We start from the raw sequence: 56,387 nt of genomic DNA, 5'->3' as shown, positions 1-56,387 counted from the left end.
CACGCCTCAAAGAATAAGGATTGCTTGAAGCAGTCAAACTTCTTTGGAAGCCCCCACTTCAAATTTTCGCTAGAAAATTAAGTGGGGGTAGTTCACGCCGGAATGGTGAGCGCAGCGCGCCTAGCTACAAGATGGTTGCCGCCCAAGACAAAGTATGATACATTCAAACTGTCAATAACCGAGCCAGGAAACGACCAAAAAGAAAGGAAGAAGAAATTTGAGACGTCCAGTATGGATGGCGGCATGTATGTTGTCGTTTAGCGTTCTTCTGTCAGGCTGCGCAGATGGCAACAGCCAAGAACAAAGCCATTCGCATATAACGAAAACAGCTACTGGCGATATTCGCGAAACAACAAAATCGATCGAGCATTTGCCAAGCTTTTTGAGCGCGTTTGAAGAAGAGATGGCGGTCTTGTACCAGCAGGCGGCCGAACACCGCGAGCTGCTTGAGAATATCCCTTGCTATTGCGGCTGCGGGCAATCAGCTGGCCATAAGAACAATTACGACTGCTTCGTCTATGAAAATAAACAAGACGGCTCGGTCGTCTGGGATGATCATGCGACCAAATGCGGCGTCTGCTTGGAGATCGCCGCCGAATCGATCGCCGCTTACGATCAAGGGAAATCGATCAAAGACATTCGGCATATGATCGATCAAAAATATAAAGAAGGCTACGCCGAACCGACGCCGACCAAACCGCTCTAATACCAGCAAAAAAAGCGCCAAACTTGGCGCTTTTTTTCGTTCAGCCGATGCCCTAGGCCAAAACGACATTGATCCTGTAAAATCAACTCTTTGTTCACGGCGAACTCGATCGCTTGGCGAACAATGACCATTCTCCACCAACCTTCCAGCCCTCTGCCCTGCCTAGGAGCGTCAGTGGCGGCTGAGCGCCGCGTACAAATCGTGCAACGTATCGATGCCGCGCCCGTGAAGCTCCTTAAGCAAAATCGCCCATAGCTTCGTCATCGCTTCGACATCGCCGTCGGCCGTATGGCGGCGCGGGCAACGGATGCCGTAACAAGCTAACGCATCGTCAAACGTCGGGCACGAATGGCCGATCAGCGTCATCATCGGCTGCAAGTCAAGAAATCGTCCGCTCCATTTTTGCCGATAATGGCGCCAAAGGGCATGGCGCAAAAACGCCAAATCATGGCCGATATGATAGCCGACTAAAACGCCTGTGGCAATAAACGGCACAAACGTGCGCAGCGCCTCGGCAAGCGGCGGAGCGAACACCACATCCTTCGCCTCAATGCCGGTCAAGGCGGAGATGTGTTGCGGGATCGGCTTTTCCGGCTTGACGAGCGTCATGTACATATCGGTCACGGCTCCTCCGACCGTTTTCGCTGCCGCCATGGCCAAAATTTCATCGCCTTGCTCCGGGGAAAAGCCGGTCGTTTCCATATCGATGATGACAAACGGGATGTCAGTCAAACGGTCATGCCAATTGATGATGTGCTGTTTTTCCTTTTGCAGCGAGCGCAGCCACATTTCCTGCTGCAGCGAATGATCGTTGCCGAATAGGGCGGACGATGCTTCACGAGGGATGCCAAGCGACAACAAGCGGAGCGCCCGCTGCCAAAAACGGTGCCGCTCATGCATGAATGCGAGCCACCTGCCGGGCGACAAAGCGCTGCAACCGTTTTGCGGTGCGCATCGCTTGCTTCAGCTGCTTTTGCTCTGTCCGCTCAAGCGTCCGCCATAACACATATTCACGACCATCCCTCGCCTCGGTGCTGTACTTGAGACGAATCGAATAGTAAACAGACAGCGCCTCGCCAACGGCGGTGGAAAGCGGTGCCGTCAATACGCCCGCCGCCTCAAGCGCCCGCCGCCGCTCTGCCGTGTCCGCCGCTGGGACTCGCGCAAAACAGGCTAACCATTTTAAGGCGTTGGCGAGTTGCACGTAGCCGCTTTGTTTCATATGAACGGCCCCACTGTGCGGCCCCCATCGCTCCGTTTGCACGTTGCCCAGCCAACCGAGCGGAACCGGAGGGAATTGAACGTGCTCCCCCATGCGCGCCAACAGCGGCGGCCGGTCAGCGATCTCGGCAAACAGCGTCCGCCTCCCCGCCTCGGCCAGTTCGGCGTCTCCATAAAGCGGCCGCATATCCATCGCGATGTACAAAAAGCGAAGATCGTTTGGCCATCCACCGTCTAAATAGGAAGAGAGCTGCCGCTCCCAGTCGCTTGTCGATTGCGCCCAACGCCGGTTTGTTGCCATCACATAGCCGGAGCAATACGGATAGCCGACCTCATGCAGCATCTTCGTCCCGATGGCCGCCGCATGGCGAATAAACTCGTAACAGGCCGGCTCCTCTTCGCGAGCACAAGTAAATAAAATGCCATGATCTTGATCCGTCCAGATCGTCGGCTCACGCCGGCCGATGCTTCCCATCACATACCAGCACCACGCCGGGGGACGAATGCCGACCGACTGTTTCATCGTCTCCCGCTCCGCAAGGAAAAACGCGCGGCGAAGGATGGCTTCATGCACACAAACGATGTCGCTTGCAAGCTGCTCCATTTGTTCAAGCGTCAAACAGCGCCGCAGTTCACGCGCCAGTTCATCATGACAAAAACGAAGTTCGGCGGCCGACTCGGCTGCACTTAGCCGTTCGGCCACCTTTTCCGCCAACGATTCCACCTCCTTTTCCCCCTTGGCTATTGCTGGGCAGCTGTCTTCGGCTGATACGCGGGATCGAGCTGTTCCGGATAGCCATAAGAGCCGTGCTCGCTAATATCAAGACCTGAAATTTCTTGTTCCGCCGTCACACGCAGTCCGATCGTTTTCTTCATGGCATATAAGATGATAAACGAAACGGCAGCGACATACACCGCAGCGCCGAGCACCCCGACCGTTTGCACAATCAGCTGATCAAATCCGCCGCCGTAAAACAGTCCGGCCTTCCCGATGCCCGTGATCTCGACTAAACGCGGCGAAGCGAAAAACCCAGTTGAAATCGTGCCGATGATGCCGGCAATCCCATGGACGGAAAAGGCGTAAATTGGATCATCAATCCCTTTGCGTTCGAAGTAGATGGACGTCCAGAACGTGAACGATCCCGCCACTGCCCCGATGATGACCGCCGCCCACGGTTCAACGAACGCGCACGCCGCTGTAATGGCAACCAATGCCGCCAACACACCGTTGACCATCGCCGGAATGTCCGCTTTGCCGACCAAAATTTTCGCCGTCAAGATCGCAGCAACCGCCCCCGCCGCAGCAGCCAAGTTCGTCGTCAGCGCAACATAGCCGAAAAATCCGTCGCCAACCGCCATCGTGCTGCCCGCGTTAAATCCAAACCAGCCGATCCATAAAATCAATCCGCCAATGACTGTATACACTTGGTTATGCCCCGGAATGACGTTTGGCGTCTTGTCTTTATTGAACTTGCCGATGCGCGGGCCAAGCAAGACCGTGGCGATGAGCGCCGCAATCGCGCCTTGCAAGTGGACAACGGTTGAACCAGCGAAATCTTGCATCCCGAGTTGCCCGAGCCAGCCGCCGCCCCACACCCAATGGCCGATCACCGGGTAAATGGCGATCGTAAAAATCGTGCCAAAAAGAAAATAAACAGACAACTTCGCCCGCTCAGCGAAGCCGCCCCAAGCGATGGCCAGCGACACGCCGGCAAAGCCAAGCTGGAACAAAAATTTCAGCTCGAGCGGCACATTCGCCCATGCCAGCGAATCAAACGTCCCTTCTCCAGCCTTTAAAAACCAGCCTTCCGTCCCGATCAACCCGTTTCCGGCGCCAAACGTAATGGCGAAACCGAACGCCCAAAACGCCAACGAAGCGATGGCAAAACTCAATATTTGTTTGCCGGCCACATGCCCGGAGTTTTTCATGCGCGTCGACCCCGCCTCAAGCAAGGCAAATCCGGCCTGCATGCCGATGACGAGCACCGCCGAAAGCATGACCCAGAGGGCATCCAGCCCAAGCATCACTGTTTTCTCATCCATTTGCATCTCCCCCTACTTGTCATTTGTTTTTCCTTGTATATGTCATAATATATAACATTAACAAACCGAAAGCAATACTTATTTTTTGTTGAAACCGATTTCAATCACAAAAATTTGTTATATTTCCTAACAAAAAAAGAAATGCCCCTCATCACGAAGGGCATTCCTACATTGTTACGCAACGCGAATCGGTTTGCCAAACGGCACGCGCGGCATGTAATCGTCCGGCACGAGCCAAAACACTTCATAGTCGACTTGCAGTTCTTCGTAAAAGTAGCCCGTCACATCGGTGATGTAAAACAACGTATCGATTTTTTGCGCAGCGGCCCATTCCAGCACTTCGGTGTACGACGATTTCCCGTGCTTGAAATATTGAATCGTCGCCACGCCAACCGGAGAGACATCGCGAATTTTAAAATCCGCTTGGACGAGCAGCGTGTCTGGGCGCAGTTTCTCAAACAGCTTGACAATGTTTTGAATAAGCACAGGCCGCGCCGGGCGGTTCGACGTGTCAATCGCCAGCGCGATGGAATGGTCTTTCCGCTCTTTGAGCAACGCCAATAAAGCCCGCTGCCATCTCACGATGATCATCCCCCTTGTGTAAATCGCCGTGCGCATTACTAGTATAGACAGCGAAATCAGAAAGTACGAACTGTTTTTCTTTCCTTTTGCCCTTTCATTTCTCACCGATGGACAGCCTTAGCCATCAGCGGAAACGCCAAGGAGCGAATCCTTGGCGTTTCGGCTTTTACTCCGGCGGGGACAGGGAAATGTCTGGCGCGTTTTCTTGCTCGACCGCCGCCTCGATCGTCCCTTCCGCGTAGACGTCGCTTACTTGTTCATGCGTCTCGGCCAACCCGGCGCCGAGAGCCGCGGCTGACTTGTAATCAGACGGATCATACTGGCGCCCGGCCACCTCAAGCGATTGTTTGTTCTCTGCCATTCGCTTTCCTCCCTGTTCACATCGTTCATTATATTAATGTGATCACCAAAAGATGTACTTGACTTTTAAAGACAAACATGATAGCAATGTTGCTCAAAGAGACGTGTGGTATAAAAAGGAAAAATGCTGTTTTGATTTTCTCTATCATAATCGTCTTTCTTTGTCAAGTACACTTTGTGGTGAAGAGCCATGAAAAATAAAAAGAGGAAGTTTATGGATAATACATGTATACATCAAGACAAATGCGGCAAACTAACGGTAAACAACCAAAAGAGAGGATGATGGCCAATGAGACAGCCACAACAAAACGACAGCTTGGAGCAGCAACGAAAAAAACAACAGCCGGCAAAAAATATGGAAAAGCAACCGGGGTACGGAGATAAAAAATTAGAGGGCCCGAACTCCCCTGCAGAGTGAGGACGGGGGCGCAAAGATGAGACATTTGCTCGCATTGGCGCTGAAGTATTTGCTGACGGCTACCGTGATGTTCGCCATTTTGCCGTTGTTTTTGCGCATATCGTCCGCGGAACTATTATGGTTCAGCCTTTGGCTGACGCTAGTCGCCTACGCGCTCGGCGATTTGTATGTCTTGCCGCGCCTCGGCAACGTCTCGGCGACGATCGCCGATTTCGGCCTAGTGTTTGTCGCTACTTGGATCGGCGTTGGCGCGTTTTATGACGGTGCAGGGGGCGCTATGATCAATGCGGCCTTTTTCTCGGCCTTGCTTGCCGCATTAGGGGAGCTGTTGTTCCATGGCTATGTGTTGCGTTTTGTCATCGGCCAACATGGCGAGGAAGGGGTGCCGCTGATCGGCCGCCAGTGGCAGACGGAAGCGGCGGAAGAGTTTGACATCCGCACCGCCCGCCCCGATGGCCGCGAAGACGAACGGGTGGACGACGAAGACCGGCCGAAGCAAGAACCGCCCACCCCCCCGATTTTGTAGGCGAGGAGGCCGCCTAGCGCAAAACGCCATCGAACGGCGGCTCTTGGCTGCACAACCGCCTGCGGCCGAAACAAGACGGCCGCGCAAAACGACGAAAAGGGTGCCCATTTCGTGGCAGGCACCCTTTTCTATGCGCCGAGCCGCGGGCAAGCGATCCCCTAACGCTCCGGCCGCTTCAAAGACAGAAGCGTCTGTTTCAGTTCCGCTTCCATGGCCGCCAGTTCGCGTTCGGCCTGCTGCCGTTTCAAACGTCCTTCCGCTTGAATTTTCAACGTCTCCTCAAGCGTGGCGATCAAGTTTTCTTGCGTCCGCTTCAGCGTTTCGATGTCGACCAAGCCGCGCTCATTTTCCTTGGCGATTGCGATGCTGTTCGTTTTTAACAGCTCGGAGTTGCGCAACAGCAGCTCATTCGTCGTTTCAGCAACTTGTTTTTGCGCCTCCGCCGCTTTTTGTTGTCGAAACAGCGTCAACGCGATGACGACTTGGTTTTTCCAAAGCGGAATCGCGTTTAAAATCGATGACTGGATGCGCTCGACGAGCGTCTCGTTCATATGCTGAATCATGCGGATTTGCGGCGCGGTCTGGATCGTCACTTGCCGGCTGAGCTTTAAGTCGTGCACCCGCTTTTCCAGCCGGTCGGCAAACTGGCGCAAATCTTGCACCTCTTGCCAAGCCATTTGGTCGCCGGAGCGCTCGGCGGCCGCTTGCTTTTCCGGGATCGTTTTCGTCCGCAGCTCCTCCAGCTTGTATTCCGCGGCCGCAATATAAATATTGAGCGCCTCAAAATACTCTTTATTTTTCTCGTAAAGCGTCTCGAGCATCATGATGTCGCGAAACAACAAATGCCGGTGTTTTTCCAGCTGGTCGGCGATTTTGTCGATTTCAACGCCGATTTTTTGATATTTCGCCACCATCCCTTGCAGCGGCTTGGCCACTGTGCCAAACAAGCGGGACAAAAACCCTTTTTTCGCCGGCATTAAATCATCGGGATTGACTTCCTTAATTTTCGCCATCAGCTCGCTGATCACTTCACCGACCGGACCGGCGTCTTTCGTCTGCACATGATGCAAAATCGTATGGGAAAACTTGGACAGCTCAGCTTGCGCCGCCACCCCGTATTGCAAAATGGCCTGGTGGTTGGCCGGATCGATTTGTCGGGCCAGCGCCAATGCTTTTTCCCGATGCTCCGGTTTGAGCGCATCGAGCGCGTTAGCCGTCGTTTCCCCTTCTTCAAGCTGGGGGGCGGCCAGCGGGGAAAACGGCTGGGCCAGCAGATCGTCAAGCATGCTTGTCCGTTTCCGTTCATGAAGCTGTTCGAGTGACTCCATCTCATGATTCCGTTCGTCCACCGTCATTCTCCTTTCTTTGACAACGGCAAATGAAGCCGGGCCGATGATTGATGCAACGACTGCTCAAGCATTTTTGCTTCGGTTTGCAGCGACCAAACGTCGTTTGATAACACTTCGAGCAGCTGCCGCTCCGCCGCTTCGGTCAGCTCGCCAAGCAACCGCTCCGTTTGTTGCAGCGCCGCGGCCATTTCCGCATTTTGCACCGGCTGCTGCGACAAGTATACGTATTTTTCCACCATTTCCACCGCCGTCGGCCACTCATTTAAGAAAAACGGCTGGGCGAGGCGAAGCTGGTGCGGCTGCTGCTCGACCGCGCGAATGATCCGATCGACGATGGCACTCAATCGGGAAACGGTTTGCCACATCGCCACCGAACGAAGCCGATAGCGGGCCCGGCGCAGCCGCTTCCATAACGCGCGCGCCTCGCCAAGCTGGCTGCGAACGTATGCCTGCTCCTCGGTCGGTACGTCAGCTGCCAAACGGCGATGCCGCCTTTTCATCACAGCGGACACCCCCCACATCGCTCCCATTCCTGATAAAAGCGAGGGCAAGACGTGAAAATCGGCGGCAATAAATACCGTAACTGCAACGATGATCCCAACGTTCCATGAAACGAACCAGCGCCATATCGTGCGAAGCAGTTGCTTCATTGTCCATCCCTTTCTTCATCTTTTCTTCCATTATAACATGTCCACGCCATGATACGTACAAGCGCCCAAAGAAGTTTCATCACCAACTGGACGGCGCGCATAGGACAATGGCCGCTTCGAATAAGCTATAGTGAAACCATCGAAAGGAGAAATGGGGATGAATTCGATCGACTGGCAATTTGCCTCCTTTGTCGTGATCTCGCTGTTGAAGGAATATTGGTGCTATGTCGGCCTGCCGCGCGTCTACTATTGGCAAGCGGCGGACGAGGATCAAAAAGCTGCCTAATGGTGGAAGGAGGGAATGAAATGCAGTCATGGCATCGTCCCGCTCCCCCTGCCGCTTCTCGCCCCACACTGACCATCACTGGCCAAGGAACCGTCATCGCCAAACCGGATACCGTCCTCATCGCAATCGGCGTTCATACAGAACATCACAACATCCAAGAAGCCCTGACTGACAATGCCAAACGCACCAATGCCGTCATCGAAGCATTAAAGGCGCTTGACATTCCAATAGAAGACATTGAAACGACATCGTTTTCCATCCGGCCAACATACGAACATCATAACGGAACAACCGCTTTATCTGGCTATGAAGTCGAACATTGGCTGGAAATCACCGTCCGCGATCCTAAAAAAGCCGGCGCCATTTACGAGGCGGCCGTTGCCCGTGGAGCAAACCTCGCCCGCGGCTTGGAATTCCGTCTAGCAAACGAACAAGCCTATTACCAGCAAGCGTTGGCATTGGCCGTGAAACACGCCAAAGAAAAAGCGCTGGCCATCGCCCGCGCTCTCAGCTTGCCTCTTTATGACACGCCGATTGAACTGAAAGAACAGTCATCGCCTCGGCCGGCGCCATACAATCCGGCTGTTCTCAGCATTTCCTCATCAGCGCCGCCTGTACAGACGCAAGATGTTGTCATTACCGCCGTCGTGGAAGCGGTATTTGCTTATTCGTTCATTTCGTGATATCGACCTCATGGACGCGGGCGCCGCCAAACAGCTCAACGCGGATGGTTTTCTTTTTCCCATTCGAATGGACAATGGTTACAGTGTACGCGCCCGGCAAATACGGGCCGATTTTTTTGACAAATGGGTCTTTCGTCGCCTCCTCTTCCGCTTTCACCCCATTGACGACAAGCGACGCCTCCGGATCATCGACGCGGACATGGAGAAAATAGAGGGCTGGCTCAAACACATACCGATCCTCAAACACATGAATCGTAAACACCGGCGGGCGGGACGTCAATCCTTTAATATACACGTGCCCCCCCTCACGCTGGCGGTCGAACTCCTGATCGAGCGCTTCGTACGCCTCAGGATGCCGTTCAAAATAGGCGAATAACGGCGCGAGCGTTTTCTCATTAATGGGCACCGTTTCATCGGTCGTTCTCAGCATCGTTTGCAAGGCAGCCGCATCGCGGTCTTCGATCGCTTCTTTCAACCGCGTGATGGCCAACTCTCGGCTCGCTGCCGTCTTTAATGTTCCGTACCCGCTCCAAACGAGCGTGCCCGCCCCCCATGCGACAGCGACCGCCAAAAGAAGCCAGCCGATGAAACGGTATTGTTTTTTTCTCTTTTCCCAGGACAATAGGCGCTTTTGCTGCCGTTTCTCATAACGCGCCAACGCCGCCGCGCCGTCTTGTCCGCCGCGGCTGTCCGCTTCCCCCCCGTTTATGTTCGTTTCCCACCGTTGCAGTTTCATGATGGCTTCCCCTCTCCTTCTCTCTGTCTAGTTCCACTTTATGTCAGAGACAGGGAATATATGTTACACGAACAACGACACGCTTTTTATTATACTGGGGAACACAAAAAAACGGGTAGCCATTTGCATAGCCCCCGTCATTGGGAAAGGGAAATGTCCGGCCGCTCTGTTTGCTGCCTGGCCTGGTGAAACATCCATGCATAGAGCGCCGCGCTGGCGAGCGCCAGCATTCCAAGGCCAACAAACGTCCATGTATAGCCGACCCACGTCGCGGCTGCAAGCGACATCGGCGCCACCATCCGCCCGATCGTAAAGCGGAGGCTAGCGGCGGCAAAATATTGGCCGCGCATGTCTTCAGGTGCCAGCCTGGATACAAATGACTGCTGCAGACCGGCCGTCATCAGCTCGGCCAAGGTGAACAGCACCATGACCGCCGCAAATCCGAAAAACGACGATGTTTGGCTAAACAGCCACATTGTGATGCCATATAAAACAGCCGAGCCGATAAACGCCCACCGCTCCGAAAAACGCGCCATCTGCCGCGTCACCATGACCGTGCACAGCGCCACAAGCAGCCCGTTTTCTGCAATGAGCAGGCCAAAAGCATTGGCGCCGTCCACCGTCCAGCCAGCCCATAACGTTTCTTTATGAAGCGTCTCTTTCATATAGACCGGAAGCAACAAATCAAGCTGCATAAACGTCTGTGCGACAAGCACCCCGGCTATAATAAACAAGAAAAAGGTGCGGTCGCGGACAATGACGGCATACTGCCCTATTTGTTCCCGCCAAAACCGCAGCCACGGCACGGTTCGCCGCCCTCCCGCCGAATGCGGGGCTGTTTCGCGCAGCCGTCTGGCCAACACAGCCGCCATCGTTAAACAGGAGCACGCCGCCAAAAGCAGCAGCCAAAACAGGTGATCAGCATAAAACAGCCCGCCGACCGTCGGGCCAATCACGACCGAAATATTCACCGACGTATAAAACACCGCGAACACGTAGCTCCGGTCTTTTTCTGGCACGATGTCAGCAACCATCGCCTGGCTCGCCGGCCAATAAAAGGCGACGCAAATGCCGGCAAACGTAAAACAAAGAAAACCGACAAGCGGCGACGACCACCATGGGGAACTGGCCAAGGCAAAGACGAAAAACGCCGCCCCTGCCCGTAAGCGGATAACACCATCATTCGCTTGCGCCCGAACACATCGGCGCAATAGCCACCCATCAAATTGGCGACCACGGAAAACAATTGCGACACAATCAATAACATACTGGCTGTTTCTTTGCCAAACGAGTCTGCAAAATAGATGGCCATAAACGGAAAAAACATCCAAAAAGTCGTATTCATCAGCGCCTCGCCATACAGGCGGGCTTTTAAGTTGTGATCCCAATCGCGTATTCGCATTGGTGTCTCCCCCGCGATCTTCTCATTTTTTACAGCCTGTTGACCATTATAGCATAGTTTCCCAAGTTGTTAGCGAAATATTTTTGTACAAAAAAACCCTGCCCATCTGCATGATGGGCAGGATCACCGTCAACCATCCGCCTTACTTGCGGATAAATTGTTGCGTCCAAATATAGCCGTTTTCTTCAAAACCAACGCCGATATGCGTAAAGTTTTTGTTCAAAATGTTCGCCCGGTGGCCTTCACTGTTCATCCACGCATTGACGACTTCTTGCGGGGTGCGTTGGCCTTTGGCGATGTTTTCCCCGGCGGCTGTGTACGAAATGCCGAATTTTTTCATCATCTCAAACGGGGAGCCGTACGTCGGGCTGTTGTGCGAGAAGTAGTTGTGGACCGCCATATCGCGCGATTTTTCGCGGGCGACTTTGCTGAGAGCTAAGTCGACTTGAAGCGGCGGCAAACCGTATTTTGCCCGTTCTTTGTTCGTCAGTTCTACGACTTGTTGCTCATAAGCGTTCAAGCCGGTTGTTTTTTGTGTCGTTGTTGTTGGCGCTGTTGCCGGTTTTTTCGCTGGCGCTTGCGTATTGGCTGCCGGTTTTGCAGCCGCCGGCTGTTTGACCGCTGCCGGAGCTTGCGGTTTCGCTGCGGCCGGCTGTTTCACTGCCGGTTGCTGCACGGCCGGTTTCGCCGGTTGGAACGACACAAACGGGAAGTATTGTTTCAACCATTTCTCGAAATCTTGAATGTTAGTGCTTGTATATTTTACTTGATACACGTTCGCTGTCGGGCACGTCACCCCTGCCGCTTCCGTTTTCGTCGTTGCCGCAAACGAAGCGCCGACAAGTGCGACCGAAGCGGCGATCGTGGCTAACATTTTTTTCTTCATCGGAATTCCTCCTTCTTAACGTTTCTATTTTCAAAGTTTCAAAGACTTTCTCTATTCATCGTCACGCCATCCACTTAAGTTCTGTTTAGGAACAGTTCCAGCTGTTCTCTTGCCTGCGCCCCCATTATAACACAGGTTTTTTGTAATATTTTTGGTTTAAATTTGGGAAAAAGGACTGTTGGAAAAAATGAGCAAAAAACAGGCTTGTTTTCATTGCCAAATAAACGCCTAAGCCGCCGGCTGCAACGGCTGGCGATGTCATCCTTTCACACACTTCCCTTCCTTTTTTTCTTCTATCAGCCGATCATTCTATATTTTTCTTGCAAAAAGGGAGTTGACAACCCCTCGAACACGCTGTTTCATTTAACAATTGTTACAGTATTGTTACAAAACAGACGGACAGCTTGTCCTATTGTTGCAAACAGAAAAGCCGGGGCGGCAAGCCCCAGCTTTGATGACCATCTTATTGTTTATCAACGACAAGCACGGTTTGCACTTCGTTCGGCTTCACCTCGACCGCAAACGTTCCGCATTCATCCGCCACGAGCGAGTCAAGCAGCTCCTCATTGAGATTCGTGCGAAAGACGCCCAAGAGCGGCTTGTTCCATTGAAATACCGCCGTCGTCGCCTTTGGCGCCGGATTTTGACACTCCACACGGCTAAAGCCATGGGATTCTTGGGTCGTTGGCGTCCTCATCCATTTCTGGTTCGAACAACGCCCAAGTTCGGGGCTGTGTCATCAGCCCATCCCATCAGGTTAGCGTGTATCCCAATGGGCGGCGCACCTGTGACCAGTGCGCTAGGTGCTCAAACCCGAAATCGCTTTGGCGATGTTGATGGCACCATTCAAGTCAGCGTGGAGGGTGTATCCGCATTTTTGGCATCGGAAGCGGATGCCGTTTCGGTTCGCTTTCTCTCGATGACCACACTTGCACGTTTGGCTTGTATAGGTCGGATTCACCCACTCGACCCGAATGCCTGCCTTTTCGGCTTTATAGGCAATCATCGTTTGCAGTTGATGGAACGCCCACGAATGAAGATTTCGTCCTGCTTCTTTTGCCGAAGCGGCTCGTTTCCGAATCCCTGTCAACTCTTCCATCCGAATCACGCCAACACCGTTGGCGAGGGCAAAGTTGACGATTTGACGGCTGATTTTATGGTTCATATCTTTCATCCAACGAGATTCTTTATCACCGATTTTGCGAATCATATGGAGCTTTTTGGCTTTGCCCAACGTTCGCCGCAAAGCCGCGTATCGTCGGCGAATGAAAGCGCATTGGTTCCCTTTGAAAAACAACGATTTCGTTCCTACGCTGGCAACGGCGATATAGCGAAGCCCCAAGTCAACGCCCATCACCTTTGTTTCGTGCCGCGGCTCCACTTCAAAGGTGATGGCAATCGCCAAGTACCATTTCTTTCTCTTTTTGTAGAGCTTGGCTGCCCCTTGTTTGGCGGTTCCATCGAGCAGCCGATTCAGCCACGTTTCTTGATAGGAACGCACGACGACCGGCACGCCAATTCGTTTCTCCAGTGTGGGGAATGAAACCGTGTAGAACTCTCCTTTCTTTTCCACCTTTACGTTTTGGTTGTTAAAGCAACACCAGAATGTTCGGAACTTCTTTGTTTTCTGGTTTTTCTTTTGAGACTTCACTTCCCGAATCGTCTGATTGACGACGGCGGAAGGAAACCGCTGCGACGAAAAGTCTTTAAAAATTTTGCTCGTCGCTTGATTCAGCTCGGGATGATTCAACAGCCAATTGGCAAACGCGGTATTCACTTCTGTCATCCGTTCATACATGTCTTGTTTGACTTTCGTTGGGTTGTGCAGCTCCAGCCTGAGTGTGATCGTGGGCATGGCTTCACCCCCTTTTCTTTTGAGATTCCACACCTAAAGAGAAACATGGTGGCTCGAAGCCATCCTCTTAAGGGATTGCCGAGCAACGTCGCCTTTCATCCTACAATTAAAACCGTGGGCCTTCAGACGGCTTTTTCTGTAATTACGCACTTATTCTATTTTTGCTCCCCTGTATATCCACCTAAAGGAATATGATCCTTCCGCGCCACCCCAGTGCGGTAAGCCGCTTCGACGACCGCTTGTCTGACGCGTTCGACGACTTTGCTGTTGAAGACGCTCGGGATGATGTATGTTTCGTTCAATTCATCCTCCGTCACGACAGAGGCAATCGCCTTCGCGGCAGCGAGCTTCATTTCCTCGTTGATTTCTCTCGCCCGGCAGTCAAGCGCCCCGCGGAAAATGCCCGGGAAGCAAAGGACGTTGTTGATTTGGTTCGGATAGTCGGAACGCCCGGTCGCCATGACGCGCACGTACGGTTCGGCCAGCTCCGGATCAATTTCCGGAATCGGGTTGGCCATCGCAAACACGATCGGATCGCGCGCCATTTTTTTCACATCTTCCACTTTTAAAATGCCGGGAGCTGAGACGCCAATAAACACATCTGCGCCGGCGATGACATCGGACAAGCTTCCTTTCAGATTATCCGGGTTCGTGAGTTGCGCATATTCTTGCCAATACGGATTTTCATACGTTTCATCGCGATGGATGGCGCCATGGCGGTCGACCCCGATAATGTTGCGCACGCCGGCCGCAAGCAAAATTTTCGTGCAGGCGATGCCGGCGGCGCCGATGCCGGTGAGAACCACTTTAATATCCTCGAGCTTTTTGTCGACGATTTTCAGCGCGTTGAGCAGCCCGGCCAAGAGCACGACCGCCGTGCCGTGTTGGTCGTCATGGAACACCGGAATGTCGAGCTCTTCTTTCAAACGCGCTTCAATTTCAAAACAGCGCGGCGCCGAAATGTCTTCCAAGTTGATGCCGCCAAACGCCGGGGCGATCGCTTTCACAATTTGAATGATTTCTTCCGTGTCTTTCGTATCCAAACAAATCGGGAACGCGTCCACTCCGGCAAATTCCTTAAACAGCATCGCTTTCCCTTCCATGACCGGCATCGCCGCATACGGGCCGATGTCGCCAAGCCCGAGCACCGCCGTGCCATCCGAGACAACGGCGACCGTATTCCGTTTAATCGTCAGCGAATACGCCTTGCGCGGATCCTCAGCGATGGCCGTGCAGACGCGCGCCACGCCCGGCGTGTACACCCGCGACAAGTCGTCGCGCGTTTTCACTGGGATTTTTGAATTTGTTTCAATTTTCCCCCCGATGTGCATCAAAAACGTGCGGTCGGAAACGTTGATGATTTTAACGCCGCGAATTTTTTTCAGCGCCTCAATGATCAAATCGCACTGCTTCGTGTCGAGGGCGCTGACGGTGATGTCGCGCACCGTGTGAACTTTGCTTGATGAAATGACGTCAATTCCGACAATGTCCCCGCCCGTTTTGCCGATTGCGGCGGCGATATCGCTGAACGAGACGATATCTTTTTCGAACTGGAGACGAATCGTAATGTTCATCGCTGCCCCGCCTGGTAATGCCATAACAATCGTCCTTCCTTTTCTCTATTTTTGTTTAAATCAGTAAATCATCTTACGGTACAAATGTTATCCTATGAACCGGAAAAAGACAATCCTTATTGTACACCCCTTTCGGCAAACACATGCATCTTTCCGCCGAACGTGAAACAGCATGCGTCCTGAGCCAGCGCAGCCTTCTTCCCACCGTTCATGTTCGGCTGTTGGCAAAACAGCAACAGGGGTGGCTGACGGCAGAAAAACAACATGCAAGAAGGAAATCAGAGCAGCAATGAAGTAAACGTAAAAGAAAAGGAAAAACTAGACAGGAGCGAAAAAGAATGAGAGAAAAGCTGTTTCTCGTGCTGGCCAACTTGTTTTGGGCCGGCAATTACGTCATCGGGAAGTCCATCATTGCGGAAACGGGCCCATTTTGGCTGACGTTGATCCGTTGGTGCGCCGCTTTTATCGTGTTGGCGCCCGTATCGTACTGGCTTGAGCGGCCGCGCTACCAGGACATCATCAAACAATATTGGCTGCCGCTCGCTGCAGCCGGAATTCTTGGCGTCATCGGCTATAATTTGCTTTTATACGGCGCGCTCGCCTATACATCGCCGATGAACGCAGCGATCGTCAATTCGCTCAATCCGGCGATCATCGTCGTGTTGTCGTATGCGCTGCTGCGGGAGCGGCTGTCAAAAACCAATATTGCCGGCTTTTTGTTGTCGCTGGCCGGTGTATTGTTTATTTTAACGGATGGGCATATAGCACACGTCTTCCAAATGAACTACAACCGCGGTGATTTGATGATGCTCGCCGCCGGTGTCGTCTGGGCGCTTTATTCGATCATCGGCAAAAAACTACCCGTCCCACCGATTACAGCGACAACGTGCTCCGTTTTTTTTAGCTTGCTGCTGCTGTGGCCGTTCGCATTCTTTTATCCGTTTCCAGCTGATCACATAAGTGCAGCTGGGCTCGCCGGATTGGTCTATATTTGCTTGTTTCCGTCCATTCTTTCCTTCTTATTTTGGAACATCTCAGTGCAAAAAGTCGGTCCGAGCCATGCCGGTGTATATTTAAACTTAATTGCCGTATTTACCGCTGTGATCACGTTTTTGCTTGGCGGTGCTCTATCCGTCCTGCAGCTGGCCGGCGGCGCAATCGTCTTGTTCGGCGTCTATTTGGCGACAAAAGCGCCGAAAGTGAAGACGGAACAAGTGGATATCGCAGGATGACGGCCGGGCCGTTTGGCGGACAGCATCATCAAAAATAAAACCCGCCATCACAAGCGGGAACCTTTAGCCATGAAAAACAGCGCCGCCCGCCGCACCCAAAACCCTGTTGCATGCACAAGCGGTCTCCCCTCACCCAAAGGGAGACCGCTTTTTGGCTATTGGAGCAATCGAAGGAACTCACGCATAAACACCGGCAAATCCGGCCACGCATGGGCGGAGACGAGGTTGCCGTCAACGTGGACTGTATGGTCAGACACATACGTCGCTCCTAGCGCCTCAACCCCCGGCTTGCAGGCAATATACGCTGTCAAACTCCGTCCTTTCAGCAAATCCGGCATTGTTTCAAAAATGAGCGAGGCGTGGCAAATGGCGGCAATCGGCTTATTCGCCTCAAAGAAATGGCGAACGATGCGCTGCACGTTTTCATCAAGGCGAATGTATTCCGGCGCCCGCCCGCCTGGAATGACCAATCCGTCGTATTGCGCCGGATCGACTTCGGCGAACGACGCATGGGCGTCGATCAAATAGCCTTGTTTTTCCACATACGTATCCCAGTCGGCAAAATCATGGACAACGGTGTGCAGTTTCTTTTTCTTCGGCGCGGCAATCGTCGCTTCATAACCTTCTTCAAGCAAGCGGTAATACGGATAGTATACTTCAAGCGCCTCAACAGCATCACCCGTGATGATCAGCACTTTTTTGCTCATGGATTTCCGCCTCCTTGTCCATTTTTTCTTTCATTTCTATCATACTGGAAACGAGTGAAAAGGAAAAGTAAAATGATTGGTGGAAAGAGATGAAGCATCAGAAATGAGAGTCGCTATGGTTGCGACAGTAAGGAGGGAAACGGAATGACCATCACCTCATGGCTGGCCGCCTCGCGCCGAACCGTCGTGCTGACCGGCGCCGGCATGTCAACGGAAAGCGGGCTGCCCGATTTCCGTTCGCCGCGCACCGGGCTGTGGGCGCGTTTCAATCCGAGCGAACTCGCGACCATCGATGCATTGCATCATCGCCGTGAATCGTTCGTCGAGTTTTACCAATATCGCATTCGCACATTGCAACAGTGCCAACCGCATGACGGACACCGCTTGTTGGCCGATTGGGAGCGGCGCGGGATCGTGCAGACGATTGTGACGCAAAATGTCGATGGCTTTCACCAAGAAGCGGGAAGCCGACGCGTCATCGAACTTCACGGCTCGCTCCGCACCGTCCATTGTCAGCGGTGCGGGCAAACAAAGCCAAGCTTTGTCTATTTGCACGGTGTGTTGACGTGCGAATGCGGCGGAGTTTTGCGCCCGTCGGTCGTGTTGTTTGGCGAGCCGCTGCCGGAGAAAGCCATCACGGAAGCATGGGAGGCTGCCCAACAGGCTGATCTATTCCTCGTGCTTGGCTCCTCCCTGCAAGTGTCGCCGGCCAATCAACTGCCGCTTTTCGCCAAACGAAACGGTGCGAAGCTTGTCATCATCAATTGGGAGCCGACTGACTTGGACGATCTCGCCGACGCTGTCATTCACGGCCGGAAAATCGGTGAGGTGCTGAACGAGCTGGAGCGGCAGTTGACGGAGGCGGCGGAATGAACAAAGAAACGATGTTGCAAATGGCGCTCGAATCGATCGGCGATCACTCCCGCATCCGCCATTGGCGCCGCGTCTCAGGCGGGGACATCAATGACGCCTATCGCGTCCAAAGCGGCAAGCAAACGTACTTTATCAAAATGCAACGTTTCCCGCCGAGTGGATTTTTCGCTGCCGAACAGATGGGCCTCGAGCTGATCAGGCAAGCACGCGCCATCAACGTTCCGCATACCTTCGGCTTCGGGGAAGCGAACGGCTGGGGCTGGCTCGTCTTGGAATGGGTCGAAGGAGCAGAAACGGAACGGACGGCCGAACAGCTCGGACACGGCCTTGCCCGCCTCCATCAATGCCGCGGCCCGGCGTTTGGCCTTGACCGCGATACGTACATCGGGACGCTGCCGCAGCGCAACGGCTGGTACGGCCGCTGGCCCGACTATTACCGCGCCGCCCGCCTTAGACCACAAATGACGCGGGCGGCGGAGAGAGGCCTCCTGCCCGCCAAGCGGCACAAACGTCTCGAATGGCTGCTCGAGCGGCTTGACCAATGGCTTCCGGATGACTGTTTCCCGTCGCTGTTGCACGGCGATTTATGGAGCGGCAACTGGATTCCGGGGCCAGACGGAGTGCCGTATTTGATCGATCCGTCTGTTTTATATGGCCATCATGAGTTTGAGATCGCGTTTACCGAGCTGTTTGGCGGCTTTCCGATCCGGTTTTATGAAAGCTATCGCGAGCTTATGCCGCTCTCGGCTGATTATCATGACCGAAAACCACTCTACCAGCTGTTTTACTTGCTCGTTCATCTCCATTTATTCGGCGAAACATACGGCAACGCGGTCGACCGCGTGTTAGAACGGTATGCGGGGGAGTAGTTTCTCCTGCTTTCCCCGCACCATCTTTATTCAGCACGGATCGCTTCGAGCAGCGCATCCCCGCTTTCGCTCACGCGCACATAGGCAAACCGAACATTCTCTTGCCGTGTCATCCCCGTTTTTTCCGGAATGAAATACGATTCAATGCCATACACGACTTGCGGGCCGTGGAACGTGCCGGTGATGATCACATCCCCAGGCTGCGGCGTGTATCCCGGCCTTTTGTTTCCATTCACCATATATACGCCAGCCAAACGATGCACCCCATCCGCTCCTTTTCGCAGCCCAACTTGCACCCGTCCGCTTCCATCAAGCGACGGAATGGTGGAAATATCGTACCGAAGCTGAATATAATCCCCTTGCAGCATGGAACGCGGATCCACCGGCTCAAGCTCCAGCTTTACGACATCACCATATCGCAGCAATCGCTCTTTTTGCCACACGGTATAACCTAAAAATGAAAATTGAGCGATCACGACTATGAGCGTCCACAATGAAACGCGCCGCCCCCAGCGCACTCCCTTGGCCCATGTGAAGCCATTCCGTTTCTCGAGCCACAATGTCCATGCAAGCAACGCCACGCCTGCCGCCAGCAAGCTGATCGATTTATGAAGCAAATTCCAGGCGAACTCGTAATATTTCAGCACGAGATAAAGCGCCGTGTACACCCAAGCGGTCTTCCGCTCCAGTTGCCGACCGCGGAAAAGAAAGAAGGCAAGCGCCAAGACCATGACGATATTCAACGCCACGTACAGTCCATCAGCCGCAAATACATCGGCGCTCGTCGCGATCCCAAGCGCTCCGAACGCCAAGACAAGCGGAGTGAGAAACGGCGTTCCGCGAAAGCGGCCATACGCATACAACCCGCCGTTGACCAAAGCCAAGGTGAGCAACACCGTCCGGCCGTCATCCATCGCCGAACTTAAGGCGATCCCGAAATAGACCGTCAGCGCCGCCGTCGTCAACCGGCGCACTCCGCTGTCTGATGACCGGATGATGCCAATCGCAAGCCCAATGGCATAGAGGAACAGAGCCAGCCGCGAGACCTCCCCCGCCATCGCCACCCCGAGCCCATAACCAACAGCCAGCAGAGTATAACGAACGACCGCATTCCAATGCCGGCCCAATGAGGCGGGAACGACAAATCCAAAGATGGAAATGAAAAAGAGCACATAAGGCGACCATGACTCTGTCCAAAGAAAATACAAGCCAAGCAGGCTTTGGATGGCCAACGCGGAAGCCGCAAGTGTGACAATCGCCTGAAACGCCGCCAAAAACCATTTCCCGGCTTTCGTCTTTGCTGAAAACAGCCCCGTGCGCCGCAATAGCACAACGCCCCCGTACAACACGGCAGCAGCCGCCACGAGCCCAATGAGAAGCAACCATGTTCCATAATGATCAGCGAGCAAGCGAATGTATTGAATGAACAAAAACAGTCCAGCAAACAAACTCGTCAACAACACATACAACCGCTGCTTGGCGATGACAAGAAAATAATAAAGCAACACAGCGAGCAACACGGCATACACGTATGGCCACCATGCGTCGCGCCCATAGGAAAACCCGGTTATGTCCATCACAAGCAGCCAACCTTGCATGGCTAGGTAAGCGAAACAACGGATGAGCGGTGTCCGAGCAAACACAACGAGCGCACCGTTTACGATCACAAATAACGACAGCACGCCAAACGAAGACCATTCCGTCCACTCAATCCGATAAGCGGACGGAAAATAATAAAACCAGCACGCAAGCTGCAACAACACAAGCGCGATCACCGACAGAGCCCGTTCTTTTGTCAGCAGCGCCAACAAAGCGGTTGGCGCAAGCCAGACAAGAAACAGCCAATAACTGTCCGCATGCGAGTTGTACATTTGACCGACCAACGCCAACGCAATGCCAAATGACAACACTCCGCTGATCAACATCCAACGCCCTAAGAAACGACGGCGGCCCCAAAGCGCCGCGCTTGCGATGTAAAACACCGCCATCATGCCGATGCTGATCCCGACTTTCACCTCTCGCCCCATCTCCGGCCAATTGGCGGCAAAAAAATACACCATCCCGGCAATCATGCACAAAAACGCCAACGCATACCCCGTTTTCACGACGCGGGCCGCCATATCGCTTCCTCCCTTGTGACTCGGATCTTTCTCTCTATAAAATATGCTGAAAAAGCTGTCTAGAAGACCAGTGAAAACACGCCTTATTCCATCGTATTTTCCTAGTTGCCGCTCACCCTTTAGACTGTTTTCTTTATTGCAGTACAGGACACTATGGTTGGAGATCATTTTTTAAGTGGAAAATGTCCATATCATGCTCTGCCACTTTTTTGATCAAATAGTTGATCGATGACTGTTGCGAAGAGAACTGCCGCGAAGCCATGTCAAGAGCGGCCTGATGCTTATGGAGCATGTTCTCGATATAGCGAAAGTGGCTCCGCATTTCTAGTGTGAGGTTGTCAACTTTTTCTTCGACCCGTTCAACTTTCCCTTCAAGCCGTTGCTGTCCTTCTTTCAATGTTTGCACATCGCCTTTGACCGCATCCATGTCGGCTTTCAGGGTTTGCACATCGCCTTTGACCGCGTTCATATCCACCTTTAATGTGCGCACATCCTCCTCAACCCGGTGAAGCCGTTGGTCCAAGCGGGCTTGTCCCTCCTGTAACAACTGCACTTCATCTACCAAACGCGCCTGGCCTTCCTTGAGCACTTGCACTTCGCCTTCGAGGCGCGCTTGCCCTTCCTTGAGCACTTGCACCTCGCCTTCGAGGCGCGCTTGCCCTTCCTTGAGCGCTTGCACCTCGCCTTCGAGGCGCGCTTGCCCTTCCTTGAGTGCTTGCACTTCGCCTTCGAGGCGCGCTTGCCCTTCCTTGAGCGCTTGCACCTCGCCTTCGAGGCGCGCTTGCCCTTCCTTGAGCACTTGCACCTCGCCTTCGAGGCGCGCTTGCCCTTCCTTGAGTGCTTGCACCTCGCCTTCGAGGCGCGCTTGCCCTTCTTGAAGCGCTCGGACATTTCCTTCGATCCGATCGAGCCGCACGTGGATGGGATTGAGCTTTTGGTCAAGCAGTTCGGCCATCATTTGCACGAGTTCGGCTTGCCCCATCGTTTCACCTCCTTTTCCCCATTGTATCATTGTCTCGGTCAACGCGATAGTATAGAAAAAGAGATTTTCTCCCTAATTTCGACAACGGCAAAGCTCAACACAAAGCCGCAAAATTTGCTTTTCACCGCGCGAAATCAAAACAAAAATCGTTTTTTGTCCATGTTCTAAAATCCGCTTCAGCGAGTGAACCTACGGTAAAGAGCCAGGCAGGCTGATACATAGGCAACCCCGAGCAAAAACCCACCAAGCACATCAGATGGATAATGCACTTGCAGACTTAACCTGCTTAAGCCAGTCAACAGGGCAAGCGCTCCAAAAACGCCGTAAATCGCGGCCCGCTCGCCTCGCTTCGTGCGCGTTTGCGCCAAAAAGTACGCCAAAATCAACAAGTAAATCGTCCCGATCATCGCGTGGCCGCTTGGAAAACTAAATCCACCGATTTCAGCATGAGGAGGTCGAGGCCGTCCAATGATATGTTTTAGCCACTCATTGATGCCATATCCCCCGCCAACAGCGGCCACAACCAACACCATTCCGTAGACGTCGCGGCGAAAAAACCATAAACCAATGACAAGCATAATGCTGATGATGCCAATCGTCTTTCCATCGCCAAGAAACGTAAACGGATCAAGCCAATTCCAATAATCAAACAGACGCAGCCCCTCTTCATCCATTCTCTCTGTCCATCCAGCGGCCACGCCTGTCCAAACAAGCAAAAAAAGGCCCAGACTCATAGCCGCGGTGATCCATAATCGTCGATTCATGTTGAGCATCACTCTCCTTCCATCTCTTTCTTTTCCCTCCAAACGAAAAAAATCCTCCTTAAAAAGCGATGCTTTTTAAGGAGGAGGGGATCACCACGGCAACTTCGTCTCTCCCATCAGGAACCGATCGACTTCACGAGCCGCCCCGCGGCCTTCGTGGATGGCCCAGACAATTAAACTTTGGCCGCGGCGGGCGTCGCCGGCGGCAAACACGCCCTCGATGTTTGTTGTATATTTGCCGTATGGGGCTTTCACTTTGTTGTTGGCCGTTTCAACGCCAAACTGCTTCAACAACGGCTGCTCCGGCCCTTCAAACCCGATGGCGATAAACACCAAATCGCACGGCCATACTTGTTCCGTCCCCGGAATTTCTTTAAAGATCGCTTTGCCGTTTTCATCGATGATTTTTTCCATTTGAATCGTATGCAGCTCTTTCACGCGGCCGTGCTCGTCTCCAACGATTTTCTTTGTTTGAATGCAATATTGACGCGGGTCGGCGCCGAATTTCGCTTTTGCTTCTTCATACGCGTAGTCGAGCGTAAAGACGAGCGGGTATTGCGGCCACGGGTTGTGGTCCGGGCGCTTGTTTGGCAGCGCTGGGTGTTTGCCGAACTGGACGACGCTTTTGCAGCCTTGGCGCAGCGCGGTCGCCACGCAGTCGGCGCCCGTATCGCCGCCGCCGATCACAATGACATGTTTGTCTTTGGCATCAATAAACTGGCCATCGGCAAAGTTGGAATCCAATAAACTTTTCGTCACGCCGGTCAAATAATCCATCGCAAAATGGACGCCCTCCAGCTCCCGGCCTTCAATGGCCAAATCGCGCTGCTTTTGCGCACCGATGCACAAGACGACGGCGTCGTACTGAGCACGCAGTTCGTCAGCCGTAATATCTTTGCCGACTTCGGTGTTCGTAATAAACGTGATGCCTTCCTCTTCGAGCAGACGCACCCGCCGCTCGACCACTTCTTTTTCCAACTTCATATTCGGAATGCCGTACATCAATAAGCCGCCGATGCGGTCAGCCCGCTCATACACCGTCACCGAATGGCCGGCTTGGTTGAGTTGGTCAGCGCAGGCGAGCCCAGCCGGGCCAGAGCCGACGATGGCCACCTTTTTCCCCGTGCGCGTCTTCGGAATGCGCGGTTTCACCCATCCCTCGGCAAACCCTTTATCAATAATAGCCCGTTCAATCCCTTTAATGGCAACCGCTGGGTCGGAAATCGCCACCGTGCATGACCCCTCGCACGGCGCCGGGCAGACGCGGCCGGTGAATTCCGGGAAGTTGTTCGTTTTCAACAAACGATCAAGCGCTTCTTTCCAACGGCCTCGGTACACCAAATCGTTCCATTCCGGGATCAAGTTGTGCACCGGACACCCCGAAGTCAGGCCGTTTAGCTCCAATCCCATATGACAAAACGGCGTGCCACAGTCCATACAGCGGGCACCTTGGCGGGCCAGCACGTCTTCGGAAAACGGCTGCGTGTATTCTTTCCAATCATCAAGACGGGAAAGCGGATCGCGCTTTTTCTCTTCCTCGCGTGCATATTCCATAAATCCTGTTGCTTTTCCCACGATGGTTCCCCTCCTTCTTTCCGTACGTATCCTCTCTTCTCTCATGCGGCCTTCCCGCCTGTTGGCCGATCAAAAAGCGGGCCCCGCGAAGCCGCGGAGCCGAAGCGGCGTCGTCACTTCGCGGCCAATCGCAAGCCACAGCGTTACTTCGCCACCGCTTGCAGCTGATGGACGCCGCCGACAGCCGCTTTTTTCTGTTTTGCCACCGTTTCAAACGCCGCCATGACAGCTTCTTCGTGCGAAAGCCCGGACTGTTCGAGCGTTTCGATCGTCTCAATCATCAGTTTGTAATTGCGCGGAATAACCTTGACGAAGCGGCGGACGTAATCGTCCCACTCGTCGAGCACCAATGCAGCCCGCGGGCTTCCTGTATAGCGGTAATGGTTTTCGATCATCCGACGCACGTCGCGAATTTCTTCCTCGTCTTCGAGCCGCTCAAACGAGACGAGCTCAAGGTTGGCGGTTTGCTGCCAGCTGTCTTCATCGGCAAGAACGTAAGCGATCCCACCGGACATGCCGGCGGCGAAGTTTTTGCCAACCGAACCGAGGATGACGACGCGGCCGCCGGTCATATATTCACACCCGTGATCGCCGACTCCCTCAACAACGGCATGGACGCCGCTGTTGCGGACGCAGAACCGCTCCCCAGCGCGGCCGCGAATGTACGCTTCGCCGCTCGTCGCCCCGTAGAAAGCGACGTTGCCGATAATGACATTGTCCGCTGCGGCAAACGGCGCCTCATGCGGCGGACGGACGATCACTTTGCCGCCGGAAAGCCCTTTGCCGACGTAGTCGTTCGCGTCGCCGACGAGCTCGAGCGTCATCCCTTTCGGCACAAACGCCGCAAAACTTTGCCCGGCCGATCCGGTGAAATGGAGGCGGATCGTATCATCCGGCAGCCCTTCCTCGCCGTAGCGCTTCGAGATTTCGCTTCCTGTCATCGCCCCGACCGTGCGGTGGACGTTGCGGATGGCGAGGTGAAGTTCGACCGGCTCCTGCCGCTCAAGCGCTGGCTGCACCGCCGGTAAAATTTCCGTATAGTCGAGCGTCTCTTCCATTCGATGGTTTTGCCCTTTGCTGCCTGTGCGCGGGCCATCGACTTGATACAAGAGGCGAGACAAGTCAAGATGTTTCGCTTTCCAATGCGCTTTCGCCCGTTCGCTCACTTTTAAGACGTCAACGCGGCCGACCATTTCGTCGATCGTGCGGAATCCGAGTTCCGCCATCATTTCCCGCACTTCCTGAGCGACGAAATACATGAAATTGACGACATGATCCGGCTCGCCGGTAAATTTCTTGCGCAGCTCCGGATTTTGCGTCGCCACTCCGACCGGACACGTATCCAAATGACAGACGCGCATCATGACACAGCCTAAGACGACAAGCGGAGCCGTCGCAAATCCAAACTCTTCAGCGCCGAACAAAGCGGCCATGACAACATCGCGTCCTGTCATCAATTTTCCGTCCGTTTCCAAGACGACGCGGTCTCGCAAACCATTCAACATGAGCGTCTGATGCGTTTCCGCCAAACCAAGCTCCCACGGCAAGCCGGCATGTTTAATACTCGTTTTCGGCGAAGCGCCCGTGCCGCCGTCATAGCCGCTGATGACAATGACATCGGCGTTCCCTTTCGCCACGCCAGCCGCGATCGTGCCAACGCCGGCTTTGGCGACGAGCTTCACGCTGATGCGCGCATCTTTGTTGGCGTTTTTCAAATCGTAAATGAGCTGGGCCAAATCTTCAATCGAGTAAATGTCATGGTGCGGCGGCGGAGAAATAAGCTCCACCCCTGGCGTTGAGCCGCGCACTTTGCCGACCCACGGATACACTTTGTTGGCCGGAAGCTGCCCGCCTTCACCCGGTTTTGCCCCTTGCGCCATTTTGATTTGCAATTCATCGGCATTGACCAAATAATGGCTTTTTACGCCAAAACGTCCGGACGCCACTTGTTTGATCGCGCTGCGGCGCCAGTCGCCGTTTTCATCTTTCACATAGCGGGCCGGGTCTTCGCCGCCCTCGCCGCTGTTGCTTTTTCCGCCGATCCGGTTCATGGCGATCGCCAGCGCCTCATGCGCTTCTTGGCTGATCGAACCGAACGACATCGCGCCGGTTTTAAAGCGGCGGACGATCGATTCAACCGGCTCGACTTCGTCAATCGGCACCGGAGGGCGCTTCGAATCGAAGTCGAACAAGTTGCGCAAAAACGTCAACTGTTCTTCATTGGCCAGTTTCGAATATTGTTTATAGAGGTTGTAATCGTTTTTCCGGCACGCCCATTGCAACAAATGGATCGTCTTCGGGTTGAACGCGTGATGTTCGCCGTTGCGCCGCCATTGCAGCTCGCTGCCTGCATCGAGCACATCGTCTTCATGCCGCGCTCCGAAAGCGGCTTCGTGGCGCATTTTCGCTTCTTTCGCAATTTCCGCAAGCCCGATGCCGCCGATTTGCGACGCCGTGCCGGTGAAGTATTCCTCAATGACATCGTCGCCGATGCCGACCGCTTCAAAAATTTGTGCGCCGCGGTAGCTTTGCACCGTCGAAATGCCCATTTTCGACATCACTTTGACGACGCCGTCAACAGCCGCCTTGATGTACGTTTTCGCTGCTTCCCGGTACGACAAGGCGATGACGCCGTTTTCTGACGCTTGGCGGATCGTCTCCAGCGCCAAGTACGGGTTGATGGCGTCCGCCCCGTAGCCGATGAGCGCCGCAAAATGGTGCACTTCCCGCGCTTCGCCGCTTTCGACAAGCAGGCTGACGTTCGTGCGCGTCCCTTTGCGGACAAGGTGTTGATGAAGCCCGCTTACCGCCAGCAACACCGGAATCGCCACATGCGTGTCATCAACGCCGCGGTCGGACAGCACAAGAAGCGCCGCCCCGTTTTCGATCGCTTCATCCGCTTTGGCAAACAGCTCATCAAGCGCCGTTTTCAAATCGTCGGTAAACAACGTCGGCAGCACCGCGCACGCAAATTCCGGGTGTGGATTCGCTTTTAACGCCGCCAGTTCTTCGTTCGTCAACAGCGGCGTCTCAAGGCGAATGCGCCGCGCCGCTTTGGCGTCCGGATGCAAAATATTCCCTTCTTTGCCGAGCAGCGTCATCGTTGACGTGACGACATATTCGCGGATGGCGTCAATCGGCGGATTTGTCACTTGGGCAAACAGCTGCTTGAAGTAGTTGAACAAGCTTTGCGGCCGCTCGGACAGCACGGCAAGCGGCGCATCCATGCCCATCGCCCCCGTCGGATCTTTCCCCTCCGTCGCCATCGGCAAAATCGTTTTTTCCACATCTTCAAACGTGTAGCCGAACGCTTTTTGCAGCTTGACAAGCTGCTTCGGCGCTTCGACGTCCTCCGGAATTTCCAGATCGCCAAGCGTGATCATTTGCTCGTTGATCCATTGGCGATATGGCTTTTCATGAGCCATTTCTTCCTTGATTTCCTGGTCAGAGATGATGCGCCCTTGCTCGAGGTCAACCAACAGCATTTTCCCCGGGCTCAGCCGTTCCTTATATAAAATGTTGTTCGGGTCAACATCGATGACGCCGACTTCGGATGAGAAAATAATATAGTCGTCTTTGGTGACATAATAGCGGGCCGGACGCAAACCGTTCCGGTCCAAAATGGCGCCGATTTGCTTGCCGTCGGTGAACGAAATCGCCGTCGGTCCGTCCCACGGCTCCATGAGACAGCTGTGGTACTCGTAAAACGCCTTTTTCGCCCCGTCCATCTGCTCATCCCAAAACCACGGTTCCGGAATGAGCATCATCGCGACATGGGCCGGCTTCCGGCCAGCGAGAACGAAAAATTCAAACGCATTGTCCAAAATCGACGAGTCGCTGCCGTTCGTATCCAAAATCGGCACGACTTTTTCCAAATCCGCGCCGAACGCTTCGGACACAAATTGTTTCTCGCGCGCCGCCATCCAGTTGACGTTGCCGCGCAGCGTGTTGATCTCGCCGTTATGGATCAAGTAGCGGTTCGGATGGGCCCGCTCCCAGCTCGGAAACGTGTTCGTGCTGAAGCGCGAGTGCACGAGAGCAAACGCCGAACGGAACCGTTCATCTTGCAAATCCAAATAAAACGCATCGATTTGTTCCGGCGTCAAAAGCCCTTTATACACGATCGTCCGGCTCGAGAAGCTCGCTACATAGCACTCGTTGTGTTCCACACATTTTTCGAATTGTTTGCGGATCACATACAGCTTCCGTTCAAACGCCAACTCATCAGCCACGTCATCACTTGCCGCGACAAACACTTGACGGACGAACGGCTTGCTTTGCCGCGCCAGTTTGCCAAGCTTGTCGTTGTCAACGGGCACGGTCCGCCAACCGAGCAGGCGCTGCCCCTCTTTCGCAACGATTTCATTGAATTTCGCTTCGTAATACGCCCGCTTCTCTTCCTGTTCCGGCAAAAAGAACATTCCGACCCCGTAGCGCCCTTTTTCCGGCAAGTTCATCCCACCGCACACCGTTTGAAAGTATTCGTGCGGAATTTGCGTCATAATGCCCGCGCCATCACCTGTTTCCGGATCGCTTCCTTGTCCGCCGCGGTGTTCAAGCTGGCGAAGCATATGGAGCGCTTTTTCGATAATGTCATGTGACGGTTTTCCTTTCAAATGAGCATAAAACCCGATCCCGCATGCATCATGTTCAAATTCCGGGCGATACAGCCCTTGTGCTTCCGGTAATCCGTAGTGTTTCATGCTGCCTTCCCCTCCCGTTCCGAATTGTCTGTAATATTCATTGTAGTTTTCAAAATTAATATAAACAATATATAATTTAGATAAAATCCATCTCTTTTTGCGATCAATCAAAAGGAGGGAGAAAAATGGAGCTGCGGCAACTGCAATATTTCGTGGAAGTCGCCCGGCGCGAACACGTCTCCGAAGCCGCCGACGCCCTCCATGTCGCGCAGTCGGCGATCAGCCGGCAAATTGCCAACCTCGAAGCGGAGCTTGGCGTGCAGCTGTTTGAACGGGAAGGGCGAAACGTGAAGCTCACCCCGATCGGCCGCCATTTTTTGCCGCACGCCGAAGCGGTGTTAAAGGCGGTCGAGGATGCAAAGCAACAAATCGAAGAGTATTTGGACCCGGAACGCGGAACGATTAAAATCGGGTTTCCGACAAGCCTGGCAAGCCACATGATGCCGATGGTCATCTCCGCCTTTAAAGCGGAGCACCCAAACGTCTCGTTCCATCTCCGCCAAGGGTCGTACTATTATTTAATCGAAGCGGTGAAAAAACGGGAGATCGACCTTGCCTTTCTCGGACCGATTCCGGTTCGTGAAATCGGCATTAAAGGAGAAATTTTGTTTTCCGAACCGTTTGCCGCCCTCCTGCCGAACAGCCATCCGCTCGCCCGCCGCGACCGGATCGTATTGAACGAACTGCGCCATGATCCATTTGTAACGTTTCCAAAAGGATACATTTTGCATCAAATCGTTATTGACGCTTGCCACCAAGCCGGATTTTCGCCCAACATTTCATCGGAAGGCGAAGATCTCGATGCCATTAAAGGGCTTGTCTCCGCTGGCATCGGCGTGACCCTCCTGCCGGAAAGCGCCTTGTCGGAAAGCCTTCTTCGCTACGCCGCCAAAGTGCCGATTGAAATGCCGCAAGTGAAGCGAAATGTCGGCATCATCGTCTCCGACCATCACGAGCTCGCCCCGTCGGTGAAAGTGTTTTACCGGTTTGTGAAAGACTTTTTCGCGGAGCTCGAGCGGTATCAATTGCGGGGGTGAACGCTCCCCCGCCTACGCTCACGTAGAAAAATGGGTTCGAGATCACAAAAAAAAAGACGCAGGTGCTTCCCCCTGCGTCTTTCCTTTCTTCTTCTGCACACTTCCCCTTTCCGTCGCCTTCACTCATCAAGGATCATTCAAAAAGAAGATGTGGAGAGCACCAAGTTCGGACGCTGCTTCCGTTCGATTGCGTCCGAACGTCATCCTAACCGCACGACCGTCCGGCCGCGCAGCTCGCCGCGCAAAATGCGCTCAAGCGCTTGCGGCAATTCAGCGAGCGAAATTTCTTGAACAATCCGCTCCAAATCCGGCTTTAAGTCGCCAGCGAGCCGCTCCCAAATGCGCAAACGCAAATCCATTGGACAATAGACGGAATCAACGCCAAGCAAGCTGACGCCGCGCAAAATGAATGGATGGACGGTTGTCGGCACCTCGACGCCGCCTGTCAACCCACTCACCGCCACCGCTCCGCCGTAGCGGATGCGGCTTAACACCGTCGCCAGCGTCCGGCCGCCGACCGGGTCGACCGCCGCGGCCCAGCGCTGCTTATCAAGCGGACGAATGCGTTCAGCCGTGACGTCTTCGCGCGTCAACACTTCCTTGGCGCCGAGGGCGCGCAAATAGTCGTGCTCCGCCGTTTTGCCTGTGCTCGCTTCCACCGTATAGCCGCGCTTCGATAGCATCGACACAGCCAGACTCCCGACGCCGCCCGTCGCCCCCGTGACAAGCACCGGTCCGCGTTCCGGCGTCAACCCATGCTCCTCAAGCCGGTGAATGGACAATGCCGCCGTGAACCCAGCCGTGCCGATCGCCATCGCTTCTTTCAACGTCAACCCTTTTGGCAGCGGCACGAGCCAATCGCCGTGCAGGCGAGCATATTCACTGTAGCCCCCGAAATGCGTCACACCGATTTCATATCCGGTCGCGATCACCTCGTCCCCTTCGCGGAAGCGCGGATGGTGCGACGAAACAACCACCCCGGCCAAATCAATTCCCGGCACGAACGGATACGTTTTCACAATTTTGCCGTCCGGAATGGACGCCAATCCATCTTTGTAGTTGACGCTTGAATAATGGACGCGGACAACGACGTCTCCTTCCGGCAAATCATCCATGGATATCGTCTGCACGCCGGCGGTAAATTCTGTTTCGGTTTTGTTGACGACAAACGCTTGAAATGCGGACATCATCCCTCTCCCTTTCTTCATGCATTCTTCTCTCATGTCATTCGACAACCAAACGCCAGATTCCTTTTCTGAACCAAAAAGCCCCTCACTTCCACCTGTGAGCGTAAGCGAACGATGAATAAACGTCTAATGAAAGGTCCTCCCTACACTTCCTTGATTTCTTTTGGTACACTGTAAACAAACGTATTCTTAAAAATGAAAGAGGGTGAAACAATGGGCAATATCCCTGACTCGAACAAAATTTACACGTACGCTGACTGGAAAACATGGGAAGGCCGCTGGGAACTGATAAATGGAAAAGCGTATAATATGACACCTGCTCCATCTTCGGAACATCAATTTGCCGTCGGAGAATTGTATTTTGCTTTGCGCCATTTTTTCCAAAACCAACATTGTTACGTCTTTACGGCGCCGTTTGATGTATTCCTTAGCAAAAATGAAACGTATGAAACCCCTGATGACATTGTCCAACCCGATATTGCCGTGATTTGCAATAAAAAACAGATTGTCCAAAAAGGATGTTACGGGGCGCCTGCGCTAGTTGTTGAAGTTTTGTCACCTTCAACCGCTTTAAAAGACTACAACGAAAAATTTTACACGTACCAACACTATGGCATTGCAGAATATTGGATTGTTGATACTGCTAATAAAATGATTCATGTATACCATTTGCACGAAGGAGCCTATCAACGGCATGCCACATACGGGCAACAAGACACGCTGCATTCCGCACAATTTGAGGACTTAGCTATTCCACTAACGTATGTATTTGGATGGAGTTAAAACGGTTCTGACCATTCAGTGTTCATGATCGATCTTTCGTCAAACGCACAGGAATCGATGATCGGGCAGCCGGCCCTAAGGCAGATGTCTAAGAATCTCCCATCTCGAAACCGGGAGAACGTCCAACCCTAGCGACAGCGGCCTGCTTCTATGTTTTTCCGAATGTCTGCACGAAGGCAAACAAAACACCAGCCTGTCGACCCAAGCTGGCGTTTGTTCTTCTTATTGAATGGCCGCTAGCGCCCCGCTCAAGACGCGGACCACAAACGAAAGTTCATCATCCGTGATGCAAAGCGGCGGCGACAAGGTGAGCACGTTGTTGTACCCGGCGACCGTCGTTCCGTTTTTGCCGATGATGAGGCCGTTTTCTTTGCATCGATGGATCACTTGATTGACAAGCGACACATCGAGCGGCTCTTTCGTCGCTCGGTCGGCGACCAATTCAATGCCGACAAGCAGCCCTTTGCCGCGCACATCCCCGACGTACGGATGGTCGGCCAGTTTCGTTTTCAGTGCCGAAAGCAGCCATTCGCCCGCTTCACGCGAACGGTCAAACAGACGCTCCTCCTCCATAATCTCGATGTTTTTCAGCGCCACCGCACAAGCAGCCGGGTGGCCGCCAAACGTATTGACATGGCGGAAGTAGTCGTATTCATCCGTTCCCTTGAACGCTTCATAAATCTCTTTTCGCACCGCCGTTGCCGCCAGCGGCAAATACGCGCTCGTAATGCCTTTTGCCATCGTGATAATGTCCGGCTTGACGCCGTAGTGTTGAAATCCGAACGCCGCTCCCGTCCGGCCGAAGCCGCAGATGACTTCATCGACAATCAGCAAAGCCCCGTGTTTTTCACACACGTCTTTGACCGCTTTCATATACCCGTCCGGAGGAATGAGCACACCGCCCCCGGTGATGATCGGCTCCATAATGACGGCCGCAATCGTTTCACTCAACTCCCACGTCATGACATCATCAATGGCCTTGACCGCCCGCAACCGGCGCGGGTCATCCGCCGCATCCGGGTCGCGGTACACATCCGGCGGCGGCACGTGGATGAACCCTGGCGCGAGCGGTTCGTATTTGTATTTCCGTTGCGCCTGTCCGGTGGCTGAGAGCGCCCCCATGGAATTCCCATGGTACGCCCGGTAGCGGGAAATGATTTTGTACCGATGATGCTCCCCGCGTTGCTGATGGTATTGGCGGGCGATTTTAAACGCCGTTTCGTTCGCTTCCGACCCGCTGTTGGAAAAGAAAATCACATACTCATCGCCTAACAGTTCGTTGAGCTTTTCCCCGAGCTGAATCGCCGACAAGTGGCTTTGCGTGAGCGGGAAATACGCCAGCGTCTTCAGCTGCTCATACGCCGCTTCGGCAAGCTCCTCGCGCCCGTAGCCGACGTTGACGCACCAGAGCCCCGCCATCGCATCCAAATACTGGCGTCCAGCTGCATCCGTCACCCAGCAGCCTTTCGCTTCGGCCGCAATCAGCGTTGCTTGAGGGTTATATGGCTTCATCGAATGCCAGATATATCGGTCGTCTTTTTCGAGCCACAGTTGGTGGGGTTGTTCCGTTTTCATCGCCGCTTGACTCCCCTCTATTTAGAATCGTTTCATGTTATAGCCATTATCGCTCAATTCACCATGCTGTTCATTAGACAGAGTGTAAAAACGGTGAACACATTTGCTCCACAGTTTGACCACTGCGTTCACTCCCAACCGCGACCGTAGGATATTTTTAAGCGAAAAGCTTTTTCACGAATCCGTCGTCTTGTCCGATCCTCCTCAATCAGCCCAACGCTGCACATTCCGATGTCTGTACGAAATCTCGTCCGCATCCATCAAGCAGTCGTACGCTTTGATCATCAGCTCAATGGCCAGCCGTTTATCAGGCGCCATGAAATCGGGGCCAAGGAAACTTTCCAGCTTCTCTATACGGTGATACAACGTTTGCCGGACAATAAACAGCCGCTTCGCTGTCTCTTGTTTCGAGCCGTTGCACTGCAAGTACACCTTGAGCGTTTCTAGCAGCTTCCCATTGTACTTCCTGTCGTACTCGATAATCGGCCCTAAATATTGACAGGCCGTTTCGCGCAGATTGCTATATTTATCTAGAACCATGATCATCCGATACAAATGCAAATCCTCGTAAAATGGACTGACCGTTTGATCCTTCAACCGGTTTCGAATTTTCAGCGCCTCCAGCGCGGCTCGATAGCTTTGATTCATGGCAGAAAGAGAGTTGACAAACGTTCCAACGCCTATGGATAAGGAGGGAAGACGCGTCCGTACAAAATCTGACGCCTTAATGGATTCAATTCCATCTTCGACCCGCTTTTTCCACGTGGACTCACCCCGCCAATCAAGGGCGATAAACGCCAGCTGCCGGCCTATCTCCACAGAAAACACGAAAAATCCTCGCTGCTCAAATAGCGAACGACATAAAAGCTTGAAATATGTCAAATCAAAATTTCCTTTTTGATGAGCCCTTTCCACCTTGCAAACCCACACAACTCCCCGACGGCTGTCAAAAGAGGGATGATGATCCAATAAAAAGGAAGAAATCTCTTGGTCTGAGTATTCCCCTTCAAGCCATCCTTTCAGCCACTCGTTTTCCTCCGTGCGCCGTTTCTCCTCAGCATAAAGGTTCCGCAATAAGTGTTGCGCCAAAGCAGTCGCAGTGCGATCCAAAATGAGAAGGTCAAACTCATTGACATCGCGGCCGTCAGGGAGAAGGGCCAGCTCCGCATACTCGGCGCCGAACAAAGAAATCGGCTTGACGACCGCATCTACGGGCCATCCGCTGTTCCCCGAACAGATGCTGGCCTCGCGTTTCTGCCTCGGCCGACATGGAATGTACTCCACATCCCCGCCCTGCATTTTAAAAGCCACGTGATGGCCTAAACAATCATGCAAACACGTTAAAATCTCCCGATGGTCATGAACGGTCAACAGCTTTTTGTTTAACTCTTGGGAATACGATTCAAGCTGGGAAATCATTTGATACTGTTGGTTGATCAAATGCGTATGGATGTCATGGGTGATTTCAACGAACGGGACTTCTTCAAGGAAAAAGACGATCGGGAAATCGTGCTGATCCGCCAGTTTTAACGCTTCATCAGGGATGGAAGAAGCATATGTTCCTAGTTCGATGCACAACCCGGAGGCATCGCATTCGATCAGTTGCCGAAGCAGCGATAAAAACAACGAAGCATCTTCCCGCCATCCGACTCCAGTGGATAAAATCAACTCTTTGCCCCGTAACAAATTGCTGATTTTCGTCACCTCGACGACATGCACCCACTTGACGATTCTGGACAACCCGCCTTTTCCAGCGGCAACAACGGCTCTTTCAAAATATTTTCTCCTTAAAACGTCAGCGACCGTAAGAGGAAAGCTGCATTCCATTCTTGCCTCTCCCCCTTTTGCTTTGTCTTTATTATCACAAATATTCGAAACTTTATAACTAAACTCCTTCTATAGCCGAGACGCCTATTGACAAATTGTCCAATGGAACTCTATTTTTAGTTGGCATTTTGTCTAATGTGTAGAGTGGATTTTTCCATATACACTAAAAACAACTGTTTAGTCAGACTATTTTATAAATTTAAACTCTTTCCGAAAGGGGGAATAGGGATGAATGATTCCGGTCTGCAAAAAGGATTGAAAGAGCGCCATATGGCTATGATTGCCATCGCTGGGGTCATCGGCGCCGGATTGTTTGTCGGAAGTGGAGCTGTTATCCATTCGACAGGACCGGGAGCTGTGTTTTCCTATGCCTTAGCGGGTGCTTTAGTCGTTCTCGTGATGCGGATGCTCGGGGAGATGGCCGCGGCTCGTCCGACAAGTGGTTCATTTGCTGCTTACGCCCATGAAGCAATCGGTCCTTGGGCAGGATTTACGGTCGGATGGCTTTACTGGTTTTTCTGGGTGATCGTCATCGCCATTGAAGCGAACGCAGGAGCCGCCATCATCCAATATTGGTTTCCTTCCATTCCGTTATGGCTCCTAAGCCTTATCCTGACTATATTGATGACACTCACCAATATTTGGTCGGTTAAATCGTACGGGGAGTTTGAATACTGGTTCGCGTTCATCAAAGTAGCAAGCATTGTCCTTTTTCTTATTCTTGGTTTGGCCTTCATTTTCGGCCTTGCACCGGGCAACGATCCGGTCGGCTTAAAAAATTTGACTGGTCACGGCGGATTGATGCCGCATGGCATCGGTTCCATCCTTGTTGGCATTGTCATCGTTATTTTCTCCTTCTTCGGAACGGAAATCGTCACGATCGCCGCCGGAGAATCAGCCGAACCGCAAGAAGCAGTATCCAAGGCAACTAAGTCGGTCACATGGCGGATTTTAGTGTTTTACATCGGCTCCATCGCCGTTGTCGTCACATTGCTCCCTTGGAACTCAGCGAGCGTGTTGAAGAGTCCGTTTGTCGCCGTGCTCGAACACGTCGGCGTCCCTGCGGCCGCCCAAATCATGAACTTTATCGTATTGACCGCCGTGTTGTCCTGCCTCAATTCCGGACTGTACACAACGTCGCGCATGCTTTACTCTCTCGCAGAGAAAGGAGAAGCGCCAAAGTCATTTTTGCGGCTGAGCAAAAACGGTGTTCCAGTGCGGGCGGTCATCGCTAGCACGTTGTTTGCGTACATCGCCGTCATCATGAACTACATCTCGCCGGACAAAGTGTTTCTGTTTCTCGTCAACTCTTCCGGCGCGATCGCGCTGCTCGTCTATTTAGCCATCGCCGTCTCGCAGCTCCGCCTGCGGAAAAAACTCGAACGCGAAAACAGCGATTCGTTAAAAATTAAAATGTGGCTGTTTCCCCACTTGACCTATTTTACGATTCTCATATTGCTCGTGATCCTCGCCTCAATGCTGTTTATCGATTCGATGGTGTCTCAGTTGCTGCTGACGTTGCTCATCACCGCCGTCGTCATCGTTTGCTACTTCGCCTTTGCAAGGCGCCGTCTCGACCCAACCTATGAGCCGGCGGCATCCACAATAGCGAAAGATTGATTTTCACCACATGAACAGGCGTCCATCGGCACGGGCGTCTGTTTTGTCTGTTCCGCCCTGCCCAAACGGCGGCGGAACAGACAAATGACAACTTTCCAAACTTCCGTCGCTGCCTATTACCTTCGTTGCCATTCCGTTGTATACTGACATTGAGCATAATTTCACAAATCAGGAGGCCTAAACATGATCGTCCACGAACTGACGGACATCGAACATCTATTCACTGAACAATTGCAGGAAGGCTACTATGTCATCCGCGAAACGTACCAAAACGTACTCGTGGAGCCGGAAGACGGCGACACCATCCGGCAAGTGGACGCCGGAACGGAAGAAGTCGTCACCATCGTATTTGATCCCGGCGACGAATACTCCCTCATTTGCCTTGACACCTACACGTTCGCCGACGGCATCCCGTCTTTAGCGGAGCTCAAAGAAACGATTGCCGCGGAGTACGACGTCTTTGTCGACCACCGCTGGGCCGCGCCGTCATTGTAAAAAGCGCCTGAAACAACGGACATCAGGGACTCGGAACATAGACGCAACGCCTGCTTTACCAAAGCGCTTTTCATCAGTCGAATCGAGAAGTAGCCCGTCCGCCTAGCGAGCGGGCTGCTTCGATTTCTTCTCGAACCGAAACACGCGAAAGCCAATATCAAGCTCTGTCTTTCCCGTTTCACGGACGATTTTCTCCCCCGCGCGGCGGATGCGCTCGCGGCCAATGTCGCAAATCGTCCGAAACCCCACCCGATACGCCTCGGACGTTTCCGCAAGCGGCTCGGGAAGCTGCACCATTATAAACGACCGCCGGCCGCCGTCTTCAGCGTTTTGCTGCATGACGGCATGGGCTGTTGTCGCCGAGCCAGAAAAAAAGTCGAGGATGATGTCATTGTCCTTCGTTGTCAACGCCACCATGCGCTGAATGAGCTTCACCGGCTTCGGGTAATCCATCACCGCCAGCCCATCGAACAGCTCCTTCAGCTCTTTTTTCGCCTCCTGCGAATGGGACACCTCATCATGCGTCCAAATCGTAAGCGGTGTCACCGTCGGCTTCACTTCGCTTAAAAACCGCTTCAGGCGCGGCACCCCGTTGCCGTCTTTGCCAAACCAAATGCGGTTGTCCGCCGCCAGCTCGGCGAAGCGCTCCTTTGTCACCCGCCAACAATACCCGTTCGGCGGCGAAACGACCCGGCCGCCTGGCGTCACGATGTCATAAATTTTTTCCGGAATCGGCGGACCGACCGACAAATCTCCTGACGTCCACGGCCCGCGCGGGTCGTTGTCCGGATTGGCATACCGCCCATCCGCTTCCGGATGGCGCGGCAAGCCGTACCAAGCTAAACGGTCGATATTTTTCGCGTAACAGAGGATGAAGTCATGGTTGCGCGAAGCGAACTTGTTCATGTTCACAGGCGAAAACGCCCGCTGCCAAATGAACGTGGCGACAAAATTTCGCTCGCCAAACAGTTCATCGCACATCTTTTTCAAATTCGCCTGTTCTGTATCATCAATGGAAATAAACATCGCCCCTGTCTCCGCCAACAGCTCCCGCGCCACCAAAAGGCGCGGGTACATCATGTTGAGCCAGCCGGCATGAGCGCGCGCTTCTTCCTGGATTCCGCTAGGAACAACGGCTTTCCCCTTGCGCCAATTGTCTTTGTACGTGAGCACTTTTCCGGTATTGTACGGCGGGTCGATGTAAATCATTTGAATGGTTCCTGCATGCGTTGCTCGCAACAGCTTTAACGCCTCTAAGTTATCCCCTTCAATATACCAATTGTTCGTCGTCTCCCACTGTTTGCTCGCTGCCTGATCCGGCCGCAATACTCCGGACGCAGGCAGCTCAGCGAGCCGCCTCGCCTCCGCCTTCCCCGGCCACGTGAACTCATATGCTTCCTGCCGTTCGTGACCGCCAAACACTTTCTTCAGCAACTCCCAATCGATGCCCCCATCTAAAACCGCTTCCGGAAAGAGCTTTTTGATCGCCTCAAGCCTTGCATCCGACACCGGTCTTCTCCCGCCGACGTTTGCCATGGCACGCCCTCCCTCCCCCTCCGCCATCTTGTCCGCAACGTTTTTTGTCCACGAAAAAGAGATCGTATTTCCAATATTTCGCCATGGCAAACCGTTTTCCTGCCACAACTCTTAGCTAAAAAATATCCCCGCCTCCTGCAAACGGAAGCGGAGCGTAGAACGTTTCATACGGAGCGATTCCCTTGTCAGACAAGAGAATCCGCCGATCGGACACGAAAACGGCTCTTTACACAAGCTGTCTTCGCCCCACCACCTTCTCAGCGACCGCTTGCTGGATCTCGCTCATATTAAACGGAATAATGACATTTTCGGCTAAATGGCGCTTGCTTTCAAGCAATTCATGCATCAATTCCTCTACTGTCCCCTGCGGAAAGTGGGAACTGTCCCTCGTAATAATATGGTAGACATACACGTCCTTTTGCTGGCCGATGCGATATGCACGGTCAGTTGCTTGATTTTCGACCGCTGGATTCCACCATCGTGTGTAATGAATCACATGGTTGGCACTTGTGATCGTCAAGCCGACGCCGGCCGCTTTTGGGGATAAAATCATAATGCCAAAGCCTTGCATTTCGTTAAAGCGCCGGACAATCAATTGCCGATTTTTCGCATCGCCATCAATCACTGGAACAGAAATGCCGTATGTCTCCATAAAGATTCGTTTTAAAAGAGAGTGCAGTTTGCGAAATTCAGTAAAGATGAGCACTTTCTCTCCCTTTTGCCGAATCGTTTCAATGATATGCATCGTTTCTTTCAGCTTCGGCACTTCTTGATAAGAGAGCTGTTCATATTTCGGAATGACCGCACCGGGATGGCCGTACAGTTGACGAAGTCTCGTAATCATATTCAAAATGGCGACCTGACCCATCTCTTTTGTGGCCAACATTGACCGGGCAATTTCCTTCTGTATGGGTGAAGCTTCAACATAAATCGGCGGAACAAGGTGTTTTTTAGGCAAACGGCCATCGAGAATTTGTTGCTTCGTGCGGCGCAAATAGTACGGTTGTAGGGCCACAAGCAACGCATCATAGTCCGACGTTTCTGCATAGCGGAAGCGAAATTCTTTTAGAGAGCCTAAAGCACCAGGCTGGACAAAGTCCATAATCGCCCAAAGTTCGTCTAAACTATTTTCGACCGGCGTGCCGGTCATCGCTAAACGGAAACGTCCTTGCATGGCGCGAATGGCGCGTGAGCGCTGGCTAGTATGAGATTTAATGTTTTGCGCCTCATCGCAAATAATCGCCTGAAATTCAATTTTCCCCAACAGAAGCTGGTCCGTTTTGAGCGTGTCATAGCTTGTCAAAACGATATCAAACTGTGAAATGAACTGCGACGAAGCGAGCCGCCCTCTTCCTTTATGAATATATAAACCGTCCAACAAGCTTGGGGCAAACTTTTCGATTTCCGCCACCCAGTTCTCAATAAGGGCTATCGGCAGGACGATCAACGTCGGCTTCAACCGCCCATTTGCTTTTTGATGCAACAAAAACGCAATGACCTGAATTGTTTTTCCAAGCCCCATATCATCGGCAAGCAGGCCGCCCCTTTCTTGCTCTGCCAAGTGACAGAGCCACTCAAAGCCTTCGATTTGATGCGGAAAAAGCTCCGCTTGCAGCCCGGATGGAACCGGATAGCGCCGGCATGGTGCCCCTTGGGCGCTGTCCATCTTGTATTCAAGTTGTTCTTCGTTATCTTTAATATCAAGAATATACCGGCGCTTCAACGCTTCATCGGCGTCTTTCGGCAGCTGCAGCAACTTCCGGCGCAATAAAGGATCTAGGTAAATCCATTTGCCGTTGTATTCGACATATTGCTGATCCGGATATTTTTCCATCAGTTCGCGCAATAACGTCTCATCGTACGGAACAGTATGCCCGCTCTCCTCATCAAACCATTGCATTCCGGTCCGCTCATGAAAAAAAGGGCGAACCCGTTCAATCGGGATAAGGCCGCGGACACGTTCTGAAAACTGGTCCAAATCAAATAAATAATCATGCTCAGGCAAGACGGCCGCCGGATTTTCCAAAAACAGCGGCACTTCTTCTCCCGTAATATGCCGTTTTTGCTGCAAATGCATCATATCAGCATGAACCTGCTCCGTGCTGACGAAACGGCTGCGCCCATGGCCTTTTTTTATGCTGCTGACCCGTTGCAGTCGTTGAAGATGGCGGGTTTCCTCCTCATTTCGTCCTTTAACGACAAGCTCGATATGGTCATGGCGGTGCACAGCAACGTCTATATCGTACGCATCAACGACGTGATACGTTTCGTTTTGTAAAAAGTGTTCAAGTTCAATTCCTGCTTCGTTGGCCAGCTGTTGGCAAATGCCGATTTTTTCATATCCTGATTCGTACGATCCCAAAAGCGCTTGTTTCAGCCGATATACGCGTTCCGGGAGCAGCATGAGACGGTCTGGCAGCACATAAATCGCCCCGGCCTGCTTCCCAACCCGATCTAAGTTGCGCCCGCCTGCATCAAACAGTTGCAAAACTAAGTCCGCTTCATGCGGCAACGAACGAAGTGAGAGCTTTCCGCTCACGTGCTCCTCGACAACGGGAAGCCCTAAATGTTGGAGCACTTCTTTGGCACTTTCGTCTTTAAGCAATTCATAATACTCGCTGTACGGCAAAGTCGAATCGACAAGGACGCCCGAGTCGTAAAGCTCCTCCCAAGCGACATACTGCTGAAATCCTTGCACTTTGTAATATTTTTCGATGTCTTCTTTGGCCATAGGCAGCTTCAGTTCGGCGACGGTTTTGCCGTCATGCAACTGAAACGAAAAATGAATCCCATCCTCATTCGGCGTCAAAACTGCCTTCATCATTTTCCGTTTCTTTTTGAAGAAGAACATCCCTTCTTACCTCCCAGCCGAGTTCGCGGCGAAGCCATTCATCAAATTTCCATTGCCACCCACCGTTATGGCGCAGCCAGCCGCCTGGAATTGTCAAATCTCTATCCATCAGCTCGGTTCGTTTCACTTCCCGCACTTTTCGCCACGTCTTGTTGGCAAACCGCTCGCGTTCGGCGAGCATCCGGTCGATTTTTGGCTGAAAATGGCGTTGGAATACGTCGGCGCGGTAAATATAAACCGCCCCAGTTCCGAGCACTTCCATAATGACAACGTCACGAAAATACATAATCAACGTCGTGCGTTCATCCGTCACAACGACATCCTCTAGATTTGGAATAAACTTTTCCCAATATTGAAACCGCTCATGATTTTTATTCACACCGCCGAAAAAGTCCTTCATCTCCAGCTTCATAATCCACTGGGCAAACCGCCGCTTTTCCTTTTCCCCGACATATCTCCATAGCATTGGTTTTCTGTGATACGTTTGCAACTTTTCAAATATCAATCTTCCGAGCGGCTTGACATGATTCAGTTTGCACTTTTTGATCAATGCGTTCGCCATTTTTTGTTGCTGCTCATTTGTCGAAGAAACAAACATATCCCGGTACAACTCTTGTTCTTTGAGAAAAAACGATTCATCGGCCAGCTGGAAAATTTCCATCAGCACGAGTTTAAACAACGGGAAATTTTTCGTTAAATAAAACGTCTCCAATTCCTCTAAAATGCCTTTCTCGCTTTCATATGCCGTCGTCGCCAAATATACAATCGGGTCTTTGCTTGACAAATAACGCCGCCATTTTTCGCTCTTTTCTTTTTCCATTCTTTTTTCAATTTTTTCGATATGAGAGGCATAAGCATAGCGTAAAAGCTTCCAAATTTCATCCAAATCACATGTTTCATACACCACATCGACCAACACACGAAAAAGGCGGCGCTCATGCCGAACGTGTTGCTGGATCACATCAATCATCGCTTTTTTCATCTCTTCCGGAAGCTCTTTTTTATATAAGTTTGGCAAAAGAAGCTTTTCCCGCCTCGACAACTGTTTGACCCATTGTTCGAATGCCGAAGCCGGTGCATCGACTAGCCCTGCAAACTGGTCCGACAACCGTTCAAGCACGCCCCGATATTTCTCATTGCTGTTTTCCATTGTTTTCCCCAAAAGAGGTGGACGCACTTCGCGCAGCCATCGTTTCAGCAATACTGGTTCATACTCATACTTCATTCGTTCACCAACTTTTCAATGGCTTTAATTGCTTCATCGTCCTTAAGACGGAATAAAAATTCAACCCGGCGTGATCGGTCAGGATCATACTTGCCGTTTTCATCCGTCAGCGGATTGCTGAAGCTCCGGCCATTTGCGGTAATGTACTTTTTCGACAGCTCCCGCTCTTTAAAATTCGGAAACTCTTTGCTATAAATATATTCTAAAACGGCGTATGCCCGTCGCTGTGACAAAGACATGTTGTACATGTACGTCCCATTTCGGTCGGTATGCCCTTCGATAATGATGCTTGAAATTTCATCTTTAAACCGATCCTGCAATAAAATCCCCATATACTTAGGAATAAATTGTTGCAAAAACGCCTTCCCCTCCGGAGAAATTTCCGCCGAGTTCGATTCAAACAAAACGCTGCCGGGAAAGCGGATGGCTCCTGTTTGCTGATCAATCTCAATGGCTAGATTCGACTTCTTAAACGCTTCTGTTAAAGCCCGAATGATCTCCGTTTTGACGCTGACAACCTCTTCAATTTGTTTTTCTTTCTCTTCTAACAATTCACGGTAGTCAAGGATGACAAACATCAACAACAAGGCAAACACCATCAACATGGCGCTCATTAAATCCGCATAGGACATCCAATAATTAACTTCCGTCCGTCTCCGATATTTCATGTTGAAGCCCCTGCTTTCCATTTATCCAGATGATCGACTAAGTCTTCCATATTCTCAATGAAATCGCTCTGAACTTCACTGAACTGATAAACGAGCCCGCTCACTTCCTGAACGGCTTTTGTCAACGTCTCATCAAAGTGTTGATACGTTTTGCTCAGACCGCTGTCAATGTTCTCCGCAAAATCTTTCATTGAAAGATGAAGGGCTTCTGTAATCTTCGCCAACTGTTCTTTCGTCATCGCCCAGTTTTGCTGCAGCGTCGCGATTTGCTCTGTCATCTCATTCATGTACACTTTCGTCGTTTGTAATGCTTCCTCCACCGTTTCATTTGTCTGCGCACGCAGCTGCACAAGCTCTGGAAGAAGCTGTTTTTGCGCTTCCTGCATTTTAAGCAGCTGCTCCTTCAGCTCCCGAACGCGATTGAACGTTTCGCGCAATTCGGAAACGAGCGGGGACAGCGCAGCCACAGCCGACTGGACATCGCCGAGCAGCTGCTGCGAATCATGCAGCGATTCTTTTTGAATGCGGAGAGACTCCTCAAACTTGTTCGCCATCGTTTGAAAGGACGCGGAAAGGGAAGATGCAGCATGAACAAGCTGTTCGAGCAACTGGCTGTAATGCGTTTCGACCTGCGCATTAAAGTGGGTAAAACGATCCACCAGATCGTCGTATTTTTGAGCGAGCAACTGGTTGCTCCGCATCACTTCTTGTTGGACTGGGAGATGGTCTTTTGTCAGCTGCTGCAACTGATAAAACGTTTCTCCTAATCCGTTCATTATGCCTGCCGTTTTTTGATAGCTGTCCTTCATCAGCTCAAGTTCTCCAGCCATCTTTTCAAACTGCGCAAACATTTTTTCCGTCCGCTCAAGCGTCATCGCCTGTCGCTCTTCCGTATAAGCAAAACGGCTTGTGAATGACTCAATCGTTTTCATCATTTCTGAGTGAAGCACTTGCGATTGTTGGACAAACTCTCTAAACTTTCCAATCGACTGTTGTGTCCCGCCTGTAATCTCATCAACAAGCCGACTCGTCACATCGGCGCTTGTACTTTTTGTCAACTCAATTTGCGACTCAAGCAGCTTCGCCTGCGTCTCCATCCCTTCATGCAGCTGGGCGAACTGGTCATGAAGCTGACCGAACGCTTGCTGCAGGCTGCCGTGCGACTGCTGAAGCGATAGAGCGATCGGCTGCATCGCCCTTTCAAGCGCATCAGTCAGCAGCGTCTTCAGATGGTCAGCCTGGTGGCGTGATAACTTTTCTAAACGGTTAAGAAACAGCTCCTCATCATCGGTGCTAAGCAAAAAGTCAAGCCGCTCGGAATGCCAGTCGATATTGCGCTCAAGCACGCCACTGATCCAGCGGTCGAACATCGTCCATATTAAAGAAAGCAACACGCCCCATACAGAAGTGTAAAAGGCGACTTTCATCCCATTTATTAAACTATCAATTCCAGACCGCAACATTTCTGTATCACTGACATGCAATTGAGCCAATCCTACTGAGAGACCAACGAAAGTGCCAAGAACACCGAGACTGACGTGAATGCTCGCCCCCATGTCCATCAATGTTCGGTAGCCCATATGATGGTACATCACATCAAATCCAAAAAACGGCTCTACATTAATGCGCTCATCCTCATTTTTCTGCGATACGCGATTATAATACCGCTCCCAAAGTTCTTTATATTTCGACTTTTTCACTTGGGCAAAAAGATTGTGAATGGCCTGATCAATCTCGTAGACGCTTCCATCTAAAGGACGGTTTAATTCCAAAAGCTTTGGCTTCAACTGGTTCATCACCGCAATCTCCCTTTGAATGCGGACAAACTGCCAAACAGCCATCACCAAAAACAAACTAAACTGAAAATAAAGAAACAAATCAGTAAAACCTTCATTTCCGATTTTGTTAATCAAGGAAAACAACGTCTCAAAAACGGTATACAACGTCCCTCACCCGCGCTTTCTATTGTGTAAAGTCATCTGTTGCTAAGAAAAATCCAATCCGTTCCATTCGTCCCCTTCGCTGTTCATCTGATTATTCACTGGAATGGCAAAAAGCGTTCTTCTCTCCGATTCTTACAAAATCATTTTACAGGCGTTACGACCTATCGGCAATATGTAACAAAATAACAATTATATAGATGACTTGGCCGTCCAAAAAAAATCGCCATGCCCTCCCTCCTCCGGCACAGAAAACAAAACGAGCCAACAAACGGAGAAGGCGGCATGGCGGATGGTGACTGCTTATGCGGTTTTTGAGTAAGAAAATGGGGGATTCTCGGATGCATCAAAGAATTTCTCAAGTTGAACAGCGCCTTGATTCATCCTTTTTTCCTGTCAAACTCAGCAGCTTCATAGAGTGTCCATGTTTTCCATCTTCGGACGACTGACTCGGTACATTTGCAGCGCAACACCGTCGACCATAAACGTTTGCGCTTCCCCATGACGTAAAGCGTACTGCTCAAGCCCAACCATAAAGTTGACTCCTTCACGGTATTCCTCGTTGCCGATCACCTGAAGCGGCGGCGACATCAGTTGGCGCGAGAGGAAGAGGATCGTCTTTTTCCGCGCCCGTGTAAGCGAAACGTTGAGGCGGTTCAAACTGTAGATGAACTCCCCTTCCATCACAGCCAGTTCAGGGTCGGCGACGCCGTAGCTAATGATCGCCGCATCCGCCTCTTGCCCTTGCATTTTATCAACCGTATCGACGAAAAACGGCGGGCGCAATTCTTGGCGTTCAAGCTCACGGCGAATGGCGCGGATTTGCGCCCGATGTGGCGAGATGATAAACAGCCCGTGGCGCCAAAACGCTTGATCGCCATCCGGCGTGTCATCATACCGTTTTCCATCACCATCAAGGAGCCGTTCCCGAAGCACCCTCGTTATGTTGGCCACCCAGCGCGCTTCGGCCTCATTTTCTTGCGTGCCGTGCGCACCATCATAAACGCAAACAACAAGCGGATAATCGGGGTCGATCGCCGCTTCCACCCATTCATCGGCAGGCGGAGCGGCGGCGAGCGCCAATGTTTGCTCGGCAATTTGGCGGTTGAACGCTGTATAGTCACGTCCATAAATCCGCTCGGCCGGGTAGCGGCAAAGCGCCTCGTTCATGCGGAAATTGTCCGTCAGTTGGCGGGTATACCGCTTCTCCACATCCGCGTCAAACAGCAGGCGGAAAATCGAGTCGAACAAGTGCGGTTCCCCTTCCGCGGCCGCATACGTCCCTTGAATGATTGGCGGCAGCTGGAAATGGTCGCCGACGATAAGCAGCCTGCCTGCTTTTTTGACATGGCGCAACGCCAACAGTGAATCGGCCACGCGGATTTGCGACGCCTCATCCAGAATGACGACGTCAAACTCTTCTAGACAGCCTTTTTCATACGCCCTTTGAATGCCGTACAGCGTAGCGCCAAGCACCCGATGCCCGCCGTTGCCCAGCCATCGGGGAAGGTCACGGTCCGCCACCTCGGCGATTCCTTTGGCGTTTTCCGTCTGAATCTCACCAAGTTTCGCGATATGGACGCTGCGCCGCGGCGCAAGCTCCTGAATTTTGCGCAGAACGTTTTCGATCGCCGCATGGGTGAAACCCGAAACAAGAATGGCAAGCCTTCGCCCCCGTTTTTCATACATTTCCATCAGCAACCGAAGAGCAACGGCAATAAAATGCGTTTTCCCGGTGCCAGGCGGCCCCCAGACGAGCGTCAACGTATGACGGAGAAAGTGGAGAAACGCCTGACGCTGGCTTTTTGTCAACCCGCTTCGGCGGAGAAGCGCCTTGACTTCCTCTGCATCCCAGTTGGGACGAAACGTTTTCCGATAGCGAATCGGATCGCGAATCAAGTCCAAGATGCGATGATTGTCCTCGTCCAACTGTTGCAACGCCTGCAAGACGCGCCGGGTGGTAAAATCGGCATGCCGGATCGACAGCCGATACTCCTCTCCTTCCACAAGCGGGAACCGGTCGAGCCATTTGGGCAACTCGAGCTTGAGTTCAGCTGTCTTGCCATTATCTTCGATGGCGCGAATGCGGACAAAATAGACATTGGCCCATTGGGGCGGCTTCCATTCGCTGGAATACTTATAATCTGGAAACGTCTGTTGCGCCTTTTCTCCTTCCTCATTGCACTCCGTCAAAAGCCAGCTCGCCTTTAGATCGATCGTTTCAAGCGCCTGGCGGTTGTTCAATCGGAACCGATCGCCGCCAAGGTACGTGACATGAAGCGTCACTCCGTTCTCAAGCCGCTCCGAAAGCGGAAGCAGGCGCTTTTGGCGAATATCCAAGTAGTTTAATAGCGCCTCATAGCGCGCCATAAACGCCAGCTTGGACACAAGCGGATCACGGTAATCAGCCGAATGAGGAAACGCAAATTTTTCCGGCCAGACCATAAGCGGCGAAGGATGGACGCTCTCGGCCCACGCACGGATGCCTTGAATGATGCTGTGAGCAGCCCAAAGGCGGCGGCTCAGCTCCTTCTCGACCGCTTGCCGTGTTTCCGTGTCCCCTGTTTGCCAGGCGTCGTGCAGCACATCCAGTTTCATGGCGTTTGTCAAGCGGAACGAAAAGCGCTCGCTCGCCGAGTACAGAAACGGCGAATCATGGTAGGCCGCAATATACCGCGACAAGTCTTCAAGACGGTACGCGACATGCGCCGGCAAGGCGAACAGCTGGCTCACAGCCGTTGTCAGCACAACGACAGGAAGCGGAACCATTTCGCTTGGGTGGTCGCTGGCACTTGCTAGTGAGCTGCTATGAAAATACGACAGCAGCCGAACAGCTTTTTCGTTATAGTCTGGATCGAACAAAAGCGCTTGAAGTAGCTGCTGCACATTGTCCCATTCATAGTTGTCGATGACATACACCTGCACCGATTTTTGCGACCGCCACTCTCGCTCCCTGTTGTAATCGTGCACCGTCTGAAGCAGGCGGTCCAGCGCATCGGCAAACGTTCGGCCGACCGCGTCGCATTCTTCCAGAGAACCAGCAATAACATGATGCATTTCCGATCCCGTTCCAAACACATCTGTTCCACCAACACGGTACAACGATGCCGCCGCAATCTTCCCCGTCAACGGATCGCGTTGCGCGGTGAGAATCAGACGGATGTCTTCCCATATCGGCATATGCGTCACCGCCTGGTCATACGGAACGACCTTTTCCTCCGCAATCGCCTCAAGCTGCGCTTCAAGCCGCCGAAGTTGACGCGCCAATCCAGCGTTTTGTTTTAGGACGTGTCTCGTTTCTTGACGCTCAAGAAGTTGGCGAAACTCATCGATCGTCTCCGGAAGCTGCCGCTCGCGGATAAAGCGGGACGCATGACTCGATAAGTACGGAACGAGGGAAATATGCGACTGTTTCCGCGCTTTGTCGAAACAGTAATCATAGAACGGGCACCATTCACAGCGATAATCCAAATGCCAAAACAGCTCATCAAGTTGCTTCCCAGCCAGCGCCGTCAATTCGCTAGCCAAAAACTGCTCAAGAAACGGAAGCAGCTGTCCGATATCTGTCAGCTGCGGCTGCTCGGTTTTGTACGTCCATATCCCGGCTTCGCGCAAATCGACGCTGCCCTTAACACCGTGCTCCTCTAACACCGAGGACAACATCAACGCGTACAGCGCCGTTTGCACGCGGTGGGAAATCTTTAACACATCTGATGATTTGATGTCGATGATGCGGAACACAAAGCCGTTTTGCCCCGGAATGCACTCAATCAAATCCGGACGACACGCCGCAAAATGGATGTCGTCCCGATCCAACCCGTACCGTTCGTAAAAGCGCGGCGGCGCGATCAATGTCGGCTGGTATAAATAGCGCTTGCTCGGCTGCTTCAGCTCGCGGATCGTCTCCTCTCCATCCAAATAGCAGTGGGAAATCGGTGCGCCAGGATCTCGCTCTCCCATCTTCACTTGGCCGGCCAAATAGGTCGTAATCACTTCCTCTTCCCACTCAACCCCTCGGCGCAGCACGCTCTCATGAACCGCAGGCTGCTCAAACAGCTCTTCCGGCACATCGAGCTCGCTGCGCCGTTCTTTCGCCAACGACTGAAAATAAAAATTCCGCTCGCACTCGTGATAAAAATAGCTTGCGATTTTGGCAGGAGAAACGTAAAGCATACATCGATCCCTTTCTAAAACGTACTGGCCGATGCCCGCACTGAGATTTGTCAGTTTGTTTATCCATTGTATCATATGTTTGTACGCTTTCCTATATACACCATTCGTGCTTGTCCGACAAGAACATATGTGCTATAATGAAGGAAATTAGAATGAAAGAGGGGCCAACCATGAGCGAAGAGATCCTCTTGCAACTGTTCAACCGCCTTGGTCATATCGAGAACACGCTGCACCTCCTCGTCGAAAGCCACAAACGGCTGGAAGCGGAACAACAAGAAATGCGAAAAGAGCAGCAGGAAATCCGAAGAGAACAACAAGAAATGCGAAAAGAGCAGCAGGAAATCCGAAGAGAACAACAAGAAATGCGAAAAGAACAGCAGGAGATCCGTAGAGAACAACAAGAAATACGGAAAGAGCAACAGGAGATCCGAAGAGAACAACAAGAAATGCGAAAAGAACAGCAGGAGATCCGAAGAGAACAACAGGAAATGCGGAAAGAGCAACAGGAGATCCGAAGAGAACAACAAGAAATCCGAAAAGAACAACAGGAAATCCGAAGAGAACAACAAGAAATGCGAAAAGAACAGCAGGAGATCCGTAGAGAACAGCAGGAAATGCGCAAAGAGCAAGAAGAATTCCGGCGGATCCAGCAAGCTCTCCTTGAAGGCCAAAAGCGGTTAGAAGAAGAACAAGCCCATATCAAAGCCGGCCAAAAAGAACTGTATGATCTGATGTCTGCCCTGCTTCACCGCCAGGATGAAACCGACGCCGCACTCGACGCCCTCGCGATGGACGTGCACAAACTTCACGGTGAAGTTTCTTCCATCCACCAAAGACTCGACTCCTTAGAGAAAAAAGTCGATTCCCATGCCCAATCATTCAATGAACAGCTGAACAACATCAAACTTGACATCACCTTCCTCTCGAACAAAGTCATCGAACACGAACGGGAAATCTACAAAATTAAGAATATCATTTTATGACGATAAAGCAGGCGGGCCGCCTAAGCCCGCCTGTCCTTTTATTTCAATCCTTCTTCCACCTGTTTGATCATTTCCGACACCGACGTCAATCCGCCGCCTGAGAGATACCAATAATTTGGATCCAAGTAGACAATGTGGCCGTTTTGATATGCTTTCGTCTTTTTCACAAGTGCATTTTCAATCGTTTGCTTCGCTGTCGGCTTTCCTTCTACAACGGCGTCGCGGTCAATGACAAACAAGTAATCCGGGTTTTTCTCGGCAATGTACTCAAATGATACGCTTTGTCCATGAGGATTCGTCACTTTCAAATTCGGGTCTGCGGCTGGCACGCCGAGCACATCATGGATGAGCCCAAAGCGCGAACCTTTGCCGTACGCACTCACTTTCCCACCGGTCGTCAAAATGATCAGCGCTTTTTTGTCTGCAGCCTTTGTCTTCACTTCTTCGATTTGTTTTTCAATATTGGCCAGTTCCTCATCTACTTCTTTTTCTTTGCCAAACATTTGCCCGATCAGCTTCATATTGTTTGTAAATGAATCCCAATAATGTTGAGTGTCAATCCCTATATACACGGTTGGGCCAATCTCTTTCAACTTGTCATACAAATTTGCTTGACGACCGGAAATAAAAATGACATCCGGCTTGATTTCGCTCAATTTTTCAAAATCCGGCTCCATCAAGCTGCCGACGTTTTGGTAGTCGCTGCTTTTATATTTCTCCAAGTATTTCGGCACGTTCATCTGGGGCAAAGCTGTCACCTTCACCCCTAGTTTATCAAGGGTGTCCAGCACTCCAAAATCAAAGACAACCACTTTCTCTGGATTTTTCTTGACTTTCGCCTCTCCAAGCTGGTGCTTGATCGTCATTTCCTCGGCCTGTTCCGTTTTCTTCTCGTCATTCTTCCCACTCGCTCCGTTGCTTGCATTCTCCTTATTGCCGCAAGCAACCAGTACGACAAGAAGCAAAGCAACCACTACCATCAGCCAACGCTGTTTCATTGGCTATACCCCCTTTGGAAATTCAAATTATATGTTGACGGCTTTCGTATTCACTCGACAAGGGGCGCCCTTTCTTGCCGATGTCAACATGAAAGCCGGCTCAACCATTTTTTGACTCTTCATCACAACATGTACTTGACAAGCAATACGGTTTCCTGCACAAGGATATGCAAAAATCACTGATTTGCTGATTTCCCCACACAAGCGTAAATAGGGTATGTTCAGAAAAAATCAAGTACAACTCTTGGTGAAGAGCCCATTTTTTACTTAATTGGAATCTTCTTCATATACTTGACTTTGATCGCGTCTCCCCGTCCCATGTTTGAATCTGAGACGGAGCTCTTCACCAAGCATGCCCATAGGCTTCCACAGCCCGCTTTTTCACTAGTCAAGATGGACGCTTTCTCATGGGAAATTGCTAAAAATACACACAGATGCGCCGATTTTCAATCGTCTGCACGCGCACATCCAAATCATAAATGCCGCGAAGCACTTCATCGCTCATGATCGATGAAACATCCCCTTCACAGACGACCGCTCCATCTTTTAACGCGACCATATAATCGGAGTAACAGGAGGCAAAGTTAATATCGTGCATCACCATCACGATCGTTTTGCCAAGCTCATCGACCAGCTTGCGCAACACTTTCATCATTTGCACGGCGTGTTTCATATCCAAATTGTTCAACGGCTCGTCCAAGAAAATATAATCCGTATCTTGCGCCAACACCATCGCGATATAAGCTCTCTGCCGCTGTCCGCCGCTCAACTCGTCCATATAGCGGTCTTGCAATGGCTCCAGCTCCATATAGCGGATCGCCTCACGCACATAGTCGCGATCTTGGCGCGTCAAGCGGCCGCGCGAATACGGAAAGCGACCGAACGACACCAATTCGTGTACCGTCAAGCGAGCCGCAATGTGGTTGGATTGCTTCAAAATGGAAATTTTTTTCGCCAACTCTTCTGTCCGATAACGAGCAATTTCCTTTCCTTCAATCCAGATTTCCCCGCCATCTTTTGGAATTAAGCGGCTCATCATGGACAAAAGCGTGCTTTTCCCCGCCCCGTTCGGGCCAATGAGCGATGTGAGCTTGCGGCGCGGAACAGATAAAGATACACGGTCAATCACGGTCTTCCCGCCGTATCGCTTCAATACTTGTTTCACCTCTACCATGCTTTTCGCTCCTTTAACAAAAGGTATAGAAAATAGACGCCTCCGACCATGTTGACAATGACAGACAACGTCGTCGAAAAGGTGAACACTCGCTCGACTACCAGCTGGCCGCCAACGAGGGCGATGATGCCGAACAGCGCCGCTCCTGCAAGCAAATAACGATGTTCATACGTTTGAAAAAACGCATACGCCACATTGGCGACTATCAATCCGAAAAACATGATGGGACCAACAAGCGCGGTCGAAACCGACACCAACACCGCCACAATCATCAGCAGCCGTTTGACGACCGTTTCATACGCCACGCCTAAATTGATCGCATGATCTTTGCCGAGCGACAGCACGTCCAACTCGTGAAGATGACGGTATGTATACAATGTCGCAGCCGCAATGAGCAGGCCTGCCGGCCAAAGCAAGTCTGTTTTTATATTGTTGATGCTCGCAAACATTCGATCTTGAATGATGGAAAATTCATTTGGGTCAATCAAATATTGCATGAAAGACGTCAAACTTTGGAAAAACGTACCGAGAATCATCCCAACAAGCAAGATGAAATATAAATTTTGCCCTTCACGGTGAAACAAAAACGAATACAATAAAACTGAAAAACCGATCATCGACCCAGCAGACAAGAGAAAGTGCAAGGTGTTGCCCATCATGGTCAACGTCGTCGAACCGAACAAAAACACCACAGCAGTTTGTACAAGCATATAAACGGAATCAAGCCCAATAATGCTTGGAGTTAAAATACGATTATTGGTCATTGTCTGAAATAAGACGGTCGAAACCGCCCCCGCCCAACCGACAAGCACCATCGCGACAATCTTTTCGCTCCGCGAGCGCAACACATAGTCAAATTCCCCTCGCAAGTGTGCAAACAAAAACAGCACGATCAATCCGAGCGCCAATACCACGAGCACAACCACTTTCATCCGATTAGACATACTGCTTCGTTCTCCTTACGAGCAAATATAAAAAGACACCGCTTCCGATTACTCCAACCGTCAAGCCGATCGGAATTTCGTATGGATAAATGGCGACTCGGCCAAATACATCGCAAATTAGCACAAACAAAGCGCCAAATATGGCTGTCAACGGCAATACTTTACGCAAATGATCCCCATAATACATCGTGACAATGTTCGGAACGATCAGCCCTAAAAACGGCAGCGTCCCAACCGTCAACACCTCAACAGCAGAAACAACAGCGACAATGAGGAGACCGGTGTAGACAATCGAACGGTAGCGAACCCCTAAGTTCGTCGCCATCTCCTCCCCCATGCCGGCGATCGTAAACCGATTGGCGTATACATAAGCGATTGCCATGAGCGGAACGCTCACATACAGCATTTCATAACGTCCTTGCATCATAACGGAAAAATCGCCGTGCATCCATGCGGACATCGATTGAATCAAATCATATTTATAAGCCAAAAACGTCGTGACAGAACCGACAATATTGCCAAACATCAAGCCGATGAGCGGAATAAAGATCGAATCTTTGTACTTCACACGATCCAAAACCGTCATAAACAGCAGCGTCCCCGCAAACGCAAACACAACGGCAATAGCCGCCTTCACAAGCGGCCCTGCGGCAGCGAATGCAATCATGGACACCAACAGGCCAAGCCGCGCCCAATCCATCGTTCCCGCCGTCGTCGGCGACACAAATCGGTTTTGGCTCAACTGCTGCATGATCAAGCCGCAAATGCTCACGCTTGACCCGGCGATCAGAATGCTGATGAGCCTCGGCAAGCGACTGATCAAAAACACTTCCCACGCCTCACGGTCGCCGGCAAACAGCTCGCGAGGCGATAAATCATGCACACCGACAAACAATGATGCCGCAGCCAAAACAACAAGAAGCACCATCCATTTTTTCATGTTTTCTCATCCTGTCTCCCGTTCTATCCCATCATACAAGTCGAATGACGATGCCATGTCCAGACTCAATTGCTTTACAGGTGCAATTATGATATTGATTATCTTTCCTAATTAAAAAGATAAATTCTGCTTGTGTTGAGAAGCAACCAGCACCGCCAAGATGGCTGTCATCTCCTCAATCGCTGTTCTTTTCAAGTCAAGCCATTCTGTCCGCATGCGGCCACCACATCTCACTCCATTCTTTTGAAAACCATGTTCCCACCCAAACCTCTAAAAAGAGAAGGATTATCATTTTCACATACCATATTTTAATTGATAAAAATTATCATTGTCAATATTTTTCATCGTTTTTTTGTAAGCAAACCGTTTGCTCGCCGACAGTCGCCTTCACCAATGGGCTTGACGCTAAAAAAAAGCGCCCTGCCTAAACGGCAGCGCACTTTGCTCCATTTCTTATCCTTTGACCAACACCGTTTTAATCGCCGTGAAAAACTCGATGGCTGCCCGCCCTTGCTCACGCGAGTGGGAGCTCGACTGCTTCATCCCGCCAAACGGCGCTTGCAGTTCGACTCCTGCGCTTTCTTCATTAATCCGGACGAGCCCGGCCTCGATGTCTTGGATGAACGCGAGCATCTTGCCGATATTTTGCGTGAAAATCGAGGCGCTCAATCCAAACGGTGTGTCATTGGCGAGAGAAAGCGCTTCTTCCAGCGAATCCACTTTGATTAACGCCAACACCGGCCCGAAAATTTCCTCGCGAGCGATCGTCATGTCGGGCGACACGTTTTCAAAGATGGTCGGCTGCACATAAAACCCTTTTGCCCGTTCCCCATCCGTCAAACGTTGGCCTCCGTAAACGAGCGTCGCCCCTTCTTCGATTCCTCCGCGCGGAACAAATACTCTCCGCGTTTCGGGCCGGACAGCTTCCGCCATGCCGCCTGCGCCCTTCGCGCCGCCTCAACCGCAACGTTCACATCCTCGACTCCGGACTCTTGAACGTAGCCGACGATATCATCGATGTTGGCTGGGTTAAGGCTGGCTTCGATTTTTCCAGTGGAGGAATGAATCCATTCGCCATTGATGTAATTCAAGTATGTTTGTTTTTCTGTTCCCATCTTCATAATATCTTCTCCCCCTTTCCATTCACGTGATCGCTGCATACGATCTTGGAAAAAATGTTTGCCCCTGGTCATGATCTGAAAAATACAAGTTCATAACACTACTATAATATATATAAATTGAAATAAAGGTTTTCTCCCGTTCCACGGCGAATAAATACAAAGAGAAAATAGGGGAACGGAGAGAAAATATGATGCCAAATCACAAAGA

At 51.9% G+C, this 56,387-nt stretch carries 44 protein-coding genes and 2 pseudogenes; 12 read left to right on the top strand and 34 right to left on the bottom strand.

Annotation, left to right across the window (positions count from 1 at the left end; genetic code table 11):
* Positions 1 to 235 precede the first annotated feature (235 nt).
* Complete coding sequence (locus CV944_RS07605) at positions 236 to 706, top strand: PCYCGC motif-containing (lipo)protein (protein WP_369806429.1); 471 nt, start codon at positions 236 to 238, stop codon at positions 704 to 706.
* A gap of 171 nt (positions 707 to 877) precedes the next feature.
* Here CV944_RS07605 and CV944_RS07600 read toward each other — a convergent pair whose 3' ends face one another.
* The 5 genes from CV944_RS07600 to CV944_RS07580 all read right to left on the bottom strand — a co-directional run bounded on the left by CV944_RS07600 (position 878) and on the right by CV944_RS07580 (position 4,913).
* Positions 878 to 1,606: a 3'-5' exonuclease gene (locus tag CV944_RS07600; RefSeq protein WP_050368609.1), complete on the bottom strand. Its 729-nt coding sequence runs from the start codon at positions 1,604 to 1,606 to the stop codon at positions 878 to 880.
* Positions 1,599 to 2,651 carry a putative nucleotidyltransferase substrate binding domain-containing protein gene (locus CV944_RS07595; protein ID WP_100664017.1) on the bottom strand — a complete coding sequence of 351 codons (1,053 nt, stop codon included), beginning with the start codon at positions 2,649 to 2,651 and terminating at the stop codon, positions 1,599 to 1,601. Before CV944_RS07595 ends, CV944_RS07600 begins: the two co-directional genes overlap by 8 nt.
* Positions 2,652 to 2,668: 17 nt before the next feature.
* Positions 2,669 to 3,970, bottom strand: coding sequence for an ammonium transporter (locus CV944_RS07590; RefSeq protein ID WP_100664016.1), 1,302 nt, complete (start codon positions 3,968 to 3,970; stop codon positions 2,669 to 2,671).
* Between the two features lie 174 nt (positions 3,971 to 4,144).
* Positions 4,145 to 4,552 carry a VWA-like domain-containing protein gene (locus CV944_RS07585; RefSeq protein ID WP_100664018.1) on the bottom strand — a complete coding sequence of 136 codons (408 nt, stop codon included), beginning with the start codon at positions 4,550 to 4,552 and terminating at the stop codon, positions 4,145 to 4,147.
* 166 nt (positions 4,553 to 4,718) lie between these two features.
* Complete coding sequence (locus CV944_RS07580) at positions 4,719 to 4,913, bottom strand: YozQ family protein (RefSeq protein WP_100664015.1); 195 nt, start codon at positions 4,911 to 4,913, stop codon at positions 4,719 to 4,721.
* Positions 4,914 to 5,346: 433 nt separating this feature from the next.
* Here CV944_RS07580 and CV944_RS07575 point away from each other — a divergent pair, with 433 nt between their 5' ends.
* Positions 5,347 to 5,856, top strand: coding sequence for a YndM family protein (locus CV944_RS07575; RefSeq protein WP_063330804.1), 510 nt, complete (start codon positions 5,347 to 5,349; stop codon positions 5,854 to 5,856).
* A 158-nt stretch (positions 5,857 to 6,014) separates the two neighbouring features.
* On the opposite strand, the gene CV944_RS07570 is transcribed toward CV944_RS07575, so the two are convergent.
* Together CV944_RS07570 and CV944_RS07565 are read right to left on the bottom strand one after the other, a co-directional pair.
* Positions 6,015 to 7,211 carry a toxic anion resistance protein gene (locus CV944_RS07570; protein ID WP_050368607.1) on the bottom strand — a complete coding sequence of 399 codons (1,197 nt, stop codon included), beginning with the start codon at positions 7,209 to 7,211 and terminating at the stop codon, positions 6,015 to 6,017.
* The gene (locus tag CV944_RS07565; RefSeq protein WP_100659499.1) at positions 7,208 to 7,855 is read right to left on the bottom strand and encodes a 5-bromo-4-chloroindolyl phosphate hydrolysis family protein; all 648 of its coding nucleotides are present in this window, start codon (positions 7,853 to 7,855) and stop codon (positions 7,208 to 7,210) included. The genes CV944_RS07570 and CV944_RS07565 overlap by 4 nt, the downstream gene beginning before the upstream one ends.
* A 157-nt stretch (positions 7,856 to 8,012) precedes the next feature.
* Here CV944_RS07565 and CV944_RS17845 point away from each other — a divergent pair, with 157 nt between their 5' ends.
* Positions 8,013 to 8,141, top strand: coding sequence for a hypothetical protein (locus tag CV944_RS17845; RefSeq protein WP_255350121.1), 129 nt, complete (start codon positions 8,013 to 8,015; stop codon positions 8,139 to 8,141).
* 20 nt (positions 8,142 to 8,161) lie between these two features.
* Positions 8,162 to 8,824 carry an SIMPL domain-containing protein gene (locus CV944_RS07560; RefSeq protein ID WP_047818251.1) on the top strand — a complete coding sequence of 221 codons (663 nt, stop codon included), beginning with the start codon at positions 8,162 to 8,164 and terminating at the stop codon, positions 8,822 to 8,824.
* Here CV944_RS07560 and CV944_RS07555 read toward each other — a convergent pair.
* The 6 genes and pseudogenes from CV944_RS07555 to CV944_RS07530 form a co-directional block, all read right to left on the bottom strand.
* Positions 8,814 to 9,560 carry a TcaA second domain-containing protein gene (locus tag CV944_RS07555; protein WP_100664014.1) on the bottom strand — a complete coding sequence of 249 codons (747 nt, stop codon included), beginning with the start codon at positions 9,558 to 9,560 and terminating at the stop codon, positions 8,814 to 8,816. The genes CV944_RS07560 and CV944_RS07555 overlap by 11 nt on opposite strands.
* Before the next feature lie 137 nt (positions 9,561 to 9,697).
* A pseudogene (locus CV944_RS07550) lies at positions 9,698 to 10,962 on the bottom strand (MDR family MFS transporter).
* A 142-nt stretch (positions 10,963 to 11,104) separates the two neighbouring features.
* Positions 11,105 to 11,848: a CAP domain-containing protein gene (locus CV944_RS07545; RefSeq protein WP_049625268.1), complete on the bottom strand. Its 744-nt coding sequence runs from the start codon at positions 11,846 to 11,848 to the stop codon at positions 11,105 to 11,107.
* A 463-nt stretch (positions 11,849 to 12,311) separates the two neighbouring features.
* Positions 12,312 to 12,503, bottom strand: a complete 192-nt coding sequence (locus tag CV944_RS07540; protein ID WP_049625267.1) for a hypothetical protein — start codon at positions 12,501 to 12,503, stop codon at positions 12,312 to 12,314.
* 144 nt (positions 12,504 to 12,647) lie between these two features.
* Positions 12,648 to 13,703, bottom strand: a complete 1,056-nt coding sequence (locus CV944_RS07535; RefSeq protein ID WP_100664013.1) for an RNA-guided endonuclease TnpB family protein — start codon at positions 13,701 to 13,703, stop codon at positions 12,648 to 12,650.
* A 155-nt stretch (positions 13,704 to 13,858) separates the two neighbouring features.
* Entirely contained in the window at positions 13,859 to 15,301 is a 1,443-nt protein-coding gene (locus tag CV944_RS07530; RefSeq protein ID WP_100664012.1) for an NAD-dependent malic enzyme, read from the bottom strand.
* 314 nt (positions 15,302 to 15,615) lie between these two features.
* On the opposite strand from CV944_RS07530, the gene CV944_RS07525 reads away from it, so the two are divergent.
* Complete coding sequence (locus CV944_RS07525; protein WP_033011114.1) at positions 15,616 to 16,509, top strand: DMT family transporter; 894 nt, start codon at positions 15,616 to 15,618, stop codon at positions 16,507 to 16,509.
* 155 nt (positions 16,510 to 16,664) lie between these two features.
* Here CV944_RS07525 and CV944_RS07520 read toward each other — a convergent pair whose 3' ends face one another.
* Complete coding sequence (locus CV944_RS07520; protein ID WP_100664011.1) at positions 16,665 to 17,216, bottom strand: DJ-1/PfpI family protein; 552 nt, start codon at positions 17,214 to 17,216, stop codon at positions 16,665 to 16,667.
* Between the two features lie 144 nt (positions 17,217 to 17,360).
* Between CV944_RS07520 and CV944_RS07515 the strand changes: the two genes are divergently transcribed.
* Both CV944_RS07515 and CV944_RS07510 read left to right on the top strand, forming a co-directional pair.
* Complete coding sequence (locus tag CV944_RS07515) at positions 17,361 to 18,089, top strand: NAD-dependent deacylase (protein WP_050368602.1); 729 nt, start codon at positions 17,361 to 17,363, stop codon at positions 18,087 to 18,089.
* The gene (locus CV944_RS07510; RefSeq protein WP_100659495.1) at positions 18,086 to 18,958 is read left to right on the top strand and encodes a fructosamine kinase family protein; all 873 of its coding nucleotides are present in this window, start codon (positions 18,086 to 18,088) and stop codon (positions 18,956 to 18,958) included. The genes CV944_RS07515 and CV944_RS07510 overlap by 4 nt, the downstream gene beginning before the upstream one ends.
* Before the next feature lie 26 nt (positions 18,959 to 18,984).
* On the opposite strand, the gene CV944_RS07505 is transcribed toward CV944_RS07510, so the two are convergent.
* From CV944_RS07505 to gltB, 5 genes are all read right to left on the bottom strand, one after another.
* On the bottom strand, positions 18,985 to 21,078 hold the full coding sequence (locus CV944_RS07505; protein ID WP_100664010.1) for a GDYXXLXY domain-containing protein: 2,094 nt from the start codon (positions 21,076 to 21,078) through the stop codon (positions 18,985 to 18,987).
* A gap of 151 nt (positions 21,079 to 21,229) precedes the next feature.
* Positions 21,230 to 22,060 (bottom strand): coiled-coil domain-containing protein, encoded by an 831-nt coding sequence (locus tag CV944_RS07500; protein WP_100664009.1) that lies wholly within the window; start codon positions 22,058 to 22,060, stop codon positions 21,230 to 21,232.
* A 176-nt stretch (positions 22,061 to 22,236) separates the two neighbouring features.
* Complete coding sequence (locus CV944_RS07495) at positions 22,237 to 22,833, bottom strand: phosphatase PAP2 family protein (protein WP_100659842.1); 597 nt, start codon at positions 22,831 to 22,833, stop codon at positions 22,237 to 22,239.
* 81 nt (positions 22,834 to 22,914) lie between these two features.
* Complete coding sequence (locus tag CV944_RS07490; RefSeq protein WP_100659841.1) at positions 22,915 to 24,399, bottom strand: glutamate synthase subunit beta; 1,485 nt, start codon at positions 24,397 to 24,399, stop codon at positions 22,915 to 22,917.
* 143 nt (positions 24,400 to 24,542) lie between these two features.
* Complete coding sequence (gene gltB / locus CV944_RS07485) at positions 24,543 to 29,102, bottom strand: glutamate synthase large subunit (protein ID WP_100664008.1); 4,560 nt, start codon at positions 29,100 to 29,102, stop codon at positions 24,543 to 24,545.
* A 125-nt stretch (positions 29,103 to 29,227) separates the two neighbouring features.
* On the opposite strand from gltB, the gene gltC reads away from it, so the two are divergent.
* Complete coding sequence (gene gltC, locus CV944_RS07480) at positions 29,228 to 30,139, top strand: glutamate biosynthesis transcriptional regulator GltC (protein ID WP_050368598.1); 912 nt, start codon at positions 29,228 to 29,230, stop codon at positions 30,137 to 30,139.
* Between the two features lie 200 nt (positions 30,140 to 30,339).
* On the opposite strand, the gene CV944_RS07475 is transcribed toward gltC, so the two are convergent.
* Positions 30,340 to 31,326, bottom strand: coding sequence for an NADPH:quinone oxidoreductase family protein (locus CV944_RS07475; protein WP_100664007.1), 987 nt, complete (start codon positions 31,324 to 31,326; stop codon positions 30,340 to 30,342).
* 213 nt (positions 31,327 to 31,539) lie between these two features.
* Here CV944_RS07475 and CV944_RS07470 point away from each other — a divergent pair, with 213 nt between their 5' ends.
* Positions 31,540 to 32,109, top strand: coding sequence for a Uma2 family endonuclease (locus tag CV944_RS07470; protein ID WP_100664006.1), 570 nt, complete (start codon positions 31,540 to 31,542; stop codon positions 32,107 to 32,109).
* 222 nt (positions 32,110 to 32,331) lie between these two features.
* Here CV944_RS07470 and CV944_RS07465 read toward each other — a convergent pair whose 3' ends face one another.
* Together CV944_RS07465 and CV944_RS07460 are read right to left on the bottom strand one after the other, a co-directional pair.
* Positions 32,332 to 33,684, bottom strand: a complete 1,353-nt coding sequence (locus CV944_RS07465) for an aspartate aminotransferase family protein (protein ID WP_100664005.1) — start codon at positions 33,682 to 33,684, stop codon at positions 32,332 to 32,334.
* A 204-nt stretch (positions 33,685 to 33,888) separates the two neighbouring features.
* A complete protein-coding gene (locus CV944_RS07460) occupies positions 33,889 to 35,511 on the bottom strand; it encodes a PucR family transcriptional regulator (RefSeq protein WP_060787960.1) in 1,623 nt (540 codons plus the stop codon).
* Positions 35,512 to 35,739: 228 nt separating this feature from the next.
* Here CV944_RS07460 and gabP point away from each other — a divergent pair, with 228 nt between their 5' ends.
* Both gabP and CV944_RS07450 read left to right on the top strand, forming a co-directional pair.
* Positions 35,740 to 37,131 carry a GABA permease gene (gene gabP / locus CV944_RS07455; RefSeq protein WP_100664004.1) on the top strand — a complete coding sequence of 464 codons (1,392 nt, stop codon included), beginning with the start codon at positions 35,740 to 35,742 and terminating at the stop codon, positions 37,129 to 37,131.
* A gap of 183 nt (positions 37,132 to 37,314) precedes the next feature.
* Positions 37,315 to 37,626 (top strand): hypothetical protein, encoded by a 312-nt coding sequence (locus tag CV944_RS07450; protein ID WP_011230913.1) that lies wholly within the window; start codon positions 37,315 to 37,317, stop codon positions 37,624 to 37,626.
* Between the two features lie 102 nt (positions 37,627 to 37,728).
* Here the strand turns inward: CV944_RS07450 and CV944_RS07445 are convergent, their stop codons facing one another.
* From CV944_RS07445 to CV944_RS07420, 6 genes are all read right to left on the bottom strand, one after another.
* Complete coding sequence (locus tag CV944_RS07445; protein ID WP_100664003.1) at positions 37,729 to 39,162, bottom strand: site-specific DNA-methyltransferase; 1,434 nt, start codon at positions 39,160 to 39,162, stop codon at positions 37,729 to 37,731.
* Between the two features lie 226 nt (positions 39,163 to 39,388).
* Positions 39,389 to 42,013, bottom strand: coding sequence for a DEAD/DEAH box helicase (locus CV944_RS07440; RefSeq protein ID WP_100664002.1), 2,625 nt, complete (start codon positions 42,011 to 42,013; stop codon positions 39,389 to 39,391).
* Positions 41,958 to 43,238, bottom strand: a complete 1,281-nt coding sequence (locus CV944_RS07435) for a hypothetical protein (RefSeq protein WP_100664001.1) — start codon at positions 43,236 to 43,238, stop codon at positions 41,958 to 41,960. The genes CV944_RS07440 and CV944_RS07435 overlap by 56 nt, the downstream gene beginning before the upstream one ends.
* Positions 43,235 to 43,906: an OmpA/MotB family protein gene (locus tag CV944_RS07430; protein WP_100664000.1), complete on the bottom strand. Its 672-nt coding sequence runs from the start codon at positions 43,904 to 43,906 to the stop codon at positions 43,235 to 43,237. Before CV944_RS07430 ends, CV944_RS07435 begins: the two co-directional genes overlap by 4 nt.
* Positions 43,903 to 45,849, bottom strand: coding sequence for a MotA/TolQ/ExbB proton channel family protein (locus tag CV944_RS07425; protein WP_100663999.1), 1,947 nt, complete (start codon positions 45,847 to 45,849; stop codon positions 43,903 to 43,905). Before CV944_RS07425 ends, CV944_RS07430 begins: the two co-directional genes overlap by 4 nt.
* A gap of 408 nt (positions 45,850 to 46,257) precedes the next feature.
* Positions 46,258 to 50,019 (bottom strand): bifunctional RecB family nuclease/DEAD/DEAH box helicase, encoded by a 3,762-nt coding sequence (locus tag CV944_RS07420; protein WP_100663998.1) that lies wholly within the window; start codon positions 50,017 to 50,019, stop codon positions 46,258 to 46,260.
* Between the two features lie 170 nt (positions 50,020 to 50,189).
* Here CV944_RS07420 and CV944_RS07415 point away from each other — a divergent pair, with 170 nt between their 5' ends.
* Positions 50,190 to 51,002: a coiled-coil domain-containing protein gene (locus tag CV944_RS07415; RefSeq protein ID WP_033010124.1), complete on the top strand. Its 813-nt coding sequence runs from the start codon at positions 50,190 to 50,192 to the stop codon at positions 51,000 to 51,002.
* 38 nt (positions 51,003 to 51,040) lie between these two features.
* Here the strand turns inward: CV944_RS07415 and CV944_RS07410 are convergent, their stop codons facing one another.
* The 6 genes and pseudogenes from CV944_RS07410 to CV944_RS17590 all read right to left on the bottom strand — a co-directional run bounded on the left by CV944_RS07410 (position 51,041) and on the right by CV944_RS17590 (position 56,173).
* Positions 51,041 to 52,000 carry a siderophore ABC transporter substrate-binding protein gene (locus CV944_RS07410; protein WP_033010120.1) on the bottom strand — a complete coding sequence of 320 codons (960 nt, stop codon included), beginning with the start codon at positions 51,998 to 52,000 and terminating at the stop codon, positions 51,041 to 51,043.
* Positions 52,001 to 52,418: 418 nt separating this feature from the next.
* Entirely contained in the window at positions 52,419 to 53,174 is a 756-nt protein-coding gene (locus CV944_RS07405) for an iron ABC transporter ATP-binding protein (RefSeq protein ID WP_015374606.1), read from the bottom strand.
* Positions 53,168 to 54,118 carry an iron chelate uptake ABC transporter family permease subunit gene (locus tag CV944_RS07400; RefSeq protein ID WP_100663997.1) on the bottom strand — a complete coding sequence of 317 codons (951 nt, stop codon included), beginning with the start codon at positions 54,116 to 54,118 and terminating at the stop codon, positions 53,168 to 53,170. Before CV944_RS07400 ends, CV944_RS07405 begins: the two co-directional genes overlap by 7 nt.
* Positions 54,111 to 55,058, bottom strand: a complete 948-nt coding sequence (locus CV944_RS07395; protein WP_013145615.1) for an ABC transporter permease — start codon at positions 55,056 to 55,058, stop codon at positions 54,111 to 54,113. Before CV944_RS07395 ends, CV944_RS07400 begins: the two co-directional genes overlap by 8 nt.
* A gap of 453 nt (positions 55,059 to 55,511) precedes the next feature.
* Positions 55,512 to 55,940, bottom strand: a pseudogene (locus tag CV944_RS17595) (aldehyde dehydrogenase family protein); the annotation flags it as partial.
* The gene (locus CV944_RS17590; RefSeq protein ID WP_369806428.1) at positions 55,895 to 56,173 is read right to left on the bottom strand and encodes an aldehyde dehydrogenase family protein; all 279 of its coding nucleotides are present in this window, start codon (positions 56,171 to 56,173) and stop codon (positions 55,895 to 55,897) included. The gene CV944_RS17590 and the pseudogene CV944_RS17595, both read right to left, overlap by 46 nt.
* Positions 56,174 to 56,387 lie beyond the last annotated feature (214 nt).

This window comes from Geobacillus sp. WSUCF-018B (assembly GCF_002809985.1).
In the GTDB taxonomy this organism is placed as follows: domain Bacteria; phylum Bacillota; class Bacilli; order Bacillales; family Anoxybacillaceae; genus Geobacillus; species Geobacillus thermophilus.
This window is presented reverse-complemented; position numbering and strand designations above follow the sequence as displayed.

What these genes read in the sequence shown, in the direction of transcription:
- CV944_RS07605 (WP_369806429.1), top strand. Translation starts at nt 236, where the DNA reads ATGGCGGCATGTATGTTGTCGTTTAGCGTTCTTCTGTCAGGCTGCGCA.
- CV944_RS07600 (WP_050368609.1), bottom strand. Translation starts at nt 1,606, where the DNA reads ATGCATGAGCGGCACCGTTTTTGGCAGCGGGCGCTCCGCTTGTTGTCG.
- CV944_RS07590 (WP_100664016.1), bottom strand. Translation starts at nt 3,970, where the DNA reads ATGGATGAGAAAACAGTGATGCTTGGGCTGGATGCCCTCTGGGTCATG.
- CV944_RS07580 (WP_100664015.1), bottom strand. Translation starts at nt 4,913, where the DNA reads ATGGCAGAGAACAAACAATCGCTTGAGGTGGCCGGGCGCCAGTATGAT.
- CV944_RS07575 (WP_063330804.1), top strand. Translation starts at nt 5,347, where the DNA reads ATGAGACATTTGCTCGCATTGGCGCTGAAGTATTTGCTGACGGCTACC.
- CV944_RS07570 (WP_050368607.1), bottom strand. Translation starts at nt 7,211, where the DNA reads ATGACGGTGGACGAACGGAATCATGAGATGGAGTCACTCGAACAGCTT.
- CV944_RS07565 (WP_100659499.1), bottom strand. Translation starts at nt 7,855, where the DNA reads ATGAAGCAACTGCTTCGCACGATATGGCGCTGGTTCGTTTCATGGAAC.
- CV944_RS17845 (WP_255350121.1), top strand. Translation starts at nt 8,013, where the DNA reads ATGAATTCGATCGACTGGCAATTTGCCTCCTTTGTCGTGATCTCGCTG.
- CV944_RS07560 (WP_047818251.1), top strand. Translation starts at nt 8,162, where the DNA reads ATGCAGTCATGGCATCGTCCCGCTCCCCCTGCCGCTTCTCGCCCCACA.
- CV944_RS07555 (WP_100664014.1), bottom strand. Translation starts at nt 9,560, where the DNA reads ATGAAACTGCAACGGTGGGAAACGAACATAAACGGGGGGGAAGCGGAC.
- CV944_RS07545 (WP_049625268.1), bottom strand. Translation starts at nt 11,848, where the DNA reads ATGAAGAAAAAAATGTTAGCCACGATCGCCGCTTCGGTCGCACTTGTC.
- CV944_RS07535 (WP_100664013.1), bottom strand. Translation starts at nt 13,703, where the DNA reads ATGCCCACGATCACACTCAGGCTGGAGCTGCACAACCCAACGAAAGTC.
- CV944_RS07530 (WP_100664012.1), bottom strand. Translation starts at nt 15,301, where the DNA reads ATGGCATTACCAGGCGGGGCAGCGATGAACATTACGATTCGTCTCCAG.
- CV944_RS07525 (WP_033011114.1), top strand. Translation starts at nt 15,616, where the DNA reads ATGAGAGAAAAGCTGTTTCTCGTGCTGGCCAACTTGTTTTGGGCCGGC.
- CV944_RS07520 (WP_100664011.1), bottom strand. Translation starts at nt 17,216, where the DNA reads ATGAGCAAAAAAGTGCTGATCATCACGGGTGATGCTGTTGAGGCGCTT.
- CV944_RS07515 (WP_050368602.1), top strand. Translation starts at nt 17,361, where the DNA reads ATGACCATCACCTCATGGCTGGCCGCCTCGCGCCGAACCGTCGTGCTG.
- CV944_RS07510 (WP_100659495.1), top strand. Translation starts at nt 18,086, where the DNA reads ATGAACAAAGAAACGATGTTGCAAATGGCGCTCGAATCGATCGGCGAT.
- CV944_RS07505 (WP_100664010.1), bottom strand. Translation starts at nt 21,078, where the DNA reads ATGGCGGCCCGCGTCGTGAAAACGGGGTATGCGTTGGCGTTTTTGTGC.
- CV944_RS07500 (WP_100664009.1), bottom strand. Translation starts at nt 22,060, where the DNA reads ATGGGGCAAGCCGAACTCGTGCAAATGATGGCCGAACTGCTTGACCAA.
- CV944_RS07495 (WP_100659842.1), bottom strand. Translation starts at nt 22,833, where the DNA reads ATGCTCAACATGAATCGACGATTATGGATCACCGCGGCTATGAGTCTG.
- gltB (WP_100664008.1), bottom strand. Translation starts at nt 29,102, where the DNA reads ATGAAACACTACGGATTACCGGAAGCACAAGGGCTGTATCGCCCGGAA.
- gltC (WP_050368598.1), top strand. Translation starts at nt 29,228, where the DNA reads ATGGAGCTGCGGCAACTGCAATATTTCGTGGAAGTCGCCCGGCGCGAA.
- CV944_RS07475 (WP_100664007.1), bottom strand. Translation starts at nt 31,326, where the DNA reads ATGTCCGCATTTCAAGCGTTTGTCGTCAACAAAACCGAAACAGAATTT.
- CV944_RS07470 (WP_100664006.1), top strand. Translation starts at nt 31,540, where the DNA reads ATGGGCAATATCCCTGACTCGAACAAAATTTACACGTACGCTGACTGG.
- CV944_RS07465 (WP_100664005.1), bottom strand. Translation starts at nt 33,684, where the DNA reads ATGAAAACGGAACAACCCCACCAACTGTGGCTCGAAAAAGACGACCGA.
- CV944_RS07460 (WP_060787960.1), bottom strand. Translation starts at nt 35,511, where the DNA reads ATGGAATGCAGCTTTCCTCTTACGGTCGCTGACGTTTTAAGGAGAAAA.
- gabP (WP_100664004.1), top strand. Translation starts at nt 35,740, where the DNA reads ATGAATGATTCCGGTCTGCAAAAAGGATTGAAAGAGCGCCATATGGCT.
- CV944_RS07450 (WP_011230913.1), top strand. Translation starts at nt 37,315, where the DNA reads ATGATCGTCCACGAACTGACGGACATCGAACATCTATTCACTGAACAA.
- CV944_RS07445 (WP_100664003.1), bottom strand. Translation starts at nt 39,162, where the DNA reads ATGGCAAACGTCGGCGGGAGAAGACCGGTGTCGGATGCAAGGCTTGAG.
- CV944_RS07440 (WP_100664002.1), bottom strand. Translation starts at nt 42,013, where the DNA reads ATGTTCTTCTTCAAAAAGAAACGGAAAATGATGAAGGCAGTTTTGACG.
- CV944_RS07435 (WP_100664001.1), bottom strand. Translation starts at nt 43,238, where the DNA reads ATGAAGTATGAGTATGAACCAGTATTGCTGAAACGATGGCTGCGCGAA.
- CV944_RS07430 (WP_100664000.1), bottom strand. Translation starts at nt 43,906, where the DNA reads ATGAAATATCGGAGACGGACGGAAGTTAATTATTGGATGTCCTATGCG.
- CV944_RS07420 (WP_100663998.1), bottom strand. Translation starts at nt 50,019, where the DNA reads ATGCTTTACGTTTCTCCTGCCAAAATCGCAAGCTATTTTTATCACGAG.
- CV944_RS07415 (WP_033010124.1), top strand. Translation starts at nt 50,190, where the DNA reads ATGAGCGAAGAGATCCTCTTGCAACTGTTCAACCGCCTTGGTCATATC.
- CV944_RS07410 (WP_033010120.1), bottom strand. Translation starts at nt 52,000, where the DNA reads ATGAAACAGCGTTGGCTGATGGTAGTGGTTGCTTTGCTTCTTGTCGTA.
- CV944_RS07405 (WP_015374606.1), bottom strand. Translation starts at nt 53,174, where the DNA reads ATGGTAGAGGTGAAACAAGTATTGAAGCGATACGGCGGGAAGACCGTG.
- CV944_RS07400 (WP_100663997.1), bottom strand. Translation starts at nt 54,118, where the DNA reads ATGTCTAATCGGATGAAAGTGGTTGTGCTCGTGGTATTGGCGCTCGGA.
- CV944_RS07395 (WP_013145615.1), bottom strand. Translation starts at nt 55,058, where the DNA reads ATGAAAAAATGGATGGTGCTTCTTGTTGTTTTGGCTGCGGCATCATTG.
- CV944_RS17590 (WP_369806428.1), bottom strand. Translation starts at nt 56,173, where the DNA reads ATGGGAACAGAAAAACAAACATACTTGAATTACATCAATGGCGAATGG.